This is a genomic window from Acinetobacter sp. AND/436, from assembly GCF_049546925.1.
GTDB classification, from domain to species: domain Bacteria; phylum Pseudomonadota; class Gammaproteobacteria; order Pseudomonadales; family Moraxellaceae; genus Acinetobacter; species Acinetobacter indicus.
The window spans coordinates 1-50,452 of sequence record NZ_JBMXBO010000018.1; the positions used below are offsets into that span (position 1 = coordinate 1).

The 50,452-nt window shown below is 47.3% G+C and carries 48 protein-coding genes and 1 pseudogene; 26 read left to right on the plus strand and 23 right to left on the minus strand.

What is annotated here, in order from left to right; genetic code table 11:
- Nucleotides 1–261 precede the first annotated feature (261 nt).
- A complete protein-coding gene (locus ACPEPR_RS12265; RefSeq protein WP_423562500.1) occupies nucleotides 262–447 on the minus strand; it encodes a hypothetical protein in 186 nt (61 codons plus the stop codon).
- Nucleotides 448–654: 207 nt separating this feature from the next.
- Complete coding sequence (locus tag ACPEPR_RS12270) at nucleotides 655–1,464, minus strand: cytochrome C assembly family protein (RefSeq protein WP_016659852.1); 810 nt, start codon at nucleotides 1,462–1,464, stop codon at nucleotides 655–657.
- A gap of 138 nt (nucleotides 1,465–1,602) precedes the next feature.
- Here ACPEPR_RS12270 and ffh point away from each other — a divergent pair, with 138 nt between their 5' ends.
- Both ffh and ACPEPR_RS12280 read left to right on the plus strand, forming a co-directional pair.
- Complete coding sequence (gene ffh / locus ACPEPR_RS12275) at nucleotides 1,603–3,012, plus strand: signal recognition particle protein (RefSeq protein ID WP_005175901.1); 1,410 nt, start codon at nucleotides 1,603–1,605, stop codon at nucleotides 3,010–3,012.
- Nucleotides 3,013–3,183: 171 nt separating this feature from the next.
- Entirely contained in the window at nucleotides 3,184–3,750 is a 567-nt protein-coding gene (locus ACPEPR_RS12280) for an RBBP9/YdeN family alpha/beta hydrolase (RefSeq protein ID WP_005175903.1), read from the plus strand.
- Here the strand turns inward: ACPEPR_RS12280 and ACPEPR_RS12285 are convergent.
- Both ACPEPR_RS12285 and ACPEPR_RS12290 read right to left on the minus strand, forming a co-directional pair.
- The gene (locus ACPEPR_RS12285) at nucleotides 3,737–4,495 is read right to left on the minus strand and encodes a type III pantothenate kinase (RefSeq protein WP_016659855.1); all 759 of its coding nucleotides are present in this window, start codon (nucleotides 4,493–4,495) and stop codon (nucleotides 3,737–3,739) included. The two genes, ACPEPR_RS12280 and ACPEPR_RS12285, sit on opposite strands and share 14 nt — an antisense overlap.
- 9 nt (nucleotides 4,496–4,504) lie before the next feature.
- The gene (locus tag ACPEPR_RS12290) at nucleotides 4,505–5,263 is read right to left on the minus strand and encodes a biotin--[acetyl-CoA-carboxylase] ligase (RefSeq protein WP_104489319.1); all 759 of its coding nucleotides are present in this window, start codon (nucleotides 5,261–5,263) and stop codon (nucleotides 4,505–4,507) included.
- 29 nt (nucleotides 5,264–5,292) lie between these two features.
- On the opposite strand from ACPEPR_RS12290, the gene ACPEPR_RS12295 reads away from it, so the two are divergent.
- From ACPEPR_RS12295 to bioD, 11 genes are all read left to right on the plus strand, one after another.
- A complete protein-coding gene (locus ACPEPR_RS12295; RefSeq protein WP_423562501.1) occupies nucleotides 5,293–6,102 on the plus strand; it encodes a sulfite exporter TauE/SafE family protein in 810 nt (269 codons plus the stop codon).
- A gap of 148 nt (nucleotides 6,103–6,250) precedes the next feature.
- On the plus strand, nucleotides 6,251–6,946 hold the full coding sequence (locus ACPEPR_RS12300) for a GntR family transcriptional regulator (protein ID WP_005175922.1): 696 nt from the start codon (nucleotides 6,251–6,253) through the stop codon (nucleotides 6,944–6,946).
- Between the two features lie 10 nt (nucleotides 6,947–6,956).
- Nucleotides 6,957–10,409 carry a chromosome segregation protein SMC gene (gene smc / locus ACPEPR_RS12305; RefSeq protein WP_168395940.1) on the plus strand — a complete coding sequence of 1,151 codons (3,453 nt, stop codon included), beginning with the start codon at nucleotides 6,957–6,959 and terminating at the stop codon, nucleotides 10,407–10,409.
- A gap of 1 nt (nucleotide 10,410) precedes the next feature.
- A complete protein-coding gene (locus ACPEPR_RS12310) occupies nucleotides 10,411–11,496 on the plus strand; it encodes a cell division protein ZipA C-terminal FtsZ-binding domain-containing protein (RefSeq protein WP_423562502.1) in 1,086 nt (361 codons plus the stop codon).
- A gap of 93 nt (nucleotides 11,497–11,589) precedes the next feature.
- The gene (gene ligA / locus ACPEPR_RS12315) at nucleotides 11,590–13,629 is read left to right on the plus strand and encodes an NAD-dependent DNA ligase LigA (protein ID WP_005175932.1); all 2,040 of its coding nucleotides are present in this window, start codon (nucleotides 11,590–11,592) and stop codon (nucleotides 13,627–13,629) included.
- Between the two features lie 346 nt (nucleotides 13,630–13,975).
- The gene (gene ftn, locus ACPEPR_RS12320; protein WP_005175934.1) at nucleotides 13,976–14,440 is read left to right on the plus strand and encodes a heteropolymeric bacterioferritin subunit Ftn; all 465 of its coding nucleotides are present in this window, start codon (nucleotides 13,976–13,978) and stop codon (nucleotides 14,438–14,440) included.
- A gap of 123 nt (nucleotides 14,441–14,563) precedes the next feature.
- Nucleotides 14,564–15,283: an alpha/beta fold hydrolase gene (locus ACPEPR_RS12325; RefSeq protein WP_423562503.1), complete on the plus strand. Its 720-nt coding sequence runs from the start codon at nucleotides 14,564–14,566 to the stop codon at nucleotides 15,281–15,283.
- A 97-nt stretch (nucleotides 15,284–15,380) separates the two neighbouring features.
- Nucleotides 15,381–16,664 (plus strand): adenosylmethionine--8-amino-7-oxononanoate transaminase, encoded by a 1,284-nt coding sequence (gene bioA / locus ACPEPR_RS12330; RefSeq protein WP_423562504.1) that lies wholly within the window; start codon nucleotides 15,381–15,383, stop codon nucleotides 16,662–16,664.
- Nucleotides 16,661–17,815, plus strand: a complete 1,155-nt coding sequence (locus tag ACPEPR_RS12335; protein ID WP_423562505.1) for an 8-amino-7-oxononanoate synthase — start codon at nucleotides 16,661–16,663, stop codon at nucleotides 17,813–17,815. Before bioA ends, ACPEPR_RS12335 begins: the two co-directional genes overlap by 4 nt.
- A 14-nt stretch (nucleotides 17,816–17,829) precedes the next feature.
- A complete protein-coding gene (bioC, locus tag ACPEPR_RS12340) occupies nucleotides 17,830–18,600 on the plus strand; it encodes a malonyl-ACP O-methyltransferase BioC (RefSeq protein ID WP_228278727.1) in 771 nt (256 codons plus the stop codon).
- Nucleotides 18,600–19,241, plus strand: coding sequence for a dethiobiotin synthase (gene bioD / locus ACPEPR_RS12345; protein WP_423562506.1), 642 nt, complete (start codon nucleotides 18,600–18,602; stop codon nucleotides 19,239–19,241). Before bioC ends, bioD begins: the two co-directional genes overlap by 1 nt.
- Nucleotides 19,242–19,290: 49 nt before the next feature.
- Here bioD and rluB read toward each other — a convergent pair whose 3' ends face one another.
- The 6 genes from rluB to ACPEPR_RS12375 form a co-directional block, all read right to left on the minus strand.
- Nucleotides 19,291–20,331, minus strand: coding sequence for a 23S rRNA pseudouridine(2605) synthase RluB (gene rluB / locus ACPEPR_RS12350; protein ID WP_005175954.1), 1,041 nt, complete (start codon nucleotides 20,329–20,331; stop codon nucleotides 19,291–19,293).
- Nucleotides 20,332–20,372: 41 nt separating this feature from the next.
- Nucleotides 20,373–20,939, minus strand: coding sequence for an SMC-Scp complex subunit ScpB (gene scpB, locus ACPEPR_RS12355; protein WP_370459243.1), 567 nt, complete (start codon nucleotides 20,937–20,939; stop codon nucleotides 20,373–20,375).
- A gap of 20 nt (nucleotides 20,940–20,959) precedes the next feature.
- On the minus strand, nucleotides 20,960–21,754 hold the full coding sequence (locus ACPEPR_RS12360; RefSeq protein ID WP_016659867.1) for a segregation and condensation protein A: 795 nt from the start codon (nucleotides 21,752–21,754) through the stop codon (nucleotides 20,960–20,962).
- A 264-nt stretch (nucleotides 21,755–22,018) separates the two neighbouring features.
- Nucleotides 22,019–22,300 (minus strand): hypothetical protein, encoded by a 282-nt coding sequence (locus ACPEPR_RS12365; protein ID WP_423562507.1) that lies wholly within the window; start codon nucleotides 22,298–22,300, stop codon nucleotides 22,019–22,021.
- Between the two features lie 32 nt (nucleotides 22,301–22,332).
- Nucleotides 22,333–22,950 (minus strand): L-threonylcarbamoyladenylate synthase, encoded by a 618-nt coding sequence (locus ACPEPR_RS12370; protein ID WP_423562508.1) that lies wholly within the window; start codon nucleotides 22,948–22,950, stop codon nucleotides 22,333–22,335.
- Nucleotides 22,951–23,034: 84 nt separating this feature from the next.
- Nucleotides 23,035–23,697 carry an elongation factor P hydroxylase gene (locus ACPEPR_RS12375; RefSeq protein WP_423562509.1) on the minus strand — a complete coding sequence of 221 codons (663 nt, stop codon included), beginning with the start codon at nucleotides 23,695–23,697 and terminating at the stop codon, nucleotides 23,035–23,037.
- Between the two features lie 97 nt (nucleotides 23,698–23,794).
- Between ACPEPR_RS12375 and ACPEPR_RS12380 the strand changes: the two genes are divergently transcribed.
- From ACPEPR_RS12380 to lysM, 6 genes are all read left to right on the plus strand, one after another.
- The gene (locus tag ACPEPR_RS12380) at nucleotides 23,795–24,352 is read left to right on the plus strand and encodes a YceD family protein (RefSeq protein WP_005175975.1); all 558 of its coding nucleotides are present in this window, start codon (nucleotides 23,795–23,797) and stop codon (nucleotides 24,350–24,352) included.
- A gap of 76 nt (nucleotides 24,353–24,428) precedes the next feature.
- A complete protein-coding gene (gene rpmF / locus ACPEPR_RS12385) occupies nucleotides 24,429–24,614 on the plus strand; it encodes a 50S ribosomal protein L32 (protein WP_005175977.1) in 186 nt (61 codons plus the stop codon).
- A 192-nt stretch (nucleotides 24,615–24,806) separates the two neighbouring features.
- Nucleotides 24,807–25,784 carry an ACP S-malonyltransferase gene (fabD, locus tag ACPEPR_RS12390; RefSeq protein ID WP_075167567.1) on the plus strand — a complete coding sequence of 326 codons (978 nt, stop codon included), beginning with the start codon at nucleotides 24,807–24,809 and terminating at the stop codon, nucleotides 25,782–25,784.
- Nucleotides 25,781–26,515, plus strand: a complete 735-nt coding sequence (gene fabG, locus ACPEPR_RS12395; RefSeq protein ID WP_045796367.1) for a 3-oxoacyl-ACP reductase FabG — start codon at nucleotides 25,781–25,783, stop codon at nucleotides 26,513–26,515. The genes fabD and fabG overlap by 4 nt, the downstream gene beginning before the upstream one ends.
- 83 nt (nucleotides 26,516–26,598) lie before the next feature.
- Nucleotides 26,599–26,835, plus strand: a complete 237-nt coding sequence (gene acpP / locus ACPEPR_RS12400; RefSeq protein WP_001279871.1) for an acyl carrier protein — start codon at nucleotides 26,599–26,601, stop codon at nucleotides 26,833–26,835.
- Between the two features lie 197 nt (nucleotides 26,836–27,032).
- Entirely contained in the window at nucleotides 27,033–27,509 is a 477-nt protein-coding gene (lysM, locus tag ACPEPR_RS12405; protein ID WP_005175989.1) for a peptidoglycan-binding protein LysM, read from the plus strand.
- Between the two features lie 148 nt (nucleotides 27,510–27,657).
- Here lysM and ACPEPR_RS12410 read toward each other — a convergent pair whose 3' ends face one another.
- The 3 genes from ACPEPR_RS12410 to ACPEPR_RS12420 all read right to left on the minus strand — a co-directional run bounded on the left by ACPEPR_RS12410 (nucleotide 27,658) and on the right by ACPEPR_RS12420 (nucleotide 32,195).
- Nucleotides 27,658–28,941: a ribonucleotide-diphosphate reductase subunit beta gene (locus tag ACPEPR_RS12410; RefSeq protein WP_005175999.1), complete on the minus strand. Its 1,284-nt coding sequence runs from the start codon at nucleotides 28,939–28,941 to the stop codon at nucleotides 27,658–27,660.
- 141 nt (nucleotides 28,942–29,082) lie between these two features.
- Nucleotides 29,083–29,214, minus strand: a complete 132-nt coding sequence (locus ACPEPR_RS12415) for a preprotein translocase subunit YajC (protein ID WP_075167566.1) — start codon at nucleotides 29,212–29,214, stop codon at nucleotides 29,083–29,085.
- A gap of 149 nt (nucleotides 29,215–29,363) precedes the next feature.
- The gene (locus tag ACPEPR_RS12420) at nucleotides 29,364–32,195 is read right to left on the minus strand and encodes a ribonucleoside-diphosphate reductase subunit alpha (protein ID WP_075167565.1); all 2,832 of its coding nucleotides are present in this window, start codon (nucleotides 32,193–32,195) and stop codon (nucleotides 29,364–29,366) included.
- Between the two features lie 596 nt (nucleotides 32,196–32,791).
- Between ACPEPR_RS12420 and bfmR the strand changes: the two genes are divergently transcribed.
- Both bfmR and bfmS read left to right on the plus strand, forming a co-directional pair.
- Nucleotides 32,792–33,508, plus strand: a complete 717-nt coding sequence (bfmR, locus tag ACPEPR_RS12425; RefSeq protein WP_168395937.1) for a response regulator transcription factor BfmR — start codon at nucleotides 32,792–32,794, stop codon at nucleotides 33,506–33,508.
- A 33-nt stretch (nucleotides 33,509–33,541) separates the two neighbouring features.
- The gene (gene bfmS, locus ACPEPR_RS12430; protein WP_163146073.1) at nucleotides 33,542–35,197 is read left to right on the plus strand and encodes a sensor histidine kinase BfmS; all 1,656 of its coding nucleotides are present in this window, start codon (nucleotides 33,542–33,544) and stop codon (nucleotides 35,195–35,197) included.
- A 207-nt stretch (nucleotides 35,198–35,404) separates the two neighbouring features.
- Here the strand turns inward: bfmS and putP are convergent, their stop codons facing one another.
- From putP to ACPEPR_RS12455, 5 genes are all read right to left on the minus strand, one after another.
- The gene (gene putP / locus ACPEPR_RS12435; protein ID WP_005176024.1) at nucleotides 35,405–36,898 is read right to left on the minus strand and encodes a sodium/proline symporter PutP; all 1,494 of its coding nucleotides are present in this window, start codon (nucleotides 36,896–36,898) and stop codon (nucleotides 35,405–35,407) included.
- A 205-nt stretch (nucleotides 36,899–37,103) separates the two neighbouring features.
- A complete protein-coding gene (locus ACPEPR_RS12440) occupies nucleotides 37,104–37,958 on the minus strand; it encodes an SPFH domain-containing protein (protein ID WP_005176027.1) in 855 nt (284 codons plus the stop codon).
- A 10-nt stretch (nucleotides 37,959–37,968) separates the two neighbouring features.
- Nucleotides 37,969–38,448, minus strand: coding sequence for an NfeD family protein (locus ACPEPR_RS12445; protein ID WP_005176030.1), 480 nt, complete (start codon nucleotides 38,446–38,448; stop codon nucleotides 37,969–37,971).
- Between the two features lie 110 nt (nucleotides 38,449–38,558).
- Nucleotides 38,559–39,476 (minus strand): patatin-like phospholipase family protein, encoded by a 918-nt coding sequence (locus tag ACPEPR_RS12450; RefSeq protein WP_005176032.1) that lies wholly within the window; start codon nucleotides 39,474–39,476, stop codon nucleotides 38,559–38,561.
- A gap of 63 nt (nucleotides 39,477–39,539) precedes the next feature.
- A complete protein-coding gene (locus ACPEPR_RS12455; RefSeq protein ID WP_005176034.1) occupies nucleotides 39,540–40,166 on the minus strand; it encodes a 1-acyl-sn-glycerol-3-phosphate acyltransferase in 627 nt (208 codons plus the stop codon).
- A gap of 154 nt (nucleotides 40,167–40,320) precedes the next feature.
- Here ACPEPR_RS12455 and ACPEPR_RS12460 point away from each other — a divergent pair, with 154 nt between their 5' ends.
- Both ACPEPR_RS12460 and ACPEPR_RS12465 read left to right on the plus strand, forming a co-directional pair.
- Nucleotides 40,321–41,577, plus strand: coding sequence for an MFS transporter (locus ACPEPR_RS12460; RefSeq protein WP_253097304.1), 1,257 nt, complete (start codon nucleotides 40,321–40,323; stop codon nucleotides 41,575–41,577).
- A gap of 921 nt (nucleotides 41,578–42,498) precedes the next feature.
- Nucleotides 42,499–43,236, plus strand: a complete 738-nt coding sequence (locus ACPEPR_RS12465; protein ID WP_104472158.1) for a carbonic anhydrase — start codon at nucleotides 42,499–42,501, stop codon at nucleotides 43,234–43,236.
- Nucleotides 43,237–43,296: 60 nt separating this feature from the next.
- Here the strand turns inward: ACPEPR_RS12465 and ACPEPR_RS12470 are convergent, their stop codons facing one another.
- The 5 genes from ACPEPR_RS12470 to ACPEPR_RS12490 all read right to left on the minus strand — a co-directional run bounded on the left by ACPEPR_RS12470 (nucleotide 43,297) and on the right by ACPEPR_RS12490 (nucleotide 47,510).
- Nucleotides 43,297–44,022, minus strand: coding sequence for an amino acid ABC transporter ATP-binding protein (locus ACPEPR_RS12470; RefSeq protein ID WP_171249308.1), 726 nt, complete (start codon nucleotides 44,020–44,022; stop codon nucleotides 43,297–43,299).
- A gap of 14 nt (nucleotides 44,023–44,036) precedes the next feature.
- Nucleotides 44,037–44,720 carry an ABC transporter permease subunit gene (locus ACPEPR_RS12475; protein ID WP_005176046.1) on the minus strand — a complete coding sequence of 228 codons (684 nt, stop codon included), beginning with the start codon at nucleotides 44,718–44,720 and terminating at the stop codon, nucleotides 44,037–44,039.
- Nucleotides 44,720–45,463, minus strand: coding sequence for an amino acid ABC transporter permease (locus ACPEPR_RS12480; protein WP_423562510.1), 744 nt, complete (start codon nucleotides 45,461–45,463; stop codon nucleotides 44,720–44,722). The genes ACPEPR_RS12475 and ACPEPR_RS12480 overlap by 1 nt, the downstream gene beginning before the upstream one ends.
- Before the next feature lie 63 nt (nucleotides 45,464–45,526).
- Complete coding sequence (locus tag ACPEPR_RS12485) at nucleotides 45,527–46,471, minus strand: transporter substrate-binding domain-containing protein (protein WP_005176051.1); 945 nt, start codon at nucleotides 46,469–46,471, stop codon at nucleotides 45,527–45,529.
- Between the two features lie 361 nt (nucleotides 46,472–46,832).
- On the minus strand, nucleotides 46,833–47,510 hold the full coding sequence (locus ACPEPR_RS12490) for a DUF421 domain-containing protein (RefSeq protein WP_160243482.1): 678 nt from the start codon (nucleotides 47,508–47,510) through the stop codon (nucleotides 46,833–46,835).
- 255 nt (nucleotides 47,511–47,765) lie between these two features.
- Here ACPEPR_RS12490 and ACPEPR_RS12495 point away from each other — a divergent pair, with 255 nt between their 5' ends.
- The 3 genes and pseudogenes from ACPEPR_RS12495 to ACPEPR_RS12505 form a co-directional block, all read left to right on the plus strand.
- Nucleotides 47,766–48,797, plus strand: a complete 1,032-nt coding sequence (locus ACPEPR_RS12495; protein ID WP_104492263.1) for a molecular chaperone DnaJ — start codon at nucleotides 47,766–47,768, stop codon at nucleotides 48,795–48,797.
- A gap of 93 nt (nucleotides 48,798–48,890) precedes the next feature.
- Complete coding sequence (locus ACPEPR_RS12500) at nucleotides 48,891–50,075, plus strand: molecular chaperone DnaJ (protein ID WP_286422913.1); 1,185 nt, start codon at nucleotides 48,891–48,893, stop codon at nucleotides 50,073–50,075.
- A 92-nt stretch (nucleotides 50,076–50,167) separates the two neighbouring features.
- A pseudogene (locus ACPEPR_RS12505) lies at nucleotides 50,168–50,452 on the plus strand (endonuclease domain-containing protein); the annotation flags it as partial.

Consider the following 50,452-nt stretch of genomic DNA (forward strand, 5'->3'; position numbering starts at 1 on the left):
TCACATCATTTTTTTTATTTACTATTAGCTAACTGACTTAACAGTAGTTCAAGTTTATTAATCTCACTTTTACTAACTTTTTTCGTTAAAGGGAATTCTATTGTATCTGTAACTTCTCTTGTTGGACGGGGTGATTTATAAGTATTTACTTTTATCAACTTTATGTTAGGTTTCTTAAAAAACAAGAACCCATTAACATTTTCCTTATTAATTGTTAAATATTTACCATTATTGTTTTTTTTCATGTCTGACCATTTAATGTTATCTCTTTTTACATAAATCTTTTATATTTTCTAAGTATTTCTTATGCCCTGTTGGTCCCCAAGCATATTCTGCTTCAAATTTATCTTGAAATTTTCTAGCTGAACAAAAATAAATGGCTCTATCTCTTAAAATTCTTTCAAATTTTTCAATGTCCATATAGCGCCATAAATTTTGATTTTTCATTACTCTTCTCTATTCAAAAAATCTAGAGTTAACATAATACACTTTTATACGAAATACTATTTTTTATTCCATATAAATCATAACCTTATCGTATGGTAAAAAGCTCAGGTACGGATACTTGGGCTTTGTTAATAATTTATCATGTTCCACGCTTATTATTTAATCACTGTTCCACGCTTTTAATGTGGCAAACTGAACAAAAGCATCTTACTTGCCCAAAATCATCTGTAACACAAACTTGGAACCAATAAAGCCAAGCGCCAGCAAGAAGAAGCCAATAATGGTAAAGCGAATGGCTTTCTGGCCACGCCAGCCAAATTTATAACGGCCCAACAGCAGCGCGCCATAGATAAACCAGGAAATAATACTAAAGGCAGTCTTATGCGCTAAGTGCTGGGCAAAGAAGTTATCAATGGTTAGGAAACCAAAACCCAATGCCAGCGTCAGCAGGATAAAGCCGGCAATCAGCATATCAAACAGCAGCTCTTCCATGGCTTGAAACGGTGGCAGCAAATTCACCCAAATCCGGCGTTTCTGTTTGTTTTTCAGCTCCCGGTTCTGAAACCAGAGCAAGACCGCATGAATAGTGGCCATCAGCAAGACCGCATAGGCCGATAACGACAGCAGGATATGAATATCCAGACCTAAAGAATTGTTTTCGACAAACAGGTTTAAACCGCTAAAGGAATGCCCTAGAATCAGGCCGGTTGCGGCCACTGGAATCCCAATCAGGTTTAGCGCAATCACCGGCCGGTAAGTACTAAACAGCACACTTAATAACAGCATTAAGCCTGAGGTAAAGGACATCAGGTTAAACACGTTATAGTTAATGCCCATCGGCAGCAGCATGTCGTTATACAGCACAGCGGCGTGCAAACATAAACCCAAGCCCAGCACAATACCAATAAACCAATGGTTTGGAGCACGCTTGGACATTAAATGCATAAATAAATACCAGAACGAAGTGGTATAAGCGATTAATGCCAGAATCGTGTAAACCAAGGGGAGACTGCTCATGTCAAACCTTTTTCAGGATGATGAATATTCATTTATATAAATTCGATGCGAACTACAGTATCCTATAGCATCTTATGCATAAATTTTCTATTTTAAGAAACATTTTTTTGCTGATGGCTATTTTAAGCGGATTTTGCAATGTTTGATACCTTAACAGAACGACTCACGCAGAGTTTAAGAAATGTTACTGGCTCAGGGCAGCTAACCGAAGACAATATTAAAGATACGTTACGTGAAGTACGTATGGCACTTCTTGAAGCCGATGTGGCGTTACCTGTAACTCGTGAATTCATCGCGAAAGTTAAGGAAGAGGCATTAGGTCAGGAAGTGATGACACAGTTATCACCGGGTCAGGCATTCGTTAAAATCGTTTATGACGAATTAACCAAAATGATGGGCGAGGCCAACGAGAGCCTTGACCTTGCAGCAAAACCACCAGTGGTGGTGCTTCTGGCCGGTTTGCAGGGTGCGGGTAAAACCACCACGGCAGCCAAGCTGGCACGTTTCTTACAGGAACGTCAAAAGAAAAAAGTGGCGATGGTGTCTGCCGACGTTTATCGTCCAGCGGCAATTAAACAGCTGCAAACAGTGGCCGGGGATGTCGGTGCGATTTTCCTGGAATCGAATGCCAATGAACGCCCGATTGATATTGCCAATCGTGCCATTGAGCAGGCAAAAATCCAGTTTGCCGATGTGTTAATTGTCGATACCGCCGGTCGTCTGCATGTCGATGATGACATGATGGACGAAATTAAAGCGCTGCATGCAGCGATTAACCCGACTGAAACCCTGTTCGTGGTTGATGCCATGACCGGTCAGGATGCGGCCAATACTGCCAAAGCCTTTAATGATGCCTTGCCATTAACCGGTGTCATCCTCACCAAAACGGATGGTGATGCGCGTGGTGGTGCGGCGCTGTCGGTGCGTGCCATTACCGGCAAGCCAATCAAATTCCTGGGGATGGGTGAAAAACTCGATGCCCTCGAGCCATTCCATCCGGAACGTGTGGCACAGCGTATTCTGGGCATGGGTGACGTGCTTTCTCTGGTCGAAGAAGTTGAACGCAAAATCGACAAAGAAAAAGCCGAAAAAATGGCGAAAAAACTGCAAAAAGGCGGCAGCTTCAACTTTGAAGACATGCTGATGCAGTTTGAGCAAATGAATAAAATGGGCGGTATGATGGGCTTCCTGGACAAGCTGCCGGGCATGAGTAACTCTGGTATTCAGGATGCGATTGCACAGGCGAACCCAGAGAAGCAGGTGAAAAAGATGGAAGCCATCATCCAGTCGATGACCGTCAAAGAACGCCGTAATCCGGACCTGATGAACCCAAGCCGTAAAAAACGTATTGCGGCCGGTTGTGGTATGGATGTGTCTGAAGTCAATAAACTGATTAAACAGCATGCGCAAATGGCCAAAATGATGAAGAAATTTGCCAATCCATCGGGTATGGCAAAAATGATGAAATCATTGGGCAATCTGCAAAAGCAGTTTGGTGGTGGCGGCGGTATGGGCCCGCTGTTCGGTGGTAAAGAACCGAAAAAATAAGGGATTCAAAACAACAAGGCGCCGGGTGCGCCTTTTTGTTGCTCTCCATTTTTAAGCGATTCAAGCGAGCGTGCTGCGGTGATCTTTAAGAAAACCCAACAGACGCTTACCCGAAAGCCGCGCTGTTTCGGGCACACTGATGTGCATCAGGAACGAACAGCGAGCACAACAATGGCACAAATTTATGTGGTACATGGTTATACCGCCAGTCCGGATGAAAACTGGTTTCCCTGGATTCAGGAATATGCCGACCAGCAAAAAGCCAGTCTGAAAGTGTTAAGACTCGATCCATCGCCAACGCCAACTCTGGAAGTGTGGAAGCGGCAAATGGATGAGCAGATCGATGAGATTGACGAAAATACCATTTTCATTGCCCATAGTCTGGGCTGTATTGCCACTTTGCACTTTCTGACCAAGAAACTGAAAACCCAGAAAATTAAACAGGTGGTGCTGGTGGCCGGCTTTAATGGCCGTTTGGGCCGGCTGGACGAGGTCAATCCTTTTATTGATGCCTGTAAAATTGATTTTGACTTGCTAAAACGCCAGATTGCGCATCGGGTGGTGATTTACTCAGCTGGCGATGACCGGGTACTGCCAAAATTCAGTCTGGAACAGGCACGTAGCCTGGATGCCAAAGCCATTGAGGCACAGCATCAGGGACATTTTATTGACTCTCAAGGCTGTACCGAACTGGTGGAAGTCTGGCAGGCAATTCTGCCTCATATTATTGTGGAATAAGCGGTGTAGACTCGTTTGCTGTGGAGTAATGCTGGATATAGCGCTGCAAACCTTTCAGCAATAAGTCCTGTTCGACTAAGGGCTGGTAATGCTGCAGGAATTTGGCAAACAGCGGCGCATCCCCCCCAGTCAGCACCAGTTGCCGCGGGGATTGCTGCATGACATATTCAATACTGCTGAGTAGCCCCAGTAAAATGCCATGATGCACGGCATCCAGGGTATTGGTGCCGGGGCTTAAGTCATCAAAGGCTGCTTCCGGAATCCGGATGCCTTTGGTGTGCTGAATTAACGAATCACGCTGCAAATATAGGTTGGGCAGAATATAACCCCCCAGATGCTGATGGCCTTGGGTCAGATCAATGGTCAACGCGGTACCGCAGCTAATCACACATAAATCTTTGTCGGCTTCAGCTACGGCCAGTACCTGTAACCAGCGGTCAATCCCCAGCTGCTGAATATCATAGCCACAGCTCAGGCCGGCATATTCAGCCTGTACCCGCGCAAAAATCACGGGAATATTCAGGAATTTTAAAATTTGCTGAATCCGTTCATTGTTTTTCTGGTCCTGCACCGAAGATACCCCGACATGGGTCAGGTTCAGGCTTTTAAAATGCTGGATCAGGCCCAGCAGTAAATCGGCCGGAGATTGCAGATGCAGTTCAGCGGCATGTTCTACAATCTGCTGATGTTCGGTAATCCAGTATTTGAGCCGGGTATTGCCAATATCTAACCATAAATTTTTCATGTGCTGCGCTCACTGTCCCGGCATTTGCGGGCGTAAACGGCCCTGATAAAAAACTTCAACGCCAGAGGCGGTTTCAATCTGAATTGCGCCATCATCCTGAATGCCTAAAAACAGCCCCTGAGCCACACCGCCATGATGTTCAAATTCTACCGGCTGCTGCTGGAAGGCGGCATGATGATTAAAACGTGAGGCCAGTTGATAGCTGTTATGGTTAAACCATTCTTGTGCCTGCTGAATGGCCAGATACAGCTCGGCAATCAGCTGAATTCGGGAAATATCATTTAGGCCCAATTCGGCCAGGGAAGTGGCGTGCTGATCAATCTGCTCGGCCGGAATTGGCGCCAGATTAATCCCCACCCCGACAATGACCTGCTGGGTCGACAGGGGCTCAATCAGAATACCGCCCCATTTGCCTTGCGGGCTATATAAATCATTCGGCCACTTCACCTGCAGGTTCAGCTGGCGCAGGCTGGGCATCTGCAAAATATTTAAGGCAATTTCCAGGGCTAAACGGCCATCTACGGGTGTTCGTAAATTTAGCAATGTGCTTAAATAGACGTTTCCTTCTGGGGACACCCATTGCCGTTGGCGTTGTCCTCTGCCTTGTGTTTGTCGGGCGCTACAGACCAGAACGCTCTGTATTCCTTTTTGAGCAATCTCGCGTACATCATCATTGGTTGATGTAGTCACAGGTTTTAAAATGAGGACTTCAGGAAGCTGTCCGGCTTCGCTGAGCTGTTGTTGTAACTGTCGAGTCTCTACATCCATATGAATCTGAGAATAGTGGAATATAATTTATGGAGTTAATCATATATTTACTGATTGGCGCAATTGCCGGATTTGCTGCGGGTCTGTTCGGGGTGGGCGGTGGCTTAATTATTGTGCCAATTTTGTACATTGTATTTACCCAGCTGAATTATGATCCTAGCGTGATTATGCATATGGCGGTCGGGACTTCACTGGCGACCATTATCGTAACTTCCATCAGTTCGGTCACGGCGCACCATAAAAAAGGTGCGGTGATGTGGAATGTGTTTCGCAATTTGGCACCCGGCCTAATTCTGGGTGCATTTTTTGGTGCCGGGATTGCCGATTTAATGTCGGGGCAGGGCTTGCAGCTGGTAATTGGTTTCTTTGCGGTGTGGGTGGCCTATCGCATGTTCCGCGGTTCAAATACCCCGGTTGATCCTTCACGTCAGTTGCCTTCAACCGGTGAGCAAATGCTGGCCGGTGGCGGAATTGGGATTGCCTCGGCCATTTTCGGGATTGGCGGCGGCAGCTTAACCGTACCGTTCCTGAACCGTTGTGGTGTGGTGATGCAAAAAGCAGTTGCCACTTCGGCGGCCTGCGGTTTGCCGATTGCTATTGCTGGTGCATTAGGTTTTGTCTGGTTTGGCCAGCAGTCTGAGGTGAGCGTGCCGAATACCTGGGGCTATGTACATTTATATGCCTTTATTGGCATTAGCGTGATGAGCTTTATTACCGCCAAGCTTGGCGCAAAAGTTGCACATATTTTGTCACCGGCCATGCTAAAAAAATGTTTTTCAGGTTTGTTGACCACCGTCGGTCTGTATTTTATTTACCAAGGCTTTAGCGCTTATTTTTAAGCGCTTGATGGTGTGGTTGAAAATTGGCTATAGCGACAGAAAATTGTCGGACAATGTCATGGAAATTTGGTCGCTAAGCCAGTAAAAAAGACAATAAGAAAGACCCGCTGCAACTGCGCGCATGGTATAAAAATAACACAGGAACAGTATGCAACAACAAGAAACAGACAGTCTATCTGAACAGATTGCAAAACATATCGGCGAGCAGATTATTAGTGGCGAGCTGGTAGAGGGCGAGCGTATTCAGGAACTGCGTATTGCCAAAGAGCTGGATGTCAGTCGCGGTTCGGTGCGTGAGGCACTGCTGCTGTTGGAACGTACCCATCTGATTGAAATTTTTCCGCGGCGCGGCGCGATTGTATCGGAAATGTCGGCCCAGCAGGTGCGCGCCCTGTTTGATACCTGCAGTCTGCTGCTGGGGCAGATTGTACAGCGCATTGCAGAAACCTGGCGTCATCATGAAATTGAACAGCTGCAAAAGCTGATGGAGCAGATTGAGGCCGAATACCGGCAGGGTCATACCGAAAAATTTTATGACCTAATTTTCCAAACCCTGGCCCAGCAGCAGGATATGGTGGCCAATCTGTACCTGATGAAATTCTATCAAGAGTTGCTGCCGTCGTTACGGCGCAGCTATTTTTTAACCCTGAATACGTCACGTCGGGAGTTACAGGAATCGTTTGATCTATTTAAACTGGTAATTGATGCAATTTTAATCCGAAAATCACAACAAGCCTCTTTATTTATGGATGATTTTTGTCGACACTTGCGCAATCTGGTGTTGGAATCTCTGACCCGTATGAAACAAATTGAACTGGCCTGGGCACGCCGCTCACGCCGTTGATCGGGACATTATGCGTTTAAGCAGCTTAAAACTTTCCGGCTTTAAATCTTTTGCCGATAGTACCACCTTACATTTTAAAGCCAACCGGACGGCCGTGGTCGGCCCCAATGGCTGTGGCAAGTCCAATGTGATTGATGCCATTCGCTGGGTCATGGGTGAATCCAGCGCGCGTCAGCTGCGTGGCGGCAGCATGCAGGATGTGATTTTTACCGGGACCGCCAAACGTAAACCGGTGGGCATGGCCAGTGTCGAACTGCGCTTTGACAATACCTATGGCAAGCTGGGTGGCGCTTATAACGCCTATACCGAACTGGCGGTGCGCCGTCAGGTCAACCGCGATGGCAAGTCAGAATATTTTTTAAATGGCACCAAATGCCGGCGCCGTGATATTACCGATATTTTCCTTGGCACCGGTCTGGGGCCACGCTCCTATGCCATTATCGAACAGGGCATGATTAACCGTCTGGTCGATGCCAAACCGGAAGAGATGCGGGTATTTATTGAAGAAGCGGCCGGGGTATCGCGTTATCAGGCCCGTCGCCGTGAAACCATGCTGCATCTGGATCATACCAGCCAGAATTTATCGCGGCTGGAAGATATTGCCAGTGAACTGAAAGGCCAGCTCAAAACCCTAAAACGCCAGTCGGAAACTGCGCTGCAGTACAAGACTTTAGAAAGCCAGATTCGCAGCATCAAAATTGAAATTTTATCGTTCCAGTGCGAGCAGAGCAGCCGTTTGCAGCAGGAATATACTGTGCAGATGACCGAACTGGGCGAACAGTTCAAGCTGACCCGTTCCGAACTGAGCACGCTGGAACATGATTTGGGCAATACCAGTGAGCTGTTCCAGCGTCTGATTCAGCAATCGACACCATTACAGAATGAATGGCAGCAGGCTGAAAAGAAACTGGCTGAGCTGAAAATGACTCTGGAGCAGAAACAGTCGCTGGTCCAGCAAAACAGCAGTACGCTGGCTCAGTTGCAGGAACAGAAAGCCCAGACCAAAGAACGTCTGCAGCTGATTGATCTGCAGCTAGAAACAGTACTCAGCCAGCAGGAACAGTATACCGAGCAGCTGCAACAGGCCGAGCAAAGCACGCAAGAGCAGGCACAGGCTGTGCAGCAGCTCAAAGCCCAGCAGCAACAGGTGCAGCAGCAGTTTGAGCAGATTAAGGCGCAGGTGGAAAAACAGCAGCAGCAAAAACTGCAAATGCTGGCCCAAAGTGAACAGCTGCTAAAAAATATCAGCCGGATTGAACAGCAAAAAGACACCTTGCAGCAGCAGAGCAGCTCGCTGCAAAGTCAGGCCCAGCAAGATGAAGTCGAGCAGCTGAGCCAGGACAAAGCCCAGTTAAGCCAGCAGCTGGCCGAGCTGGAGCAGCAGATTCAGGCGCAACAGCAGCAGTTGCAACAGGCGCACAGCCTGCTGAATCAGCATAAAAATAGCAGTACTGAACTGAAATCGGAAATTCAGGTGCTCCAGGCCGAGCAGAAAAACCTGAATCAGCTACTGATTAAAAACAGCCCCAAACAGCAGTTACAGCACACCGCCTTAATGCAGGTGCTAACCCTGAACGATGCTGCCAAACCGCATGCGGCATTAATTGAGAAGTTTCTGGCCAAATGGCTGAATGCGCAAATGCTTGATGCAGATGACAACTTTCAGGACAGTCTGGCACGCCAGTTAAAACCTGCTGCCCAGCACGCACCGATTCAGCTGGCAAATTTAAGCTGTCTGGCGGACTGGATTGAATCGCCATCTTCTTCTTTATGGCAACAGGTGGCACTGGCTGATGATTTAGCGCAGGCGCTGCAATTACAGCCAAAGTTACAGGCTGGGCAGAGCATTCTAACCCTAGATGGCTATCAGGTCGGGCCGGACTGGGTAATTGGTTTACTGTTTGATGAAGCCTCACTATCGGCGCAGGGGGCTTTAAGCCATCGCATCCGTCTGGAAGAAATTGATGGGCTACTGAGTCAGAAACAGGCCGAGTTGCAACAGGCCGAACAGGACTTTAACATCAGCCAACAGCAGTGCCAGCAGCTGCAGCAACAGCTTCATGAACAACAGGCGCAGCTGAAACAGCAGCAGCAGGCATTGCAGGCACTGGATCTGCAGATTGCCAAAATCCAGAGCGCCGCGCAGGCCTTTGCCGTGCAGAAGCAGCAATTACAGCATCAGCTGCAGCAACTGGAGGAGCAGCTGGAAGAAGATGCCATGCAAAAAGATGATCTGGAAATTGATCTGCATGCGCTGAGTCTCAAGTTGGAACAGGCGCTGCCAAACTATAAAACCCTGCAATTCCAGCTGGAAGAATTAACGGCACAACTGGAGCAGGCGCAGCAGCTATATCAGCAACAGCAGCAGGAACTGGAACTGTTAAGACGCCAGTCGGTGCAGGCCACACAGCAGCTGGAACTGCTGGAAAAAGATGGTGGTTTTTTAAAGACCCAGCATCAGCAGATTGCAGCACAAATGGAGCAGGCGAAAAAGTTTGTCGATCCGGTGCAGCTGGAATTGCCGGCACTGGCCAGCCAGTTTGCCGAGCAGCAGCAGCAGACGGAAAAACTGCAACAGACCTGGAATGAATGGCAGCTGGAACTGAACCAGATTCAGAGCAAACAGCAGCAGCTGACCGAGCAGCGCCATCAACAGCAGCAGCAGGATGAAAAACTGCGTAGCCAGCTGGAAGAAAAACGTCTGGCCTGGCAAGCGGCCAAATCCGACTTGCAGCATTATTCCGAACAGCTGAAAGCCTTAAACAGCGAGCTGATTCCGGGGCTGAAGATTGATGTAACAGCCCATCAGCAGCAGCTGGAAAAAGCACAGGCGCAGTTTGATAAATTGGGTGCGGTGAATCTGGCGGCTTCAGAAGAATATGAAGAAGTTTCAGCCCGTTATGCCGAACTGAGCCATCAGATTGAAGATCTCGAAAAAACCGTGGCCCAGTTACAGGCGGCCATGAAAAGTATTGATCAGGAAACGCGCAAGCTGTTTATGACCACCTTTGACCAGATTAATACTGAACTGCAGGCGCTGTTTCCCAAAGTGTTTAATGGTGGTGAAGCCAGTTTAAGTCTTGAAGATGACTGGCAATCGGGTGTAAAACTAATGGCAAGACCACCGGGTAAACGCAACAGCTCACTGGCGCTGTTGTCGGGTGGAGAAAAAGCACTGACCGCACTGGCACTGGTCTTTGCCATTTTCCGTTTAAATCCGGCGCCGTTTTGTGTGCTGGATGAAGTCGATGCACCGCTGGATGATGCCAATGTCGGACGTTTCTGTAACCTGGTCCAGGAACTGTCCGAACAGGTGCAATTTATATATATCACACATAACAAGCTGGCAATGACGATGGCAACCGATTTATTAGGTGTTACTATGCCTGAACCGGGAACATCAAAATTAGTCAGCGTAAATCTAGAAGATGCTACAGAATACGGTCTAGTCGCGGAGGCATAACATGGAAATCACCACAATCATTGGGATTATTATCGCGCTCATTATTATGGGTTTCGGTTTAAGAATGATCCTGAAAAAACCGGCCGATGCAGCACCTTCGCTGGACTCCGAGCTGCAGGTCAATGCCGATAGCCAGCAGCCGATCATTCCGCGTCATGTCCGTCATCAGTTGCAGACTGAACCGGCCCAGCGCGTAGAACCGACTTTGGGCGATGCTGATCTTGCTGCCGCCGAGCCAAACAGCAAAATTGAGCCACAGGCCATGACTGAAACGCGGCTGACTGAGCCGAGCGAAACAGCGCAGGTGAAAACCGAAGCACAGGCCGCGACATCTGTAGATGCTGAACCTGCAGCCAAGACTGAGGTAGAAGCAAAGGCAGAAAATCTGGCAGAACAGGCCTCAACCGAAACTGCCCAAACTGAATCCGCTGCAGCTGCCGCGACTGCTGTAGCCCATGCTGCTGAATCTGCACCTGAATCGGCATCGACTGAACAGACTCAAGCTGGGGTAGATACCGAAAAAACGGAAACTGTGCCAGCTGAATTTAGCCTCAACAGCCAGATTGAAAAAGCCGATATTCGTGAATTTGAAGAAGAAAGCAGTATTCTGGATGCGCATCTGCATGAACAGCAACTGGTAGATGATGAAAGCGCCCTGGCCACTGCAGAATCATTTATTGCCCTGAATATTTTCCCGGAACGCCGGATTTTATCGGGGGAGAAAACCCTTAAAGTGCTGCTTAAATATGGTCTGCGCTTTGGTGAAATGTCCTGCTTCCACCGTTATAACGAAGATGGTTCCAAACTGCTGTTCTCAGTGCTGCAAATTACCGACAACGGCGCCGACGGTTTTGATCTGGAAACCCTGTCGAATGAACAGGTCAAAGGTCTGGCCTTTTTCCTGGCCCTGCCACATAGCGATGTGCAAAATGCCTTTGATACCATGATCAGCATTTCCGGTCTGATTGCCCGTGAAATTGATGGCACCGTGTATGACCAGAACCATCTGGAATTAACCCCGCAATTACGCGAACACTGGCGTCATCAGGCGATTGATTATCGCGCAGGTCAGGCTTCGCTGGCATAACTGAATTGAAACCACAGCCTCCGGTTTCTATAATACGGCCAAGCGACAAAATTTTTTAAGGGCGGGATCACCGCCCTTTTTTATGGTGAACGTATGACTCAACATGCAGATGTGGTGGCGCAAATGCGCCAATTGATCCAGATTTTAGCCCAGCATAATCATGCCTATTATGTCTTGGATCAGCCTGTTATTGCAGACAGTGAGTATGATCAGCTGTTTCATCAACTTAAAGCCTTAGAACAACAATATCCCGATCTGATTCAGGCCGATACCCCAACCAATAAAGTCGGTGGACAGCCTTTAAGCAAATTTGAAAGCGTCACCCATGCGGTACCAATGCTGTCTCTGGGCAACGTATTTAACCAGGATGAACTGTTTGCCTTTGCCCGCCGCGCCGAAGAGCGTTTACCCAACCAGACCATTCAATATGATGTCGAGCTGAAATTTGATGGGCTGGCGATTTCCTTGTGGTATGCCAATGGCGTGCTGGTGCGCGGCGTGACCCGCGGCGATGGCGAAACCGGTGAAGATATTACTCACAATGTTAAAACCATTCGCAACCTGCCGAAAATCTTATCTTCAGCGGAGTACAGCATTCCGGAGTTTCTGGAAGTGCGCGGTGAAGTGCTGATGCCCAAATCGGGTTTTGAAAAACTCAATGCCGCTAATCTGGCCAAAGGCGAAAAGACCTTTGCCAATCCGCGTAATGCTGCGGCCGGCAGCTTGCGCCAGCTGGATCCGAAAATTGCGGCCTCACGTCCACTGGCGTTTTATGCCTATGGCATTGCCCAGTGCGTGCCGCATCATGGCCTGAACACCATGTCCGAAAGCCTGGACTGGTTACATCAGCTTGGTTTTGCTGTGGGTGAGCGTCATTTTGTTTGTGACAGCATTCAGGCCGTGCAAGAAGTCTATGAGCAGATCAATCAGGAACGCTCGCAGCTGAGTGTTGAAATTGACGGCATGGTAATTAAAGTCAATGACCTGAAACAGCAGCAGCAGCTTGGCTTTTTAAGCCGCGAACCGCGCTGGGCCACTGCTTATAAATTCCCGGCAGTCGCCGCGCTGACTACAGTTGAAAATATTCACTGGCAGGTAGGCCGTACCGGTACTTTGACCCCGGTGGCGCGCCTGAATCCGGTGGCAGTGGGTGGGGTGACAGTGTCTAATGTCACCTTGCACAATATTGGTGAAATCCATCGTCTAGATGTGCGGATTGGCGATACGGTCAGTGTCTATCGCAGCGGCGATGTGATTCCGAAAGTTGAAAAAGTCTGGCCGGAATTTCGTCCGGCGGAGGCTGAAACCGTACAGCTACCTGCCTGCTGTCCGGTGTGTGATTCGCCGGTGGTGATGCCGGAAGGCGAAGCGTTGGCACGCTGTTCCGGTGGCCTGTACTGTGCAGCGCAGCGGATTGAGGCCATCCGTCACTTTGTTTCGCGTAAGGCCATGGATATTGAAGGTCTGGGTGATCGTTGGGTGGAATCATTACTGCATCTGAATCTGCTCAAAGATGTTTCGGACATTTACCATCTGCATGAACATCGTGAGGCCTTGCTCAATATTGAAAAGATGGGCGAGAAGTCGGTACAAAACCTGCTCGATGCAATTGAACGCAGTAAAAAAACCACGCTGGGCGCCTTTATTTATGCCTTGGGGATTCGTGGTGTCGGCGAAACCACCGCGCGGATGCTGGCCAATACCTTCCAGACGCTGGATGCCTTACGTGTTGCCAATCTGGAGGCGCTCAAGAAAACCCCGGATGTCGGCGATATTACCGCAGAATGGATTCTGGACTTTTTCCAGGCACCGCATAACCTGGAAGTGCTGGACCGTTTACTGGCGGCCGGTATTCACTGGGATGCACCGCTGGCGCCGACCCGTCAGCCGTTAAATGGTGAAAGCTGGGTCATTACCGGTACTTTAAGCAAAATGGGCCGTGATGAAGCCACTCAAATGCTACAGGCGCTCGGCGCCCGGGTAAGTGGCAGTGTCTCCAGTAAAACCAAGTGTCTGGTGGCGGGTGAAAAAGCCGGTTCCAAACTGGAGAAGGCGGAGAAACTTGGTATTCCGGTCATGAATGAAGATCAGTTTCTGAGCCTGATGGCTGAATATGGCCAGACCCAGGGCTAACAGAACAACAGGCAACCGCTCTCTAGATTGAGCGGTTGCTGCCTGAATCTGGTGATAGATCAAAACAGAGAAAGCACAGCAGTAAAATCGTAAAAACCGCAGAAATAAGAACCGTTTTTGATAGTTACAAAATTCTAAATTTGCCGCTTTGTGTGTTTGGGTTGCAGAAAAATCAGACAAATGTGCGCAAGCAATTCTTTTTTATGTGGAAAAGTTTGAATCCAGAACTGTAAATGCACATGCTTCTCATTTTAATTATATAAAAATCATATATTTACACAAATTATCTTTTGCAACTTGGCTTGGCTTTCGCCATAATGAGCGTATTCGTAAGGGAGTAATGAAAATGCGTGGCAATCCAGAAGTCGTAGACTATTTAAATATGTTGATCGGTGGCGAACTGGCTGCTCGTGATCAATACCTGATTCACTCGCGTATGTATGAAGATTGGGGCCTGAGCAAGATTTATGAACGCATCGACCATGAGATGCAGGAAGAATCACAACATGCCGATGCCTTGATTCGCCGGGTTCTGTTCCTTGAAGGCACTCCGAATATGCAACGTGATGATATTGACGTCGGTACCGACGTACTATCCTGCTTAAAAGCCGATTTAAAGCTAGAGTATGAGGTACGTGAAAAACTGGCCCAAGGTGTTAAGCTGGCAGAAGACAAGGGCGATTACATCACCCGTGACATGCTGCGTCAGCAAATGTCAGATACCGAAGAAGACCATACTTACTGGCTGGAAAAACAGTTGCGTTTAATTGAACTCATTGGTTTGCAGAACTACATTCAATCGCAAATGTAAGCCCAACCCAACATTGACCCGGCACTGGCCGGGTTTTTTATGGTCGAGATTTGGCGATTTTGATGCAGTGCAGGCGTCGCTATTTTTACTATACTGCGACTAGATGGAAACAAGGACAGCACAATGCAGCAGCGTATACTTTTGATCACCGGATGGGGCGGAGGAACCGGCCTGTTACAGCCTGTACAACATAGCCTAATGCAACACGGCATTCAGGTCGATGTCCTGAACATTTTTAATGCGGCGGATCCGGTACAGTTCCAGCAGCAGCTGGAACGGGCCAAAGGCTATAGCGTGCTGATGGGCTGGTCTCTGGGTGGGCAGCTGGCAACCTTACTGGCCGATGCACTGGCGCAATCCGGACAGGCGCCGCAAGCGCTCATTACTTTGGCTTCGAATCCGTGTTTTGTTGCGCAAGACGCGTGGCCCCACGGGATGGTTCCCGAGACTTTTCAGCAGTTTAAACAGGGCTTTGCCAAAGATGCGGCCGCGACCTTAAAACGTTTTGGTTATCTGGTCTGTCAGGGTAGTGCCCAGAGCCGGCAGGATTTACAGAAATTACAAAGTTTAATCCAGCCGCAATCTCTAACCTTGTTAAAACAGGGATTAGCTTTGCTGGAACAGCTTAATCTGGTGACCATCTTAAAAAATTATCCGGCTCCACAATATCATTTTCTGGCACATGAAGATCAGCTGGTTCCTTGCCAAGTTGCAGAAGATTTACAGAATTTAGCTGCAACAAATCTTCAGGTGGAAGTGATTTCTGGCTCGCATGGCATCCCGTTGTTTGAAACAGATGTGGTTACACAGAAAATTATTGACTATTTAAAGCAACTCTCCTGACCCTTCAGCGGAAATGATAATTCCCGCAATTTCTTTTTCTGTGTGGCGGGAGTAAGATCGAGCTCATGCAGATTTTAAACCAGACAGGGAGTCCGGGATGACCGATTTATTTGACCAGCAACATCTTTGGCATCCTTATACTTCCATGACCCAGCCGCTGCCGACCTTCAAGGTAAAGCGGGCTTATGGTGCGACCATTGAACTCGCAGATGGCCGCTGTCTGATTGATGGCATGTCATCGTGGTGGTGTGCTATTCATGGCTATAACCATCCTGAACTGAATCAGGCTGTGACCGACCAGTTACAGCAGATGTCACATATCATGTTTGGCGGTCTGACCCATGATCCGGCCATTGAGCTGGGCAAATTACTGCTGCAAATTACTCCACCGAGTCTGGATAAGATTTTCTATGCCGATTCCGGTTCAGTGGCGGTTGAAGTCGCGTTAAAAATGGCGGTGCAGTACTGGACTGCGCAAGGCCAGCCACAAAAAACCAATTTTATTACTCCGCGTTCCGGCTACCATGGCGATACCTGGAATGCGATGTCGGTCTGCGATCCGGTCACTGGCATGCATCAGATTTTTGGTTCAAGTCTGCCGAATCGCTTATTTGTACAGGCACCACAAACCCGCTTTGATGAAGACTGGAACCTAGATGATATTGCCGATCTGGAACAGGCTTTGGCCCAGCATCAGCATACACTGGCCGCACTGATTCTAGAGCCGATTGTACAGGGCGCGGGCGGTATGCGCTTTTATCATCCTGAATATTTGCGTCAGGCCAAGCGTTTATGCGAGCAGTATGGTCTGCTGCTGATTTTTGATGAAATTGCCACCGGCTTTGGTCGTACCGGCAAGTTATTTGCTTGGGAACATGCCGGAGTCGAGCCGGATATCATGTGTATTGGCAAAGGACTGACGGGTGGTTATATGACCCTGTCGGCAACTTTAACCAGCAAGCAGGTGGCAGACACCATCAGTCAGGGGGAAGCTGGCGTGTTTATGCATGGCCCGACTTTTATGGCCAATCCGCTGGCTTGTGCGGTGGCATTGAAAAGTACTCAAGTCTTGCTGGCACAGGACTGGCAGGCCAAGATTCAGCAGATTGAACAGCAATTGAAACAGGCTTTAACGCCACTGGCTCAGCTGAGCCATGTACAGGATGTGCGGGTGCTGGGCGCAATTGGGGTGGTTGAACTGACTACGCCAGTCGATATGCAAAGCCTGCAGCAGCAGTTTGTACAGCGGGGCATTTGGGTGAGGCCATTTGGCAAACTGGTTTATGTGATGCCGCCGTATGTGATTTCAGCAGATGAACTGCACTACTTGCTGACCCAGTTGACCGAGGTGGTTCGCCAGATGCAGGAGAATGCCGCATGAGTTTGCTCGACCATTATGCCCAGCAGCTGGAACAGTTAAAACGCACTGCCAATTTGCGCCAGTTTCAGTCCAATCTGCAACATGGCCGCATGATTCAGATTCACGGGCAGCGCATGCTGAATCTGTCCAGTAATGATTATCTGGGGCTGGCCAGCGATGTCAGCTTGCGTGAAGAATTTTTTGATTTAACTCCTGTCACCGAGCGCCGTATGAGCGCCTCATCGTCGCGTTTGCTGACCGGGAACTTCCCGGAATATGAGCAGCTGGAAACGAGTCTGAGTCAGGCCTTTGGCCGTGCCGCCTTGCTGTTTAACAGTGGCTACCATATGAATATCGGGATTTTACCGGCACTGGCCGACAGTAAAACCCTGATTCTGGCTGACAAGCTGGTCCATGCCAGCATGATTGATGGTATCCGTTTATCTTCTGCCAAGGCGGTGCGCTACCGGCATAATGATCTGGCGCATCTGGCCCGGCTGCTGGAACAGTATCATGATGATGCGCAAATTGAACGGATTATAGTCGTGACCGAATCCATTTTTAGTATGGATGGTGATGAAACCGATCTGGCGGCACTGGTGCAGTTAAAGCAGCGTTATCCGAAAGTGATGCTGTATGTTGATGAAGCACATGCCATTGGCGTACGTGGAGAGCGGGGGCTGGGCTGTGCAGAGCAGTATGCGGTGCTGGAGCAGATTGATTTTCTGGTGGGGACTTTTGGCAAGACCTTGGCATCAGTCGGTGGGTATCTGATTAGCCATCCGCTAATCCGTGACTATTTAATTAACCACATGCGCCCGTTGATTTTCAGTACCGCGCAGCCGCCGCTGAATATGGCCTGGACCCGGTTTATGTTCCAGAAGATGTTGCAGATGCAAGCCCAGCGCCAGCATTTACAGCAGATCAGCCAGGAATTAAAAGTGCAGGTTGAAGCCAAAGGCTATGCCTGTCCATCGACCTCGCAGATTGTGCCGGTAATTCTGGGCGAATCGGAAAAAGCCGTACAAAAGGCACAGCAGCTACAGCAGGCTGGGTTTTATATCATGCCGGTACGTCCGCCGACCGTACCGCAAAACAGTTCACGGCTGCGGATTTGCCTGACCGCGCAGATTCAGTCCAGTGAGCTGGCGCAATGCGTGGCGCTGTTATGATGGACAAGTCAGCGATGTCTGTAAATAAATCGCAAGTGGCACGGCGTTTTGCCCAGGCGCATCACAGCTATTTGCAGCATGCGGTGATTCAGCAGCAGATTTGCCAGCAACTGGTTCGGCTGATGCAGTCACATCTAACCAGTCGAAAACTGGGACGGGTGTTTGAAATTGGCTGTGGTACGGGGGCTTTAACCCGTGCGCTGGAGCAGCACTTTCAGGTGCAGCAGTTGCTGCTCAATGATCTGTATCCAGAAGTCCAGCAGCAACCGTTTTCTACTTCCCGAACCGAATGGTGGATTGGCGATGCCGAGCAGATTGCTTTTCCAGAACAGCTGGATGTGCTGATCTCGAGTTCAGCCTTGCAATGGATGCAGAATCTGCAGCAGCTGTTTGCCAAAATCGCCCATGCTTTAAAGCCTTCGGGTTATTTATGTTTTTCTAGTTTTGGTCCGGACAATCTCAAGGAAATTAAAGCCCTGACCGGGCAGGGGCTGGATTATTTCAGCCTGCCGGAACTGCGCCGCTGTCTGGAGTCACAAGGCTTCGAAATTGTGTATTTGTCTGAAACCGTCAAAACCCTGGCTTTTGAACATCCTCGCCAGGTGTTGCAGCATTTAAAAGCCACCGGGGTCACGGGTACCGCTTCGGGGCACCGCTGGACCAAACACAGTTTGCAGCAGTTTTATCAGGCCTATCGGCAGTTTTCCCGGCTGAATGTGGCCGGCCAGCAGGAATATTTACTCAGTTATCATCCGATTTATTGTATTGCACGGAGCACAGGCTAATGGCACAGATCTATTTTGTCAGTGGAATTGATACCGGAATTGGCAAAACCTATACCACCGGTTATCTGGCCAAGGTCTGGAGTGCTGAAGGACAGCGAACCATCACCCAAAAGCTGATTCAGACTGGCAATACTGATATTTCGGAAGATATCCAGCAGCATCGGGAGATTATGGGCTGTGGCTGGTTGCCTGAAGATGACAGCAAACTGACCATGCCCGAAATTTTCACTTATCCGGCATCGCCGCATCTGGCCACCAAAATTGATGGCCGTGAGATTGATTTCAATAACATCCGCCAGGCGACAGAGCAACTGGCAGCGCGTTTTGATGTGGTACTACTGGAAGGCGCTGGTGGCCTGATGGTGCCGCTCACCACGGACATGTTAACGATTGATTATATTGCCGAGCAGCAGTATCCGGTGATTCTGGTCAGTTCAGGACGTCTGGGTAGCATTAACCATACCTTATTAAGTCTGGAAGCGTTGATGGCGCGAGGGCTGTCGCTGTATGCGCTGGCCTATAACCTGAAAGATGAATCACAAGATCCGCTGATTTCTAAAGATACCGCTGAGTATTTAAAAACCTATTTGGCTCGGCATTTTCCAGAGGCAAAATGGATTGAGATTCCAGTTTTGGATTAAAACTGTGATAAAAAAAGCCACTCAATTGAGTGGCTTTTTGCTAGGCAGCTTAAAACTTTCTAAAGCTTTTGTTGCCAAATGGTTTGCGTGGCGCATGTTCATCACGCTCTTGACGGCCAAAGCTGTTGCCATTTGGGTTATCACGGCGGGCAAAGTGTGTGCCATTCTGGTTTTCACGACGTTCACGATTGCCAAAGTTATCATCACGCGGGCCGCGGGTTGAAGACGTTGGCGCTGCTTCATTGTCACGGCGCTGCTGACGCAAGAAACCACCGCGACGTGCTGCCATCGGTTTTTCCTGCATACGTTCATTACGGCGTTTAGCCATACCGTACAGACCGGTTCCCTGACGTGGTTTCAGCTCAACCGCTTTGGTCAGGTTGTCGATGTCGTTCTTGTCCAGTTCCATCCAGCGGCCGGTACGCAGTTCACGTGGCAGAATTACGGTGCCATAACGGGTACGTAGCAGGCGGCTAACTTTTAAGCCCTGAGATTCGAAAATACGACGTACTTCGCGGTTACGACCTTCTTTTACCACCACCTGATACCAGCGGTTGATACCATCACCACCAATTTCAGAGAAGGATTCAAATTTGGCCGGGCCATCATCCAGTACCACGCCACGTAGCATGTTGTTACGGATTTGTGGTGTGACTTCACCCATTACACGGACCGCATATTCACGCTCAATTTCATTGGATGGGTGCATCAGGCGGTTTGCCAGTTCGCCATCATTGGTGAACAGTAACAGACCGGTCGAGTTGATATCCAGACGGCCGACCATCACCCAGCGATCATTGGCGATTGATGGTAAATGATCAAACACGGTCGGGCGTTGTTCCGGATCGTTACGTGAACAGATTTCACCTTCCGGTTTGTAGTAAATCAGCACACGGCGACGGATTTCATCTTCAATCTGGAAGCTGACTTTACGACCATCGATACGAAGCTCATCGCCTGGTTCAATACGCTCACCCACCTGGGCCACTTGGCCATTGACACTTACACGACCAGCGGCAATGACTTCTTCCATATAACGGCGAGAACCCAAACCAACGCGTGCCAGTACCTTTTGCAATTTTTCACTCATGACAGCATAACCTTAGAAATTATCATCAACAGTTCACCTATTCACGATCTCGGTGCCTGGGCATCGAGGTGCATGAAAGCTTCCTTGGCATCCTGCAGGGGAGGCAATTGACCGACAGAGGTCAGGCCAAATGCATTTAAAAATTGTGGCGTTGTGACTAACAACGCGGGTCTTCCAGGGAGTTCCCGGAAACCGGATTCCTTAATCCAGTTCCAGTCAAACAACGTTCTGAGAATCTGACTGTTGTTTGATACTCCGCGAATCTGTTCAATATCTGCTCGGGTCACCGGTTGATGGTAAGCAATCACAGCCAGTGTTTCGAGTAAAGACGGGGATAAACGGGTTGGTCGTTCCGGCCAGGCCTGTGCAATCAGGGTACGATATTTGGCCCGTACCTGAAAACGGAAACCTTGCGCAGTTTCAACCAGTTCAATAGACCGGCCATGTTGCAGCATGGCCAGTTGTTGTAAAAAGACTTTTAATTCTGCCTTACTATAGCGTGCCTGAAATGCTTCTTTCAGACGTGCCAGCGATACCGGTGCATCACTGGCAAAAATAATGGCTTCTAGCTGCATCAGCACTTCATGATGCTGTTCATCACTGGACATGTTAAGGGTTTGCTCTGACATTAGGCCTGTGCTCCCTGAATGGCCAGCGGTGCTTCGACACCACTGGCAACAATTGCCACTTTTTGCTGACGGGTCAGTTCCAGAATCGCCATAAACGTTACCACCATGCCCATACGGCCCTGGCTCGGCTTGAGCAGCTCGGCAAACGCTAGCACTTCACCGCTTTGCAGCTTTGCTTCAATATAGGCAATCCGTTCTTCCAGTAACACCGGTTCCTGCTGAATTTGGTGAATCACTGGTTCGGGGCGGTTAAATACACAAAATAGCGCATCACGTAACAGGCTGGCCTCATGACCTTCATTGCTATACGCCACTTGGCCCAGACTGACATGGGTATTAAAGGTATCACGCTCTAACACCGGCATTTGCCCCAGACGTTCAGCCGCCTGTTTAATCCGTAAATAATTTTCCAGCCGGTCAATTAGTTCCTGCTTTGGATCTTTTTCCAGCTCGCTGATGGCTTTGGGTTTCGGCAGCAGCAAACGCGATTTTAAATCGGCCAGCAGGGCAGCCATCACCATATAATCTGCGGTCAGCTCAATATTCAGGGATTTCATCGCATCCATATAAGCCAAATACTGAGAGGCAATCGGTGCGATATCAACCTGTAGCAGGTCAAAGCCGTTTTTTTGAATCAGGTAAATCAGAAAGTCGAGCGGGCCTTCGAAATGCTCTAACAGAATTTCAAATGCTGCAGGAGGAATATATAAATCCTCAGGAATCGTCTCTTGCCACTCATCCAAAACGCGGATGTGCGGGACTTGGTCCATAGCAGGATGCACAGATTGATTCATTACAGTTTTAGGCCACGCGAATTTTCAAAGGCATGAAAAGAGCTTTACATTCGATCTCACATCGAAAAGAAAGCATGGAGTTAATTGCGCGTAGTTTAATGGAAATTGACCATGAAATAAATTACCCAAATGACTAAAAGCGAAAAAAAGCAAAAGTAGATGGCAATCCTGCAGCGAAAAAGCAGGAAAAATCACGTTCAATTGGAAGATAGGGTCTTAAAGCGCATACAGATGAGGGTTTTAGCAAGAAAAGCTTAACTCCGATCAAGCACGTGATAAAGCGGACTGCTCAAGCTGTTCCAGCACTTGCTGACACATTTCACGGCTGCACAGGTTCTGGCGGCCTAATCTTAAGGACAGGATATAGGCCTCTTCAACACTCGACAGCAGATGATATGCCTGTTGTTCGATAGAGAACACGACAGCCGGGTTGGGTATTGCATCCAGCAGTAGAACCTCAGCTTCCAGAGACCAGGGCTGAGTCGCATAGATTAGCTGGCTTTTTGGAAACTCGCGAAGGTTGAGCAACAGATAAAATAAATCCATACCGTTTCCTCCTGAGGTGGCGCTGAGCGCCGTTATTCAAACGCACTCACATCACCAATACCACGACGGATAATTTCCGGCTGATCACCAGATAAATCGACAATACTGGTGGTGGTTAAAGTCCCCAGGCCACTATCAATAAACACATCAATGCGTTTACCAAGCTGCATTTCAATATCATAAGGATCATCCAGTGGATCATCCTGCCCCGGTAAAATCAGGGTGGAGGTCAAGAGCGGTTCATCCAGCTCTTTCAGTAACATTTGGCAAACCGGATTGCTCGGAATACGCAGGCCAATGGTTTTCTTTTTCGGGTGCATCAGACGGCGTGGCACTTCACTGCTGGCCGGTAAAATAAAAGTGGTCACTGCCGGGGTATTGTTTTTTAGCAGGCGATACATGGCATTATCGACCTTGGCATAAGTGGCAATATCGGACAGGTCACAACATAAAATTGCATATTGATGTTTAGGGCTAAGACCACGAATCTGAGCAATCCGTTCCATGGCTGCTTTATTCCCAATCTGGCAGCCAATGGCATAGGCTGCATCGGTAGGATAGACCACCACATCGCCGGCACGAATCCGTTCTACTGCCTGGCTAATTAAACGGGGCTGAGGATTTTCAGGATGAACTCTTAAATGCAGCATATTCTTTTCTCCTGATCTGATGATGATTCGCTTTTCAGACCATTGTACAAAGCCCTGTGTATCCAGAGCGTTGATTTATGTAATTTAATCAAGCATTTCTCTTGAAAACTCATCGCTATGTAAGCTTTTGCCATGCCGGGTACATAAACAGATACAGTCAATAAAGCGTTTGGCATCGCGTGGCAGTTTGGCTTCACCACGAAAATAACGCTGTACCTGGGCATAAACATTGTCTTTAAAGCAGGCACCATCGCCGCCTTCACCGGTCAGGTTATCTAAAGAAACCCGGAATTTGCGTCCAAATGCAGTGGCAAACATCCATTCAATCGCTTGCGGCTTGATTTCGACCTGCTCAAACAGGGCCTGCTGCTCAGCCGTGCGGCCATCGGGGGCATACCAGTAGCCTAAATCGGGCTGTTTACGGCGTTCCTCACCGGCAATGGTCCAGTGACTGATTTCATGCAGGGCACTGTTAAAGAAACCATGCGCAAACTGGATGCGAGCAGGGGTGTCTGCGGTGGCGGGAAAATACTCCGGTTCAAAATCACCAAGCACCAGGTTGACATTGTGGTGGGAAAACCAGTGATTAAAGTGTAAGATGAGCCAATCGACGTATTCTGATTCTGTCGATAATTTCAACCAGTCCGAGAGTTGCACTTGGTCAGGTGAAATGTCAGAATCGAGCGTTGAAAGTGTGCTAACGAGTGATGAAACATTCACTTCTGTTTGCGGCTGCAACAGATGCATGACTTAATTTACCCAATTGGTCTGTCTAAATAAGTACAAAATTGTATCTTAATCTTTGACAGAGTACTGATGAATTTGTAGAATTGCCGCCTTAATTATGTCAGCAAATACCTTTCCGGCACAGATTGAGCCGTTTAAATGGGCTGAACAGGGCTTTACATGGTCAGGTACCCTGCCATTGTCTCGCTTTGCTCGTATTGCTCGTGAAGCTGTTGGATCAATTGATGATCAATTGATTAACATAGACTGTAAGCTATCAATGGATGCCTATCATCGCATTGCATGGCTAGATGGTCACGTTGAAACACAAGTTCCAATGGAATGCCAGCGCTGTCTGGATACTGTGGAAATTGACCTTGTTTTAGACTTCCATTTAGCGCTTGTAGATGATGAGTCACTGATAGAGCGCTTGGATGAGGATGCTGATTTCATTGTTCTGGGTGAAAGTGAAGCAACCAGCAAAGGTGATTATGATTCACCGGCGACGGCTGATTTACTCGCACTTATAGAAGATGAACTGTTATTGTTGCTGCCTTTGTCGCCTAAGCATGACGCTTGCGAACACAAGCATCAACCTGCCGTTCAGAACGATGTCGAAGAAAAACGGGATAATCCGTTTGATGTTTTGGCAAGTTTGAAGGGTAAACTTAACTAAAAATTATGTTATAATTTTGCGTTAAGACAACTGAATTTGTTCTGATCCATTTTTTCGATCTTTGTAAGGAGCCATCATGGCCGTTCAGCAAAACCGTAAAAGTCGCTCTCGCCGTGACATGCGCCGTTCACATGACGCTTTAACCGAGAATGCATTAACTGTAGACCAAGCTACTGGTGAAACTCATCGTCGTCACCACGTATCTAAAGATGGTATCTACCGTGGTCGTCAATTATTCGCTAAAGCAGCTGATGCTGAATAATTGTTGACAAGCATTAAGCGTCAAGCTTAGTGGAAAAAATGGGAGCGTAAGCTCCCTTTTTTTGTTGTTTTTCGCAATTACTTCACCCGAAAAATAGTGTTAAATTTTCGCACCAACGATCAGCTTACATAAAAAAGAACTGTTGAAGGGGCGTACCCTGTTTAAAACAGCTCTACACGAAAGGATTTTTATATGTCTGCTACACGATTCGAGCAAGCGACAAAAACTGCATTTGTGTTTCCTGGACAAGGTTCACAAAAAGTCGGCATGCTGGCAGAACTTGCAGAACAGTTTGCTGGTGTGCGTGAAACTTTTGCGGAAGCATCGGCCGCAATCGGTTTTGATTTATGGCACATTGCGCAAAGTGGTGAAGGTTTAGATCAAACAGAATTTACCCAGCCGGTTTTATTGACCGCCAGTATTGCATTGTGGCGTGTCTGGCTGGAGCTGGGTGGTGTAGCACCCAAATATCTGGCTGGCCACTCTCTGGGCGAATACAGCGCGCTGGTAGCGGCTGGTGCGTTATCACTGGGTGATGCCGTGAAGCTGGTCAATCTGCGTGGCAAACTCATGCAGTCGGCTGTGCCACAAGGCCAGGGCGCTATGGCGGCCATTTTGGGTCTGGAAGATGCCAAAGTGATTGAACTGTGTGCGCAAGCTACCGCACAAGGCACCGGTTCAGTTGAAGCAGCCAACTACAATGCCCAAGGTCAGGTGGTAGTTGCTGGTGATAAAGCAGCGGTAGATGCAGTCATCGCACTCGCCAAAGAAAATTCAGCCAAAGCTATTGCGCTTCCGGTGTCAGTGCCATCGCACTGTTCACTGATGAAACCGGCTGCAGAACAGTTCGCACAAGCTTTGGAACAAACTGCCATTGAGCTACCAAGCATTCCTGTAATACAAAATGTGGGCGCAGCTGTAGCAACTGATGTTGCTCAATTGCGTCAGGCTTTGACTGCTCAATTGTATCAGTCTGTGCAATGGACAAACACCATGCAGTACCTGCAAGACCAGGGCATTCAGTACATTGTTGAATGTGGTCCAGGAAACGTATTGGCGAACCTTGCAAAACGCTTACCTCACATAGAAAAAGCATTCCCGATTGACAGTAACAGTCGTCTGGAGGATGCCTTAAATGCCATTTTAGTGGCTGAAGGGAAAATTGCATGACACAAGAACGCAAAGTCGCATTGGTGACAGGTGCAAGCCGAGGGATTGGTGCAGCCATCGCTCAGCAGCTTATTCAAGACGGTTATTTTGTGGTTGGGACAGCAACTTCTGAAGCAGGTGCAGAAAAACTGAGCACAGGCTTTGGTGAACAGGGTGCGGGTAAAGTCCTGGATGTTCGTAATGGCGAGGCAATTGATGCGCTCATTTCGGACATCGAACAAAACTATGGTCCGGTACTGGTCTTGGTGAACAATGCCGGTATTACCAAAGATAATTTGTTACTGCGTATGTCTGAAGATGACTGGGATGATATCCTCAACATTCATCTGAAAGCCGTTTACCGTTTGTCTAAACGTGTACTGAAAGGCATGACCAAAGCGCGTTTCGGTCGCATTATTAATATTAGTTCAGTGGTGGCACACTTTGCCAATCCGGGACAGGCCAACTACTCTGCGGCCAAAGCAGGGATTGAGGCATTTAGCCGCAGCCTGGCCAAGGAAATGGGCAGCCGTCAAATTACGGTTAACTCTGTTGCACCCGGTTTTATTGCAACAGAAATGACCGAACAGTTAAGTGAAGAAATTCGCAAAAAAATGAGTGAGCAAGTGGCATTAAACCGTTTAGGTGATCCACAAGATATCGCCAATGCAGTGAGTTTCTTGGCTTCTGACAAAGCAAGTTACATCACTGGTACAGTGTTACATGTAAATGGTGGTTTATACATGAATTAAGCTCATGTATAAACTTTCAAAAACTTATAGATTCAATTAAACTAACGGCATTAAAAACGCCACAAGCAATGAGGAGAATTCCTGTGAGCGATATCGAACAACGCGTTAAACAAGCGGTTGCTGAACAACTTGGTCTTAAAGCTGAAGAGATTAAAAACGAAGCATCTTTTATGGATGACTTAGGTGCAGACTCTCTGGACCTGGTTGAACTTGTAATGTCTTTCGAAAATGATTTCGACATCACAATTCCTGATGAAGATTCAAACGAAATTACAACTGTTCAATCTGCAATTGACTATGTGACTAAAAAACTTGGTTAATTAAAGATTTTTAGCAGATGCTAAGAAAAGCCACCCTTTTGGGTGGTTTTTTTATGGCCGGCCGAAATTACATAAGCTTACTTTTATCTAACCAAGCGCAACGCTCTCCTGTGTATTTTTTCGTTATAAAAAGAAAGCACGCAATTCCAAATGATTGATAAAAATCAATTGCATCAAATAAAAGCTGGAGAATAACAATGGGACTTTTTGATTTTGTAAAAGGTATTGGTAAGAAAAACACTGCCCCGGCAGAGCAACAACCGGCTGCACCAGCGGCCCCAGCAGAACCGTCTGCACAGGAAATGGCCAATAAATTATTAGGACATATTAAATCTTTAGGCTTGCCAATTACGGGCCTTTCTGTGAACTATAATGGCAAGACCGATTTAGCCACGATTAAAGGGCAGGTACAAAGCCAGGCCGATCGTGAGAAAATTGTACTGGCGGTGGGCAATATTGATCATGTCGCGCAAGTGGATGATCAGATGACTGTGGCAACGCCAGAACCAGAAAGTAAATTCTATACAGTTAAATCAGGCGATACCCTGTCTAAAATCTCAAAAGAATTTTATGGTGATGCTAATCAGTATAATAAAATCTTTGAAGCCAACCGTCCTTTGTTAAAAGATGCGGATGATATTTTCCCTGGACAGGTGTTACGTATTCCGGCTTAAAGATTCAGAATTTTTATAAAAAGACGCGTATCGCGTCTTTTTTGTATTCAAGAGGGTGCGAATTTATATTTTTTATTCGCAGATGAATTCAGCTTATTTATAGTGCTGAAAAAATTAAACCCTCTTCGGAGGGTTTAATCATAAACTTTTACCAGCTCAACGCACCGCCCGTCTGATAATCCGTTACACGCGTCTCGAAGAAATTCTTCTCTTTACGCAGATCCATCATCTCAGACATCCAGGCAAACGGGTTGGTCACACCGCTAAACTGCTCAGGTAAGCCCAACTGGCTTAAACGGCGGTTACAGATGAACTTCAGATATTCTTCCATCATGCCAGCATTCATACCCAATACGCCACGTGGCATGGTGTCACGCGCATATTCAATCTCAAGCATGGTGCCTTCAAGAATCATTTGAATCACTTCTTGCTGGAACTCAGCGGTCCACAAGTGCGGGTTCTCGATCTTGATCTGGTTGATCATGTCGATACCGAAGTTCAAGTGCATTGATTCATCACGCAAGATGTACTGGAACTGTTCCGCCACACCATTCATCTTGTTACGACGGCCCATTGACAGGATTTGCGTGAAACCGCAGTAGAAGAAAATACCTTCAAGTACGCAGTAGAATGCAATCAGGTTACGCAGCAAAATCTGGTCGTTTTCAGGCGTACCGGTTTTGAAGGTTGGGTCGCTTAAAGACTGGGTGTATTTCAAGCCCCAAGCTGCTTTACGTGCGACTGATGGTACTTCACGGTACATGTTGAAGACTTCGCCTTCATCCATGCCCAAAGATTCGATACAGTACTGATACGCATGCGTATGAATCGCTTCTTCAAACGATTGACGCAAGATGTACTGACGGCATTCCGGGTTAGTGATGTGACGGTAGATCGCCAGAACCAGGTTATTGGCCACCAGTGAGTCAGCAGTCGAGAAAAAGCCCAGTGAACGCATCACGATGGTACGTTCATCTTCAGTCAAGCCATTTTCAGACTTCCACAACGCGATGTCGTGGTTCATGTTGATTTCTTGTGGCATCCAGTGGTTGGCACAACCATCCAGATATTTTTGCCAAGCCCATTCGTATTTGAACGGCACCAGCTGGTTTAAGTCAGCGCGGCAGTTGATCATACGTTTGTCATCAACCTGTACGCGTCCTGCACCCATTTCCAGCTCTTCCAGGCCAGGCGCCACGTCAAGCTGTTCTAGGGAAGCAGATGCTCTTGCCAGCGAATCGGTTGAATTTGCTGATCCGCTTCGAGGGGTTGCAGCGGGTTGTGCAGCTGCCACATGCGTCTGTGGTTGCTCTGCAGCAGGTACCACTTGCGGATTAGCCGCTTTTTGCGGTTCGACGGGCGTAGGCTGGTGTTCAGGAGCAGCCGGTTTTTGCGAATCATCTTCGAAATCGTCCCAACTTAGGATAGACATATCAATTCTCTCTTCGTTGCTTTATATCTTTTATTGGACATCTCACGACGAAGGGGAGATGTCTTACTATACGCTTAATTTGTGAAAGCAAAATTAAGTTTTGCCGATGCTTGTTCTAAAAATGTACGTAGAACACGATCCTCAAGACTTATTTTGCTTTCGCTTCTGTTTGCGAATGGCCAAAAAGGCATAGACCATCGGCGTGTAAAAGAAAATAAAGGAAAAGACCAGAACCGCGAGTCCTAACATATAGTTATGAGTCATAGGAGGCATGGTCTTTTCCTGTGTTATTTTCAAATACTTTGGAATCCGCCCCAAACCCCTCCTTTAATAAAGAACGGGCTTCCCGCATATCGAATCTGATTTTGGGAAGTCCCCCTTTGGAAAAAGGGGGATTTAGGGGGACTTTTATCAAGCGAAGCTTACTGACAAGCCTCACAATCCGGGTTGTCAATTGAACATGCCATTGGCACTGGTGCCGCCTGTTCAAAACCTTCTTCCGCTGCTGGAGCTGCTGCAGGTGCAGTTTCCTGTGCCACTGCTGCAACCGGCGCCGCAACTGTGGTTGGTTTTACTGCATTCAGTGCGCCCGTGTTAATGGTTGATTTCTCAGCCGATGTTGCACCTAAAGCACGTAGATAATACGTCGTTTTCAGACCACGTAACCAAGCCATCTTATAAGTGATGTCCAGTTTTTTACCATTTGCACCAGAGATGTAAAGGTTCAGTGACTGTGCCTGATCAATCCATTTCTGACGACGAGATGCAGCATCCACAATCCAGCGCGGCTCAACTTCAAACGCAGTCGCGAAGATGGCTTTCAGCTCTTCAGGAATACGCGAAATCTTTTGTACTGAACCTTCGAAGTGTTTCAGGTCGTTGACCATTACCGCATCCCATAGGCCGCGTTCTTTCAAGGCACGTACCAGGTAAGGGTTGATCACAGTGAACTCACCAGACAGATTTGATTTCACATACAGGTTCTGGAAGGTTGGCTCAATCGATTGAGACACGCCACAGATGTTAGAAATAGTTGCTGTTGGTGCAATGGCCATCACGTTCGAGTTACGCATACCGTCTTTTTGAACTTTGGCACGTAAAGTGTCCCAGTCCAGACGTTGGGTACGATCAACTTCAAACATGCGCTCAGGACGGGTTTTCGCTACCAGCTCTAAAGAGTCGATTGGTAAAATACCCTGATCCCATAATGAACCTTTGAAGGTTTCATAGGTACCACGCTCAACCGCCAGATCACTTGAGGTTTGAATTGCGTAGTAAGAAATCACTTCCATTGATTCATCAGCAAAATCAACTGCTGCATCAGAACCGTAGGCGATGCCCATTTCGTACAGTGCATCCTGGAAGCCCATGATCCCCATACCTACCGGACGGTGACGCAGGTTCGAGTTTTTCGCCTGTGGTACCGCGTAGTAGTTGATGTCGATCACGTTGTCGAGCATACGTACCGCAGTTTTGATGGTACGTGCCAGTTTTTCATGATCCAGCTTGCCACCTTGAACGTGCTGTACCAGGTTAATTGAACCCAGGTTACAGACCGCGATTTCATCTTTGCTGGTGTTCAGGGTGATTTCTGTACACAGGTTAGATGAGTGCACCACGCCCACGTGTTGTTGTGGTGAACGCAGGTTACATACGTCTTTGAATGTAATCCACGGGTGGCCGGTTTCGAACAGCATCGACAGCATTTTGCGCCATAAGTCTTTGGCACGTACTTTCTTGTGCAGCAGGTTCTGTTCTTTCGCTACCGCTTCGTAATGCGTATAGCGCTCAGTGAAGGCCTGTCCAGTCAGATCATGCAGGTCTGGTGTTTCAGATGGCGTGAACAGGGTCCATTCTGCATCTTCAAACACACGTTGCATGAATAAGTCAGGGACCCAGTTCGCTGTGTTCATGTCATGGGTACGACGACGGTCATCACCGGTGTTCTTACGCAGTTCCAGGAATTCTTCAATGTCTAAGTGCCAGGTTTCAAGATAGGCACAGACCGCACCTTTACGCTTACCACCCTGGTTCACCGCAACCGCAGTATCGTTCGCGACTTTCAGGAACGGTACCACACCTTGTGATTTACCGTTGGTCCCTTTGATGTAAGAGTTCAGGGCACGAACTGGAGTCCAGTCATTACCTAAACCGCCTGCCCATTTAGACAGCATTGCGTTATCACGCATTGCGCCATAAATATCGTACAGGTCATCACCAATGGTGGTGAGGTAACAGCTAGATAACTGCGGACGTAGCGTACCTGAGTTAAACAGGGTAGGCGTAGAAGCCATGTAGTCGAAGCTCGACAACAAGTTATAGAACTCAATTGCACGTTCTTCTTTGTTGTCTTCGTTCAGCGCCAGACCCATAGAAACGCGCATGAAGAACAATTGTGGCAATTCGAAACGGATACCATCTTTATGGATGAAGTAACGGTCGAATAACGTCTGTAAACCAAGATACGTAAACTGGTTAGAACGTTCTGGCTGAATGGCAGCGGCCAGTTTTGCCAGATCAAAGTTCAGCAGGTCTTCTGACAGCAGCTCCAGCTCGATACCTTTTTTCAGGAAGGTTTCCAGAGCTTCGCCTTCAGGGGTTTCTACTGGTAGACCCAGGAACTCCAGGCCTGTTGCCACTAAGTCATTACACAGCAGGCGCGCAGTAACGTAAGTATAGTTTGGTTCCTGTTCAATACGGGTACGCGTCGCCATCATCATGGTGGTTGAGATGTCTGACTCTTTTACGCCGTTGTACAGGTTTTTCACGGTTTCATCGACAATGGCCTGAACATCAATGCCTTCAAGACCTTCAGCTGCAGTGGTGACGGTTGCTGTCAATGCACTTAAATCCAGTGGCTTTAACTGGCCCTGGCTGTCAGTGATCTGTAAGGTCGGGTGATGGTTGGCACCCATCTGCTTACGTGCTTCAGAACGTTGTTCGCGATAGATGACATAAGCACGAGCAACTTTCTGTTCGCCTGTACGCATAAGCGCAAGCTCAACCTGGTCCTGAATTTCTTCAATGTGAATGGTGCCGCCTGATGGTAAACGACGCTTAAACGTGTTCAGAACCATTTCAGTCAGTTGTTCGATACGGTCATGAATACGGCTGGAATCGGCGCTTTGCTGACCTTCAACCGCCAGGAAAGCTTTACCAATCGCTACAGAGATTTTTTCTGCATCGAAAGGGGCCACTTCACCGGTGCGTTTAATCACCTGAAGTTGACCGGGTGTGGATGTGATTACGCTCATGTCAGCATAGCTCCATTGTCATCTATTGTTATGTTTATAGACCATTGAACCGGGCAAAAAATAGGCCACAGTGTTTGAGGAATAAACACAAGACTTAGTGGTTTAAAATTGAATTGAACACAAGATACGGGAAATTTTAGGGTAGATCAATATTGACTTTTCTTTAAAATTTTTGGCGTTTTTTGGATAAAATCTTTTGCAAAAAAATTCCCGATTTGTCCATTCGGCTATAAGCCTTATCGGACACGGGCATAGCATAACAAAGCCGGCATAATCTGCTTATAGATAAACTTGTGGATAACTAAAAATCTCTTTGAACAGTCAGTCACATTCTGATCAATGGCCAAAAGCTGCAAAAAAATTGTACATTTTAAAAAGATTTATGTTGTTGAATTCATGGAATTCAGTTAAAAAAGAGAAAAGTATAAGGAATTCAATAATTAATAAAAATATAACAAAAAGCTACTTTGATGTATCAGTTTAGTGAATAGCATCTTGTTTACAATGTAAACGTGTGTATATTGCAGAATATATTTCGACGTATCTCCCGGATTTTAAAAGGATAGAATACGTTTAATCAAATAAAGGGGCAGTTCATGAGCCAAGAAGAAAAGTTACCAAAAATTTTAATTGTTGAAGATGATGAGCGTCTGGCACGTTTAACCCAGGAATACCTGATCCGTAACGGACTGGAAGTGGGTGTTGAGCCAGATGGGAACCGTGCCATCCGCCGTATTATCGCGGAGCAGCCAGATTTAGTGGTGCTGGATGTAATGCTGCCGGGTGCAGACGGTTTGACCATTTGCCGCGAGATTCGTCCACATTATCATCAACCGATTCTGATGCTCACTGCACGTACCGAAGATATGGACCAGGTTCTGGGTCTGGAAATGGGTGCAGATGACTATGTCGCCAAGCCGGTTCAGCCACGTGTTCTGCTGGCGCGTATTCGTGCCTTGCTGCGCCGTACTGACAAAGCCCCTGAAGATGAAGTGGCACAGCGTATCGAATTTGATGACCTGGTCATCGACAATGGTGGCCGCTCAGTAACCTTGAATGGTGAACTGGTCGATTTCACCAGCGCAGAATATGACCTGCTCTGGTTACTGGCTTCGAATGCTGGCCGTATCCTGTCACGTGAAGATATTTTCGAACGCCTGCGCGGTATTGAATATGACGGTCAGGACCGTTCAATTGACGTGCGTATTTCGCGCATCCGTCCAAAAATTGGCGATGACCCGGAAAATCCAAAGCGTATTAAAACTGTACGCAGCAAAGGATACTTATTTGTCAAAGAAACGAATGGTATATAATCGTCGCACGTATCTGAGATAGGACGGTTTTTCGTGTTCAAACACAGCATATTCTTGCGGATTTATGCAGGATTGGTGATTCTGGTGGCATTGGTGGCCGTGTTTGGCTATCTGCTGGTTCAGATCATTAACTATCAGCGCGCGCAAGAATATCGTGAATCCCTGACCGATGGTATGGCCTATATCATTAGTGAAGGGGTGGCGCGACAACCCAATGAGCAGCAAAAGCAGGACTGGATTTCAGATGCCTCGGATTTGCTGGAACTGCCCATCTATTATATTGCTGCCGATAAGGTCGAGCTGTCACGGGCCGAACTGAAACGGATTAAAGAGCGTAAGGCTGCGGTACGTTACGATGCAGAAACGACCACAGCCTATATTATTATGGGTCTGAAAAATGACCCGGAACACTATCTGTATATCAAGGCCGATGAAATTACCGAACGGCAAATGAAGGCATTGCCGATCTTTATTCTGGATTATCTGGTCTATTTCCCGGGACAGGAAAAAGAGTATCTGGCCCGTATCCAGGATCAGTTTTCTTATCCTATCGACATTCAGAACATTGCTGATTTACCGCTCGACTCCGAGCAAATTGGCCGTTTAAGGCTGGACCACAGCATTATCCTGTATCGGGATAATGCCAGCGTACGTGGCACCACCATCTCCATTATTTCACCAATGCCGAATTCACCATCCGAGGTGCTGGTACTTGGTCCGGTCCCGCTGTTTAACTGGATGCCATTCCAGCTGGCGGCCGGGATTACCTTGCTGAGTCTGTTTATTCTGAGTCTGGGCATTTATGGCCTGATTCTGCCGATGCAGCGCAAAATCCGTGAAGTAAATTTCGCCCTGAACCGTATGAAAACCGGCGATTTAAACCTGCGTTTACCCATTGATGGTTCAGATGAAATGGCCAGTCTGGCCTCCAGCTATAACAGCATGTCCGATCATATCCAGCGTCTGATTGAAGCCCAGCGCGAGCTGATGCGCGCGGTATCGCATGAACTGCGTACCCCGGTGGCGCGGATTCGTTTTGGGATGGAAATGCTGGCCGAAGAAGATGATTATGAATACCGGATTCAGCAGCTGGACATGATTGATAAAGACATTGAAGCGCTGAATACCCTGATTGACGAGATCATGACCTATGCCAAACTGGAGCAGGGCATGCCATCGTTAGAAATTGAAAAAGTGGTGCTGTTTGATGTATTGGATCAGGTGGTCAATGAAACTAATGCGCTGAAAACCGGTAAGGACATCCAGCTGCAAACCATGTCGACCAGTCTGGAAGTCGATGCCGAGCGCCGTTATTTACACCGCGTGGTGCAGAACTTGGTCGGGAATGCGGTGCGTTATTGTGACCACAAGGTACTGGTCAGCGGTGGCGTGACTGCACAAGGCGTGGCTTATGTCTGTGTGGAAGATGATGGGCCGGGCATTCCAGAAGAAGACCGGAGCCGCGTATTTGAAGCCTTTGCCCGTTTAGATGATAGCCGTACCCGTGCCTCTGGTGGTTATGGTTTAGGCCTGTCGATTGTCAGCCGGATTGCCTACTGGTTTGGCGGCAAGATTGAGGTGGATCAGAGCACCACTTTGGGCGGTGCACGTTTTATTATGTCCTGGCCGGCGCAGCGCTTTAGCAAGTCGCGTAAAAAGCAGGGCAATAAAGAAGGGCTGGAATCTTAAACGCTGCTTCAAAGATTCAGCTAAAGAACAGCAGCAAGGGGCGTTTGCTGTTCTTTGGTGGGATGGTTGGGGCAGAGGTTATCAGCCATTGTCACCATCCAAAATGGTCCGCGTACTCTCTTACTGTCCAGTCTTTGAATTGATCAATTAAGTTGCTAAAAAAATAGCCAGTGATGTCACTGGCTATTTTGTTTTTGCATGGAGCAATTATTGAGTCTGTTGTTTGTACAAGCGGTCTGCTTCATCAAAACGCTCAGTAATGCTGCTGCTTGGCGCTTTGCCCAGCAAGCTCACCACAATAATGGCAATGAACGAGCAGACAAAGCCCGGAATAATTTCATAGATACCGGTATCGCCCCAGACATTTTTCCAGAGAATCACCATCAACGCACCCACGATCATGCCGGCGAGTGCGCCATTTAAAGTCATGCGTTTCCAGAATAAAGACAAAATAATCAGTGGACCAAAGGCAGCACCAAAACCAGCCCATGCATAAGCCACCAGGCCCAGCACTTTCGACTCAGGATTACCGGCCATCCATATTGCCAGCAGGGCAATCAGTAATACCATTAAACGGCCAACCCAGACCAGCTCTTTTTGTGAGGCAGATTTTCGCAGGAACGATTTATAAAAGTCTTCAGTCAGAGTACTTGAACACACCAGCAGCTGACAGCTTAGGGTACTCATCACCGCAGCCAGAATTGCCGCCAGTACAATACCAGCCACCCACGGGTTAAACAGGATTTTGGTCAGCTCCATAAACACGGTTTCAGGGTTGGCATTCACCACCCCGGCCAGTTCCGGATGTTGCTGGAAGTAGGCAATACCAAAGAAACCGGCCGCCACCGCACCACCTAAACACAGGATCATCCAGGTCATGCCAATACGGCGTGCATTTGGAATTGACTTCACCGAATCTGCCGCCATGAAGCGCACCAGAATGTGGGGCTGACCGAAATAACCCAGGCCCCAGGCCAGTAACGAGATAATCGCAACAATACTTAAATCACCGACCAGATTCATGGCTTGCGGACGCGCAGCTTCCAGTGCCAGCGTCACTTGAGATAAATCAGAAAAGGTCAGCAGGGTGACAATAGGCGTCAGGATTAAGGCAAAGATCATCAGGCCAGCCTGAATGGTGTCTGTCCAGGACACCGCCAAGAAGCCGCCAATAAAAACATAGCTGATGGTGGCAATGGCACTGATCCATAAGGCCGTGCTATACGACATTTCAAACATACTTTCGAACAAGCGCGCACCGGCCACCATGCCAGAGGCACAGTAAATCGCAAAGAAAATCAGAATCACAAAGGCGGATACAATACGCAGCACTTTTTTCTGGTCATTAAAGCGATTGGAGAAATAATCCGGTAAGGTCAGGGCATTGTGCTGCACTTCGGTATGTACCCGTAAGCGGCCCGCAACCAGTAACCAGTTCAGCCAGGCACCAATAATCAGACCAATGGCAATCCACACCTCAGATAAACCGGACAGATAAATTGCTCCCGGTAAACCCATCAATAACCAGCCACTCATATCCGATGCGCCAGCAGACAGGGCCGTGACAAAGCTGCCTAAACGGCGGCCACCCAGAATATAGTCTGAAAAGTTGGTGGTTGCGCGATAGGCCATCAGACCAATCGCGATCATGGCGACAATATAAAACAGAAAGGTGATTAAGGTCGGATTTAGGGAGCTCATACGGTATCCATATAGTATGTTGGACAGTAAAGGACTTATGGCCTCAATGCGTTCCATGCAAATTCTTGATGGATACTCACAAGTCCTGAAAGATTCAAAAAATGAAGGCGAAATTTAACCATAATTTTGCATGAAATACTGATTTTTCTTTCAGGCAATAAAAATAGACAGCATCCAGGCTGTCTATTTTTGGCTAAAAAGGTGCTTAGTTTTGTCGGCCCATGACCCCACGAATGGTATTCAGAATATCGGCCGGTAATACCACCGTCTTGGCATTTGGCGACTTCGACATATCCTGCATGGCTTTCACATATTGTTCACCAAGCAGATAGGCCACCGGAATTTCTTTATCGCCGACTGCTGTCGTGACCATTTCAATAGCACGTTGCGAAGCTTCGGCCAGCACCACTTGTGCTTCGGCATCACGGCGTGAAGCTTCAAGACGGCCTTCGGCTTCCAGAATGGCTGCCTGTTTTTCACCATCGGCTTTGGTTACGGTGGCACGACGCTGACGTTCTGCTGCCGCCTGTTCTTCCATTGCTGACTGCATTGTGTTGGATGGTTTAATATCTTGAATTTCAACGGTTTTAAGGGTAATACCCCAGTCCGCAATATCATCTGAAATCGAGGCTTTTAAACGTGCCTTAATATGGTCACGTGAGGACAGCGCATCATCCAGATCCATTTCACCGACAATAGAACGCAACGAGGTTTGTACCAGGTTCTGAATGGCCCAAGAATAGTTTTCAATCCCGTACACCGCTTTTTCTGGCGTGGTCAGGTTAATGTAGGCCACCGCGTTCATGAGCAGAACGGCGTTATCGCGGCTGATGACTTCCTGAGATGGAATGTCCAGTACAATGTCTTTGGTGGTGACTTTATAGGCCACTTCATCGACATAGGGAATTACGAAGTTCAGACCCGGACTTAGGGTGGTGTGGTATTTACCCAAACGTTGCACAATCCATTTATAGCCTTGTGGAACAATACGCACCCCTTTAAAAATGGTGATGGCCACAAAGGCCAGCAGGGCTAAAACAATAATGGAGCCAGCATTCATTTTATATTACTCACTGTTTTTCGTTGTCATTCTGCAGGCTATGCAACTGCACAACCAGATCATTGCCAAGAATATCGACCACACGCACACGATCACCGACCTGCACCGGACTTAGAGTGCGGCAGTTCCATTCATCAGAACCGAGCACCGGCATCGGAAAACGGACTTTCACTTCGTCATGCTCCAGATTGGTCTGGATGACCATACCAATCTGGCCGATGGTGGCTTCCCGTGACAGGCCGGCTTTGGTTTTATCAATCGACAGTGGTTTAATAAATTTAAACCAGAGCAGGGTACACAGCACCGATAAAATGATCCACATCACCAGCTGCGTGGTGGTGCCCATCATCGGGAACAGCAGATATAAAACGCCCACCATCAGCGCGCCCACGCCAAACCAGAGCGCAGCAAAAGCCGGCAGCAGCAGCTCGGAAAGAATCAGCAAAATGCCTAAAACAAACCAGTGCCAAGGTTCAAGAACAAATTCCATACATCGACTCGTCGCGAATGATTGTAAAAAGAATCATTGATATAGATCAATCTGTATGCTGTTCAATGTAGCAGATGAGAACCGACTTGGATATGAAAAAATCCCCGATGTTAAAATTTGGCTTTGGGTGGTGGTGCCAAAGCGGCCGGAGATTTTTTAAAGTCGCTGATGGCTTTTTCAATGGCGCGGATTTTCAGCTGGGCAGCTTTTTCACCTTCTAAAATGGTCTGGTTGCTGGCTTTTAAATCCAGTGTACCAATATGACCAACTTTAGGCTGAATCACCACATTGGCCTGACGCAGCTCTTCATGAATACTCTGCTGGCCCATAATGTTGATGGTCTGATCGAGCAGGCCCCACATATTCATGGGCGTATTACCGGTTGGACGCGCGGAAATATCCACCGCAATGACCAGATCGGCGCCCATATCTTTGGCAGTTTTGACCGGAATCGGGCTGACCAGGCCGCCATCGACATATTTGGTGCCGCCAATAGTCGCCGGCACAAACACATTTGGAATACTGCAGGAGGCACGTACCGCCTGACCGGCATTGCCTTTAATAAAGTCGGCTTTACGGCCATTGTCCAGACGGGTAGCGACCGCAGCAAAACGAATCGGGAACTGCTGGATGGCTTTGTTACCCACCTGCTGATTGACATAGTCCTGCAGTTTCTGGCCCAGCACAAAACCCTGACGGTTCAGGGTTAAATCGCGAATATCGGATTCTTTAAAGTTCAGGGCCAGTTGCTGTAACTGATACGGTGATTTGCCGCTGGCATACAGACTGCCGACAAAACTGCCGGCACTGGTGCCGGTCACAATTTTCGGTTTAATGCCGTGTGATTCCAAAACTTTCAGTACGCCAATATGGGCAAATCCTTTGGCACCGCCACCGCCTAGGGCAATGGCCACCACCGGTTCACGGGCCTGAATAGGCGTTGGAGTCACTGGGGTTTGTACCGCCCGATCACAGCCGGAAAGTGCCAGCAATAACAGGCCGGCTGTCGAAAATTGCAGTAATTTCATGATTCGATAGGAGATTAATTCAACAAAATATGCGCACATCTCAGCAAAAAAATACGGTTTTGGCTAGTCTTTGGGCCAGCGTTTTTGTAACGGCTTGGCCAGCCAGTGCGGATTTTTGGCAGAAAACTTGCCTTCATAATGCTGATAAATCGCGTCTAAATCCTGTTCATAATGCCCGGTCGGATGAAACACACCAAGAATATGAATGGTCTTATGCGCATAATCAAAAGAGAACATCACAATCGGAATTTGTGCGCCATAGGCAATATGATAGAAACCGCTGCGAATTTGCTCGGCCTGTTTGCGCGTGCCTTCCGGCGCCATGCCGACCCAGATCTGTTCACGTTGCCGGATAATTTCAATAATCTGCTGGGTATGGCCCTGCGGCGCATGGCGAATTACCGGCACCACCCCAATCCACTCCAGCAGCGGTTTTAACGGTGTATTAAATAGGGTATGTTTGCCAAAAATGGTGACTTTTAGCCCCAGTCCGAGCAAAGCAGCGAAGCCATGCCAGGCATCAATATTGGAGGTATGCGGGGATATAATTGCCACCGCTTTGGGAAGGTTGGGAAATTCGCCTTTCAGCTGCCAGCCTTGGGCCAAAAAGAGCGATTTAAAAAAGCCTCGACTCAGGGCGCTGCCGCGGCCAGGTACTTGATCAGGTAAAACAGGAAATTGCTTGGTCATTGTTTTTATGTATTATCCTACTGAAACTCAGCCAAGTTTTACAAAATATTGCGACTTTATTCAATGGGGAAGCAGAGCAAAAATACGCTTTTGTTTGAGCAGTTTTGCCTGGAGCTATCCGCTTGGCCTGAAATAAAAAGGAATGTCCGCTGCTATGCCGAATCTTTATCTGTTGCTGTTTTCCCTGTATTGGGCGCAAGGTCTGCCGGTGGGCTTTATGACCCATGCCTTGCCGGTGATCTTACGGGCGCAAGGGGTATCGCTGGCGCATATTGGCGGTTTTGGCCTGTTAATGTTGCCCTGGTCGATTAAAATTTTCTGGGCGCCGTGGGTGGATCGCTTTGGCCGCAGCGCTCAGGGCCATTACCGTTCCTGGATTATTCCGACTCAGTTGCTGAGTGTCGTGGTGTTAATCGGGCTGTCATTTATCCCGATTCAGGCCCTGAATGAACCGCTGTATTTGTTTGGCTTTTTTGTCGGGCTGTTGCTGATGAATCTGGTTGGGGCCACGCAGGATATCGCCACCGATGGACTGGCGGTGAATATTTTAACTGGCCAGCAGCAGCACTGGGGCAATACCTTTCAGGTGATTGGTTCACGGCTGGGCTTTATTGTTGGTGGGGGCGCCATGCTCTGGGCTTTGGACTGGCTGCACTGGCAGGCCACGTTTCTGATGCTGGCACTGCTGGTATTTTTAAATACCTTGCCAATTTTACTGTATCGAGAACCGCAACATGCAGCCAAAACAGCGCAGAAGACCACGCCTTTTTCCTGGCAGGCTGTGCGCCAGTATCTGGGTTATTTTCGCCAGAGCCGCAGCTTGGCACTGTGGTTATGGGTGCTGCTCAGTTTTAAAATTGCCGATGGTCTGTCTGGCCCATTACTCAAACCGTTAATGGTCGATTTGGGCCTGAGCTTTTCCCAGATTGGTATTTATGTGACCATGCTAGGGGCGTTTGCCGCGTTACTGGGTGCAGGTGTGGCCGGCTTATTGCTCCGGGTGATGTCACGTGCTCGGGCTTTAGTGCTGTTTTCAGTGTTGAAAGTTCTGGCTTTAGCCGCCTATAGCTGGCTGGCCTATCAGTATGAACAGCAGCAGGCGGTAGCACTGTGGCTGATTTATCTGATTAATGCGCTGGAAGATGGTATTTCGGCGATGCTGCTGGTGGTGATGCTCACTTTGGTGATGCACTATAGCCGCAAACAGCTGGCCGGTACCGATTTTACTTTTCAGGTGGCGCTGATGGCTACCGTCAGTGGTGGGCTGTATAGCCTCAGCGGCATACTGGGCGATCAGCTTGGTTATGCACGCTATTTAATGATGATTAGCGGGATTGCGCTGCTGTGTCTGCTTCCGATTCTGGTCTGGGCCAGAAGCCTGCCCAAAGATGAGGCGGTTCAGCACAAATAAACCCTTAAAAAAGAAAAAAAGCGATCCTGGAGGGAATCGCTGGAGTCGTAACTAGTTTATTAAAAATAATGGCCTTCCACCTTGACCCACAGCCGTTTGCTGAATGAATAGTGGCTGTGCTGATGTTATACAGTGAGGAGGGCACTTTCTTGGAATTGACCCTGAATATGGGCAGGGAGTGGTGTGCGATCCCGATGACAAGCAGTGTAGTGGCTGTTTATGACATATTTAAGACAGATGCAGGCGCTGACGTGCAGACTGTCGAATTCCTGTTCAATCAACTCATAGATCGATGCTCCTGATCAGAAAGACTGACTTTTGAAAAGCAAGATACTCATCAGCTGGTTTGGTTTAGATATTCCATTTTTAGTGATGAATCCTGTGATCAACTCGTCAATGACAAGTGGCGTTGGCTAAATCACAACGTCAATCATGCTTCATGCTGGTGCAGCTAAAATTCGAGGCCAATCCATCCCGGTAGAAAACTTAACATACCTAGTAAGACCGCGAAAATTCCATGCTAAAGCTGAGCTAAAAAATCGGCCAGCGCCAGCAGAATCGCTGATCTACTTCTTCAATACCTCATGTTGTTGCCGGTTGATTCCAGCAGAGTGTCATCAGTTTTATAAGTCGCTGATCCAGCAGCCAGAAAACTGTTAGTACCGGACTTATAAAAAAGCATCACCATCGAACTGGAAACCAAGGTGGGTTTGGGCGGCAACGTCGTGATTGATCAGTACGACTTGATAAGTCGATGCACCGGACAAGTCATTATCAGGCCATCAGGCTGAATTATAACGCTCAAAAACCGCTCCAATCAGATACAAAAGCAATAAACAGTTGGAAGATTTGGTTTTGTCCTGCCGGCGCAGGTTACGAATGATCAAGGCTCTTTTGATGATGTGTTTTCAAGGTTGAAGAATGAAACGGAGTATTTTTGCAGCGACTGCACTTTTGAGTATGAATATGGCTTTTGCTGCCGAGGGCAGTCATTTTGACTGGAGCTATGCGGCACAGACTGCGCCGGATAAATGGAGCCAGTTAAAACCGGAATATCAGGCCTGCGCTGGCATGAATCAGGCGCCCATTAATATTGCCCAGACCACACCGGCACAGTTGCCGCCGTTAAAACTGAACTATGCGGCCAAGGCCAAAACCATTGTGAATAACCAGCGCACGGTTCAGGTCAATTTTGAGCAGGGTAGCCATTTAGAACTGGACCAGAAAATCTTTGAACTCAAGCAGTTCCATTTGCATAGTCCAAGTGAAAACACCATTCAGGGGCAAAGTTTTGCGATGGAGATGCATCTGGTACATGCTACACCTGCCGGTGAGCTGGCGGTGCTGGCAATTATGTTTCAGGAAGGTCAGGAAAATCCGAAGCTGAAACAGCTGTGGCAGGAGTTACCGCAGCAACCCGGTGAGGCCATTATTTTAAACCATCAGGATGTAGCCGCGGCATTTTTACCGGAGCAACGGGATTATTATCGTTTTAACGGCTCTTTAACCACGCCGCCATGTACCGAAGGCGTGCGCTGGATTGTCTTCAAACAGATTCAGCAGGCCTCGAGACAGCAGATTCAGGCTTTTTCACAGCTGATGGAACATCCGAATAACCGGCCGGTACAGCCGACCAATGCACGTCTGGTACTGGAATAATCGAATATGAAAAAAAGCAGATCGTTTGATCTGCTTCTTAATTTAGGGTGTTCGTATGGATTAATGCAGGATTTTATCCAGGAACTGCTGGGCACGTTCACCGCGCTGGGTATTAAAGAATTCATCTTTGGTGCAGTCTTCGACAATCTTGCCCTGATCCATAAAAATCACCCGGTTGGCGACCTGGCGGGCAAAGCCCATTTCATGAGTCACACACATCATGGTCATGCCTTCACGCGCCAGCTCGACCATCACGTCCAGTACTTCGGTAATCATTTCCGGGTCCAGCGCCGAGGTTGGTTCATCAAACAGCATGGCAATCGGGTCCATACTTAAGGCCCGGGCAATGGCAACCCGCTGCTGCTGCCCACCAGAGAGTTGCGCCGGAAACTTGTTGGCCTGTGAACTTAAACCAACCCGATCCAGATAGGCCAGCCCTTTCTGTTTGGCTTCAGTTTCCGAGCGGCCCAGTACTTTGATCTGGGCAATGGTCAGGTTTTCGGTAATGCTTAAATGCGGAAACAGCTCGAAATGCTGGAACACCATGCCAACACGGCTACGCAGTTTGTTCAGATTGGTTTTCGGATCGCTAATCGAAATCCCATCAACCAGAATCTGGCCTTTTTGAAACGGTTCCAGACCATTTACGGTTTTAATCAAGGTCGATTTTCCCGAACCCGATGGTCCACACACCACCACCACTTCTCCCTGACGAATCTGGGTGCTGCAATCGGTCAGGACCTGAAAATCCTTATACCATTTGCTGACATTCTGGAGGTCAATCATAATCTTGGGTTCGGTCATACCGTCAGCCTCCTTTGTAGTTTTTTCACTGCATAGGTGGCGATTAAACTCACGCTAAAATACACCAGCCCGGCAAATAGAATATATTGGGTCAGCAGCGCCATTAAATCGCCGCGGACATAATTGGTACGGAAGAAATCCAGCAGGCCAATGGCATAAACCATGGTGGAGTCCTGAAACAGGATGATGGTCTGCTGTAACAGCAGCGGGGTCATTTTGCGAAAGGCCTGCGGTAAGATAATCAGCCGCATCGACTGGCCATAAGTCATGCCCAGCGCATAGGCAGCCGCAGTCTGGCCTTTGGGAATGGACTGAATCCCGGCACGGACAATTTCGGAAAAGTAAGCTGCTTCAAACAGCATAAAGGCCACGATACTCGACACCAGCGCGGTATCAATGGTCAGGTAATTCCCGGTGAGGGCGGTATAGAAAAACGGTACCGCAAAATAGAACCACATTAGCACTAGCAGCAGGGGAATCGAGCGGAACAGATTGACATAGCCTTGTGCAAACAGATTCAGTACGCGAATAGAAGACAGGCGCATTAACGCCAGCAGGGTGCCAATTAGAATACCGCCAATGGTCGCCATGACCAGCACTTTTAAGGTAATGGTAAAACCATGCCAGAGCGCCGGCCCGGACAGTTGTAAATCATTTAAAAATGCAGTGAGCCATTCCATTATTTTTCTCCTGCAATCAGGTCGGGAACACGTAAACGTTTTTCCAGCAGGTTCATGCCCTGAATCAGGCAAATATTAATCACAATAAAAATAACGGTGACAATGGTATAAATTTCAATGGTGTTTTGCGTGTACTCACTGATGGTTTTCATTTGCGAGATAATTTCAGCCACCCCGACCAGAGAGGCGACCGAGGTGTTTTTAACGCAGTTGGTCAGCTCCGAGCTTAACGGCGGCAAAATGGTGCGAAATGACTGCGGCAAAATTACATAGCGATATAACTGCGCGGTACTAAAACCCATGGCATAGCCGGCATTGATCTGTCCACGTGGCAGGGCTTCAATACCGGTGCGCACCTGTTCACAGACCCGTGCCGCGGTAAACAGTCCCAGCCCGATACTGGCTGAAATCAGCGCTGAAGTATGCGCGCCTAAATCATTCATCCACCAGCTTTTGATGGGCGCTGGCAGGAAATTGGGCACCACATAGAACCAGATAAACAGCTGGATCAGCAGCGGTACATTACGAAAAATGGTGACATAGGCGGTGCCAATCGTGCGGGCGGTTTTGCTGGGCAGGGTTCGCATAATCCCCAAAATGCTGCCCAGTAGCATGGCAATACTCCAGGCCACAATGGCAATCACCAGCAGCCAGCCCAGACCGGCGAGAATCCAGTGCAGATAGGTACTGTCGCCAATGCCGGTAGACTGAAACAGGACACCCCAGTTCCAACTATAATTCATACGTCCTCCTCAAAAACTCAGGTAAAGCATCCGTGTTTACCTGAGTCGGTTTATGTTGGAGTGTTACTGATCACGATCGTGCGGATTGGCAATCAGGTCTTTCAGCTGATCGGACATTTCAAAGTTCAGGTTGATGTTTTTCGGTGGAATTGGCTGCTGGAACCATTTGTTATACATCTGGTTAATTTCACCCGAACTATAGGTGGCTTTAATGGCATCATCTACCACCTGTTTAAATTCAGCATCGCCTTTACGCAGCATACAGCCGTAAATTTCCTGAATTGGTGCCGTGCCGACAATTACCCATTTGTCTGGATCGGTGGCTTTGGATTTTTCACCGGCCAGCAGAATATCATCCATCATAAAGGCAGCGGCGCGGCCACTTTGTAGCATCAGGAAGGATTCGGCATGGTCTTTGGCTGAAATTATTTCGCCAATACCGAGTTCTTTTTCATGCTGGCGGATATAACGTTCAGAAGTGGTGCCGGCGGTGGTGACCAGTTTTTTGCCTTTTAAGTCAGCAAAATCCTGAATGCCGGAATCTTTGGCCGTAAGTAAACGTGAACCTACCTGGAAGAAACCGACCGAGAAAGCCACTTGCTGCTGGCGTTCCTGATTGTTGGTGGTCGAGCCACACTCTAAATCGACCGTCCCGTTAGAGACCAGTGGAATCCGGTTCTGGCTGGTGACCAGATTGTAGCGGATTTTCAGATCTGGCATCTCCAGTTTCTGTTTTAGCGCTTCCACCACTTTTAGTTGCAGGTCATGCGCATAACCGACCGGCTGATTTGGCGTATCGGCAATATAGGAGAAGGGAATGGATGAGTCACGATAACCCAGCACAATGGTGCCGGACTTTTTGATTTTCTCTAAGGTGCCCGAACTCGAGGCAGCGGCATTGGTGTTGCTATTGGCATCAGCTGGAGCTTTATTGTCACTACAAGCACTGAGGCCAAGCATGAATGCGCTGGCACAAAACAGTGAGGTGAGGGTGCGTTTAGAGGTCATGTACAAAACTCCTTTTGTATTGATTATTGGTCATTTGCTGTTATTCATGGCAATTCCAATCCTGGAACTGATTTATTAGGTAATGAAGCAAATGAGATTGTTTTAATTATCTCTGCACAACGGCATAGCTTCATCTTAAGCGAGATTTCCAGCATTGCTCAAGCGAAATTTTTAACCGTTTTGTTAATGATAAATCGTTATGAAATAACCACTTTTTAGATAAATAGCAGCAAAAAGCATGAATAAAATACAGCGGGAACTGTGCCAGTCTTGGGCCATTAAAGACCAAGATATGACCAAAGTTGAGATAAAACGGTTGGGCGAAGGTGGATGAACCGGCACAGAGATTTAAAACACGCGATTAATCTACCCGTAAGGTATTGATGGCTTCAGTCCAGTGACAGCTGTCACAACGCGGGCAGATCTGCTCGGCACGTTGCAAAAAATCGGTATAGCCACAGTATACGCAGGCGTAATGGGTATGCGGTTTAACGTCGGTGATTTCCTGACAGGCTTTGGGAAACAGGGGTAAACCGTACCGCACCTGATCATTGGAGAAAAACAGGATGCTGAACTTACCATCATTTTCGAGTAAACCGACTCGTACCTGTCCCAGATGTTCGACCCCTTGCTGGCGCATTTCGGCAAAGAATTCATCGTGCGACATTTTACCGCGTTTAATCTTTTCTAAGACCAGCTCGCCATCTTCGACAATATACAGCGACTTGCCTTCCAGCAGATCTTCAAAGGGCTGGTATTTCATCATTAACCAGGTCACCAGACGATACAGGAAAATCACGATGCTCATGATTAGCAGGGCTTGAATCAGCGGTAGATCTTCGGTGAACATCGGGTCGCCGGCAATTGAACCCAGCGACAGAATAATCGCCAGTTCAAAAATTGACAGCTGGCGCACACCACGTTTTCCAGTCAGACGTAAAAAGATAATGATCATGCTGAACATAAGGATGGCTCGCACGCTAATTTCAGCCGCAAAAGCCCAGGTGGTGTCATGAATAAAAATACTGGCCCAATCCATGTGAATGTCCTTTTTATAATCTGTTGGTCTTTATTGATACTATGCATGAATTGCGGCGGCTGAATGTTTATAGTTGCGTAATGAACTGCAATGATTTGAGTGACTTGGTTAATTCAAAAAATTACCTGATCTGAAGCCATGTAATGTTAAGGCTTATTTGCTCAGGATTTTGCTTTGCTTCAGTTTTACTGAGATGAGTCAAAAAATACTTTCACATAAATCAGGTATAATTTCTCTTTTGCTTTTATCTTCCCTATGCCTTTTGCGCTGAAAACCATGCCAAACATGGTGCTTGAAGTCTCACCACAGCATCAGAAGCTGAATCGTTTAATTGATGAGATTGAACAGCAGAAACAGTTATTGCTTGCATGGCAACATGCCCAAGATGACATTCGTGCCTATAGTCAAAAGGCGCTGATGCCTGCGTATCGTGAGTTATATAGCACTTTGTATGAACAGATGAAGACACTTTGGAATGGTCTAAGTAGTTATAGTTTCACGAAATCAAATACAGCATTGGTGGAAGATAAAATCCAAACTTTAGCACGGTTACTACAAGGTTCACATTTGCTGAGTCAAAAGCAGTTAGATGAAGTGGAAAAAATGCATGTCTATTATCAGCAGGCAGATGAATACAGCAAGAAAAAAAACAAGAAGAAAAATATAGACACTTTTGATGAGCCTGAAACTGAAACAGTCCAAGCCGATGATGTATTTGAAGATTGGAATAATGATCAATACCAACAAGCACGTGAGCAAGCCAAGTTAAAACGTCAGCAAGAAAAACAAGCGCAAGCTGAAAAGATGGTGAATCAATCACTCAAAACTGTGTATCTCAAGATTGCTTCCATCATTCACCCTGATCGTGAGCCCGATGAAGCTAAAAAAGAGGAAAAGACCGAGCTTTTACAACGTGCCAATGAAGCATACGAACAGGAAGATTTATTCTTTTTACTGAAAATTCAGCTTGAAGTTGAGCAAAGTAAAAACGGTTCAAACAAAGGTTTAAGCACAGAACAATTCAAGTTTTACCAACAGGCGTTAGAAGCACAAAGCCAGTCCTTAAAACAGCAGATGCAGGAATTGATTAACTCGCTTGTATGGTCAAATAAAGCCAAAATTGCGGTGCAAAAGTCCAAAGGGCAACTCAATATTGAGCAGTTGTATAAACAGATTGATGCGGATGTGTCGAACGTGAAGCATCAGTTAAAAGCGGAGAAGCAACGGCTGAGTTTTATGGGGAAAGAGAGTGGGCTAGGGATGTTGTTGGAGCATGGGGTTTTGTAAAGAATATAGTTTTTTTGAACTAAGCAAAAAGTTTGTATGCTATTCATTATGCTAAAATATTACAGAAATTGAGATTAGCGTTGAAGTCAGTGAATGAGCAATTTAGATTTAAGCATTTATCAAACGAGTGAAAAATTATCGGCACAACAAAAAAAGTTTAATCGGTTGCTTGAAAAAATTGAGCAATTACAAATGGTATTGGCGGACTGGCAACAAACGCAAAAACAAGTTCAAGAGGATGCAAGAGATGAGCTATTACCTGTATATCGTCAGTGGCACCACGTTTTGTTCGCTCAATTAGAGACGCTTTGGCAATATAAAAATACGCATAAAATCGCAAAAACATATTTAGTGCGTTTAGATGAAAAAATTTCAATTTTAGCGAGTCAGCTGCTTAATAATCCGAATCTTTCTGAACAACAACATGAGTTGACGCTTATCATTGCTCAACATTATGAGCTGATAGAAGAAAGTGCTGATGCTGAAGAAGTCGGCTCTCATGTAAATGATCATTCGCATCAAGCGCATGATGCTGATGAAATGATGCAAAAACAAGCCATAAAAGAAATGATAGCAGACCAAATCGGGGTACCCGTAGCTTGGCTTGACTTTGATTTGGATCTCAATAATCTCGACGCGTTTATGGAAAAAGTAAAAGATAAATTAGATCGAGAAGAAGCAAATTTTATTCAAAATCAGCTTAATGAAGATGAGCGTGATGAATATCAAAAGTTTGCTGAAAAGGAAAAAAAGAAAATTTTAAAGAAGCAAACACAGCTTGAAGAAGCGAAAAAAATGGCAGGGCAATCTCTAAAAAGCATTTATTCAAAAATTGCTGCCTTAATTCACCCTGATCGAGAGCAAGATGAACAAAAGCGCATTGAAAAAACCGAATTATTACAGCAAGCAAATGCTGCATTAGAGGAAAAAGATTTGCTTACTCTTTTGAAATTGCGTGTTTTTACAGCGCAAGGTGATCAGGAACAGGCAACAAAAATCGCGAATGAGCATTTGAAATCTTATAATTTATTGTTGGAAGAGCAAGTAGAGAAATTACAATTTGAAATAGATGATATTATTTATTCATTTGATTGGATCGGCTCTGGTTTTTACAAACAGCGTTTTAAACCTGTTGATTTGATAAAAAAATATCAACGCGATTTAGCAGATATTCAAGCAAAACTGTTAAGAGATGAAAAGCGTTTAAATGATTATAAGGATTTTGATTACTTAAAAATTTTACTGAAAAGCAGAGCATTTAGTTGGTCATTTGAGTAATTTTTAGCATTGATTGTCATTCAGAGCATCGTCATTTTGACGATGCTTTTTTATGCACTTTAACCCGCTGATTATTCGCCTTCGCCAAATCCATGCGCCACACCGCCACCGATGCAGAAGACCTGATGTGGTAACTTCTACGCGCCAAGCGATTTATGAATCTTAAATTTCATCGTCAGCATGTGATTCAGCCCTATATTGTAGATTTTTACTGCCATGAAATTGGTTTGGTGATTGAGCTAGATGGCGGTCAGCATGGAACGGATGATGCAATTGAATATGATGCTGAACGAACCAAGTTTTTGGAGGCTTTGGGTTTAACCGTTGTGCGCTATTGGAATCATGATGTGTTGGGGCGAACGGATGTGGTTTTAGAA

Excerpts from the sequence above, each read along its gene's own strand:
- ACPEPR_RS12265 (WP_423562500.1), bottom strand. The coding sequence starts at position 447 with ATGAAAAATCAAAATTTATGGCGCTATATGGACATTGAAAAATTTGAA.
- ACPEPR_RS12270 (WP_016659852.1), bottom strand. The coding sequence starts at position 1,464 with ATGAGCAGTCTCCCCTTGGTTTACACGATTCTGGCATTAATCGCTTAT.
- ffh (WP_005175901.1), top strand. The coding sequence starts at position 1,603 with ATGTTTGATACCTTAACAGAACGACTCACGCAGAGTTTAAGAAATGTT.
- ACPEPR_RS12280 (WP_005175903.1), top strand. The coding sequence starts at position 3,184 with ATGGCACAAATTTATGTGGTACATGGTTATACCGCCAGTCCGGATGAA.
- ACPEPR_RS12285 (WP_016659855.1), bottom strand. The coding sequence starts at position 4,495 with ATGAAAAATTTATGGTTAGATATTGGCAATACCCGGCTCAAATACTGG.
- ACPEPR_RS12290 (WP_104489319.1), bottom strand. The coding sequence starts at position 5,263 with ATGGATGTAGAGACTCGACAGTTACAACAACAGCTCAGCGAAGCCGGA.
- ACPEPR_RS12295 (WP_423562501.1), top strand. The coding sequence starts at position 5,293 with ATGGAGTTAATCATATATTTACTGATTGGCGCAATTGCCGGATTTGCT.
- ACPEPR_RS12300 (WP_005175922.1), top strand. The coding sequence starts at position 6,251 with ATGCAACAACAAGAAACAGACAGTCTATCTGAACAGATTGCAAAACAT.
- smc (WP_168395940.1), top strand. The coding sequence starts at position 6,957 with ATGCGTTTAAGCAGCTTAAAACTTTCCGGCTTTAAATCTTTTGCCGAT.
- ACPEPR_RS12310 (WP_423562502.1), top strand. The coding sequence starts at position 10,411 with ATGGAAATCACCACAATCATTGGGATTATTATCGCGCTCATTATTATG.
- ligA (WP_005175932.1), top strand. The coding sequence starts at position 11,590 with ATGACTCAACATGCAGATGTGGTGGCGCAAATGCGCCAATTGATCCAG.
- ftn (WP_005175934.1), top strand. The coding sequence starts at position 13,976 with ATGCGTGGCAATCCAGAAGTCGTAGACTATTTAAATATGTTGATCGGT.
- ACPEPR_RS12325 (WP_423562503.1), top strand. The coding sequence starts at position 14,564 with ATGCAGCAGCGTATACTTTTGATCACCGGATGGGGCGGAGGAACCGGC.
- bioA (WP_423562504.1), top strand. The coding sequence starts at position 15,381 with ATGACCGATTTATTTGACCAGCAACATCTTTGGCATCCTTATACTTCC.
- ACPEPR_RS12335 (WP_423562505.1), top strand. The coding sequence starts at position 16,661 with ATGAGTTTGCTCGACCATTATGCCCAGCAGCTGGAACAGTTAAAACGC.
- bioC (WP_228278727.1), top strand. The coding sequence starts at position 17,830 with ATGTCTGTAAATAAATCGCAAGTGGCACGGCGTTTTGCCCAGGCGCAT.
- bioD (WP_423562506.1), top strand. The coding sequence starts at position 18,600 with ATGGCACAGATCTATTTTGTCAGTGGAATTGATACCGGAATTGGCAAA.
- rluB (WP_005175954.1), bottom strand. The coding sequence starts at position 20,331 with ATGAGTGAAAAATTGCAAAAGGTACTGGCACGCGTTGGTTTGGGTTCT.
- scpB (WP_370459243.1), bottom strand. The coding sequence starts at position 20,939 with ATGTCCAGTGATGAACAGCATCATGAAGTGCTGATGCAGCTAGAAGCC.
- ACPEPR_RS12360 (WP_016659867.1), bottom strand. The coding sequence starts at position 21,754 with ATGAATCAATCTGTGCATCCTGCTATGGACCAAGTCCCGCACATCCGC.
- ACPEPR_RS12365 (WP_423562507.1), bottom strand. The coding sequence starts at position 22,300 with ATGGATTTATTTTATCTGTTGCTCAACCTTCGCGAGTTTCCAAAAAGC.
- ACPEPR_RS12370 (WP_423562508.1), bottom strand. The coding sequence starts at position 22,950 with ATGCTGCATTTAAGAGTTCATCCTGAAAATCCTCAGCCCCGTTTAATT.
- ACPEPR_RS12375 (WP_423562509.1), bottom strand. The coding sequence starts at position 23,697 with ATGCATCTGTTGCAGCCGCAAACAGAAGTGAATGTTTCATCACTCGTT.
- ACPEPR_RS12380 (WP_005175975.1), top strand. The coding sequence starts at position 23,795 with ATGTCAGCAAATACCTTTCCGGCACAGATTGAGCCGTTTAAATGGGCT.
- rpmF (WP_005175977.1), top strand. The coding sequence starts at position 24,429 with ATGGCCGTTCAGCAAAACCGTAAAAGTCGCTCTCGCCGTGACATGCGC.
- fabD (WP_075167567.1), top strand. The coding sequence starts at position 24,807 with ATGTCTGCTACACGATTCGAGCAAGCGACAAAAACTGCATTTGTGTTT.
- fabG (WP_045796367.1), top strand. The coding sequence starts at position 25,781 with ATGACACAAGAACGCAAAGTCGCATTGGTGACAGGTGCAAGCCGAGGG.
- lysM (WP_005175989.1), top strand. The coding sequence starts at position 27,033 with ATGGGACTTTTTGATTTTGTAAAAGGTATTGGTAAGAAAAACACTGCC.
- ACPEPR_RS12410 (WP_005175999.1), bottom strand. The coding sequence starts at position 28,941 with ATGTCTATCCTAAGTTGGGACGATTTCGAAGATGATTCGCAAAAACCG.
- ACPEPR_RS12415 (WP_075167566.1), bottom strand. The coding sequence starts at position 29,214 with ATGCCTCCTATGACTCATAACTATATGTTAGGACTCGCGGTTCTGGTC.
- ACPEPR_RS12420 (WP_075167565.1), bottom strand. The coding sequence starts at position 32,195 with ATGAGCGTAATCACATCCACACCCGGTCAACTTCAGGTGATTAAACGC.
- bfmR (WP_168395937.1), top strand. The coding sequence starts at position 32,792 with ATGAGCCAAGAAGAAAAGTTACCAAAAATTTTAATTGTTGAAGATGAT.
- putP (WP_005176024.1), bottom strand. The coding sequence starts at position 36,898 with ATGAGCTCCCTAAATCCGACCTTAATCACCTTTCTGTTTTATATTGTC.
- ACPEPR_RS12440 (WP_005176027.1), bottom strand. The coding sequence starts at position 37,958 with ATGAATGCTGGCTCCATTATTGTTTTAGCCCTGCTGGCCTTTGTGGCC.
- ACPEPR_RS12445 (WP_005176030.1), bottom strand. The coding sequence starts at position 38,448 with ATGGAATTTGTTCTTGAACCTTGGCACTGGTTTGTTTTAGGCATTTTG.
- ACPEPR_RS12450 (WP_005176032.1), bottom strand. The coding sequence starts at position 39,476 with ATGAAATTACTGCAATTTTCGACAGCCGGCCTGTTATTGCTGGCACTT.
- ACPEPR_RS12455 (WP_005176034.1), bottom strand. The coding sequence starts at position 40,166 with ATGACCAAGCAATTTCCTGTTTTACCTGATCAAGTACCTGGCCGCGGC.
- ACPEPR_RS12460 (WP_253097304.1), top strand. The coding sequence starts at position 40,321 with ATGCCGAATCTTTATCTGTTGCTGTTTTCCCTGTATTGGGCGCAAGGT.
- ACPEPR_RS12465 (WP_104472158.1), top strand. The coding sequence starts at position 42,499 with ATGAAACGGAGTATTTTTGCAGCGACTGCACTTTTGAGTATGAATATG.
- ACPEPR_RS12470 (WP_171249308.1), bottom strand. The coding sequence starts at position 44,022 with ATGATTGACCTCCAGAATGTCAGCAAATGGTATAAGGATTTTCAGGTC.
- ACPEPR_RS12475 (WP_005176046.1), bottom strand. The coding sequence starts at position 44,720 with ATGGAATGGCTCACTGCATTTTTAAATGATTTACAACTGTCCGGGCCG.
- ACPEPR_RS12480 (WP_423562510.1), bottom strand. The coding sequence starts at position 45,463 with ATGAATTATAGTTGGAACTGGGGTGTCCTGTTTCAGTCTACCGGCATT.
- ACPEPR_RS12485 (WP_005176051.1), bottom strand. The coding sequence starts at position 46,471 with ATGACCTCTAAACGCACCCTCACCTCACTGTTTTGTGCCAGCGCATTC.
- ACPEPR_RS12490 (WP_160243482.1), bottom strand. The coding sequence starts at position 47,510 with ATGGATTGGGCCAGTATTTTTATTCATGACACCACCTGGGCTTTTGCG.
- ACPEPR_RS12495 (WP_104492263.1), top strand. The coding sequence starts at position 47,766 with ATGCCTTTTGCGCTGAAAACCATGCCAAACATGGTGCTTGAAGTCTCA.
- ACPEPR_RS12500 (WP_286422913.1), top strand. The coding sequence starts at position 48,891 with ATGAGCAATTTAGATTTAAGCATTTATCAAACGAGTGAAAAATTATCG.